Source organism: Pseudomonas sp. PS02288 (genome assembly GCF_029959715.1).
Taxonomy (GTDB): Bacteria; Pseudomonadota; Gammaproteobacteria; order Pseudomonadales; family Pseudomonadaceae; genus Pseudomonas_O; species Pseudomonas_O kuykendallii.
Genome location: NZ_JASCPA010000014.1, coordinates 1 through 55,676 on the forward strand (window position 1 = coordinate 1; position 55,676 = coordinate 55,676).

Below are 55,676 nucleotides of genomic sequence, written 5' to 3' on the forward strand. Positions count from 1 at the left end.
CGCTACGCCAACCGATACACGCAGACGGTCGTCCGCCCCGAACCCTCGGGGCGGCGGTCGGGATCGGCGTAGGTGTCCACCTCGACGAAACCGGCCTTGCGCATCATTCCCGCCGAGGCGGCGTTCTCCTCGTGGCGATCGATGTACACCGCATCGACGCCCTGGCTCTCCAGCCGGCGCAGCGCTGCGCCCAGCAACAGCGAACCCAGGCCTTTCCCCGCAAATCCCGGATGCACGGCGGCTTCGCTGATGTAGCCGTGAGGGCGGTCGCGCGACTCAGCGGGCTGGTAGCGGGCGAAGTAGCGCGAGGTCTGGAAGCTCACGAAGCCGGCCAGCTCGCCGTCGACCCACGCCATCAGCGCTTCCACCTTGCCCTCCACCAGCCCGGCGAAGTGCTCGCGCAGCGGCCGCTCGGGCAGGTAGTTCCAGGGGTTTCGCGCGTGCTCGAAGAGAAACGCCAGCAGCCGTTCCGCGTCGGCGGGTGTGGCGTTTTCGAGGCGTGGGTTCATGGTGGTCTCCTGCCGCAGGGCTCAGTCGAGGATGCCGCTCGGCGTCGGCGGCGTGTTGCGCCACTGGCTGAGGGCGACACCGGCGAACACCAACACCACCGCGACCATCTGGATCGCATTGAGCCGCTCGCCGAGCAGCAGCACGGCGAAGATCAGCGTGAACACCGGGATCAGGTTGGTGAAGCCCGACGCCTGCGCGGCCGGCAGCCGGCTGACGCCGAAATTGAACAGACCGTAGGCACCGACCGTGACGACGATTCCGAGGTAAGCCACCGCGGCCAGTCCGGTGGCGCTGAAGTGGCTTGGCCAGGGCTCGTGCCAGGCCGCCAGCGGCAGGAAGAACAGCGCGCCAATGAACGCCTGCAGCGCGGTGAGCAGGAACGGCGAGTAACGCTCGGCCAGGTGCTTGACCAGCAGCGTGTAGCCGGCGGCGCTGAGCATGGCGAGGAACTCGAAGACGTTGCCCAGCAGGGGCGCGCTGGCGTGCTCGTCGGACTCGCCGGCCAGGCTCAGCCAAACCGCGCCGAGCATGGCGACGAAGAAGCCCGCCCACATGCTGCGGCTGATCTTCTCGCGCAGGAAGAAAAACGCACCGATCGCCACCAGCAACGGCAGCAGCGCGGTGACCATCCCGGCCTGGGCCGCGCTGGTGTGCTGCAGGGCGATGGACTCGAAGATGAAGTACAGGCACGGCTCGCAGACGGCCAGGCCGAGCAGATACTTCCAGTCGCCGGTCTGGTAGCGCATCTTGCCGCGCCAGCGCCAGGCGAGCAGGAACACCAGGCTGCCGAGCGCCATGCGGCCGAAGATCACCCACAGCGGCGGCAGCTCGGCGAAGGCGATCTTCAGGCCGATGAAGGCACTGGCCCAGAGCGCGGTCGCCAGAATCAGGCAACCCACCGCCACTCCCTTTCCCTGCCCCGCCATAACCTGCTCCCGTGAAAAAAGGCCGTCAGTCTAACGGCGGCGGTTTGGCGGGCACAGGCACAGCGAGCCAGCAAAACTGTGCGCCTGTCAGTCTTCCCCGGGCTGGCCGCGGGTGCGCTCGACCAGCCTGACCTTCTGCTGCAGCGCCGCCCGCGCCAGCATGTGCGCGCTGACCGGTGCGGTGATGAACAGGAAGATCGCCAGCAACAGCTCTTGCAGGCTGAGCCGGTGCTCGCTGCCGGCGAAGAACAGCATCGAGGCGATGATCAGGCTACCCACGCCCAGCGTCGTCGCCTTGGTCGGCCCGTGCAGGCGGGTGAAGAAGTCCGGCAGCCGGTACAGGCCGATGGCGCCGATCAGGGCGAAGCTGCAGCCGAGCAGCAACAGCGCCGATACCGCGATTTCGATCCAGATGTTCATGTCGTCTCCCGCAAGGTCATAGGGACCTCGTCCGCCCCGTCAATCGATGATGTCGCCATGCAGCAGGTGCTTGCCCAGCGCCACGGTGGTGACGAAACCCATCACCGCGATGAGCAGCGCGACCTCGAAGAAGGTGCCGCTGCGCAGCCAGATGCCGAGCAGGACGATCAGCGCCAGCGCGTTGATCGACAGTGTATCCAGCGCCAGCACGCGATCCGGCATGTCCGGGCCCTCGATCAGGCGCAGCAGGTTGAGCACCACGGCGAGCGCTTGCATCGCCAGGCACAGCGGAATCACGTAGGCGAACATTCGAATATCTCCAGCAACGGGGCTTCGTAGCGGCTCTTCACCTGCGCCACCAGGTCGTCGGCATCCTCGAGATCGAGCACATGCAGCAACAGCCGGGTGTGATCGGGACTGAGGCCGGCGGACACGGTGCCCGGCGTCAGCGACAGCACGCTGGAGAGCACGGCGAGGACGAACTCGTCGCGAATCGCGATGGGCACCTCGACGAAGGCCGGGCGCAACCGCTCGCGCCGGCCGAGCACCAGCCGCGCCACATGCAGGTTGGCGATGACGATGTCGTAGAACACCAGCAGGGTGAAACCCACCAGCTTCGCCGGTTTGCGCAGGTGTGGCATCTCGAGCAGGAAAGGCCGGCAGAGCAGCGGGATGGCGACGCCAAGCAGGCCGCCCAGGAGGAGCTGGCCAAGATCCAGGCTGTTGGTCAGCAACAGCCACATGACGATCAGCAGCAGGCTCAGGCCCGGCTGCGGTAACAACCGCTTCATGCGCCACCTCCGACGATCCGCAGGTAGGGCGCCAGGTCCAGCAGCTGTTCCGCCGTCGCCTGCAAATAAGCCTGCAGCGGCCCGCCAGCCAGCACCAACAGCGGCGCGCCGAGCAGCAGCCCGCTGCTGGCGATCAGGCGCAGCGGGTCGTGCTCGACCATCGCCGACGGCTGCCCGCTTGCGCGCCAGAACAGCGTACTGCCGGCCCGGCTCAGCGCCACCAGCGCGCAGAGCCCTCCCGTCAGCAGCACCGTCCACAGCAGCAGCGCCGGGTAACCCATCGGCGCCGCGCGCAACAGCAGCAATTTGCCGATGAACCCGGAGAACGGCGGCAGCCCGGCGATGGCGATGGCGCCGACGAAGAACAACCCGCCGAGCAGCAACGGCTGCTGCAGCGCCGGCCCGGCCGTCAGCGCGCCGGCCTGCTCGCCACGCTGGCGGGCGATGAGGTCGGCGAGCAGGAACAGCCCGGCGGAAATCCAGGTGCTGTGAATCAGGTAGTACAGCAGCGCGGCGATGGACGCCGGCGAGCCCAGCGCGATGCCGGCCAGCAAGGTGCCGACCGAGAGGATCATCAGGTAACCCAGCAGCATCTGCAGCGTGCGCGCACCCAGCGCACCGAGTGCCCCACCGATCACAGTGAGCAGCGCCAGCGGCCACAACCAGTCGCGCGCCAGGTTGGCCAGTTCGCCGGCCTCGCTCCCATAAAGCAGGGTGAACACCCGCAGGATCGCGTAGAGCCCGACCTTGGTCATGATCGCGAACAGCGCCGCCACCGGCGCGGTGGCGCTGGCATAGGCACGCGGCAGCCAGAAGTACAGCGGCAGGACCGCCGCCTTCAGGGCGAACACCACCAGCAGGAGGAAGCCGGCCGCGGCCAGCAACGGGGTTTCGCTGGCACCGGCCTGGCCGATGCGCAGCGCCAGGTCGGCCATGTTCAGGGTGCCTGTGAGACCGTAGAGGGTGCCGACACCGAGCAGGAAGAACGATGAGCCGAGCAGGTTGAGCAGCACGTAATGCATGCCCGCCCGCACCCGCTGCGCGCCGCCGCCGTGCAGCAACAGGCAGTAGGAGGCGATCAGCAGGATCTCGAAGAAGACGAACAGGTTGAACAGATCGCCGGTCAGGAAGGCGCCGTTGATGCCCATCAGCTGGAACTGCAGCAGCGCGTGGAAGTCGCTGCCCCGCTCGTCGTCGCCGCGGCAGGCGTAGAGCGCGACGAAGCCGGCCAGCACCGCAGTTACCACCAGCATCAGCGCGCTCAGCCGGTCGAGCAGCAGGACGATGCCGAACGGCGGCTGCCAGCCGCCCAGCGCATACAGGCGCAGCTGGCCGTCGCTGGCCTGCGCCAGCAACAGGATGCTCAGCGGCAGCAGCAGCCAGGTGGCGCCCAGCGACACGCCGCGGCGCAGGCCCAGCGGCATCCGCGCGGCGGCCAGCAACAGCGCGCCGACGAACATGGGCAGGAGGATCGGCAGGATCAGCGCATGCTTCATTCGCGCGGCTCCTCGCCATCCACGTGATCGGACTTCACCTCGCCGAGCGCGCGCAGCGACAGCACCACGACGAAAGCGGTCATGGCGAAACCGATGACGATGGCGGTCAGCACCAGGGCCTGGGGCACCGGGTCGGCGTACTCGCCGGTCTTGCCGAGCACCGCCGGCATGCCGCTCTTCAAGCGGCCCATGCCGAACAGGAAGAGGTTCACCGCGTAGGAAATCAGGGTCAGGCCCATCACCACCGGGAATACCCGCGCGCGCAGCAACAGGTAGACGCCGCAGGCGGTGAGCACGCCAAGGGTGACGGCGAACAGGGCTTCCATCAGAGCACCTCCTGGCTGCTTTCGTCCTGGCTGACGTGGCCGATGTTGGACAGGATCAGCAGGGTGGCGCCGAGCACCGTGAGGTACACGCCGAGGTCGAAGAACAGCGCGCTGGCCAACTCCACCTCGCCGATCAACGGGATTTCGAAGTGGCCGAACGCGCTGGTGAGGAATTCGTGACCGAACGCCCAGCTGCCGACGCCGCAGAGGCCGGCGATGAGGATTCCGCTGCCGGCCAGCGCATGCAGGCTCCACGGCAGCCGCTGCTGGGTCCAGCCGACGCCGTGGGCGATGTACTGCAGGATCAGTGCGACCGCAGTGATCAGCCCGGCGATGAAACCGCCCCCCGGCTGGTTGTGGCCGCGCAGGAAGATGTACGCCGAGACCAGCAGCGCCAGCGGCAGCATCACCCGCGACAGGCTGTCGAGGATCATCGGGTGGCTGTCGGTCGACCAGCGCCGGCCGTTGCGATCGTGCAGCGGATGCGGCAGGTGCAGGCCGCGCAGCAGGCCGTAGACGCCCACCGCGGCGATCGCCAGCACGCAGATTTCGCCCATCGTGTCGAAGCCGCGGAAGTCCACCAGGATCACGTTGACCACGTTGCTGCCGCCCCCGCCGGTCAACGCGTTCTCCAGGAAGAACGAGGCGATGCCGTCGTAGGGGCGGGTCATCACCGCGAACGCCAGCAGCGCCACGAGAATGCCGCTGCCGCTGGCCAGGATCAGGTCGCGGAAGGCGCGCAGGCTGCTGGATTCGGCCGGCGTGCGATCGGGCATGAAGAACAGGGCCAGCACCAGCAGGATCAGCGTCACCAGCTCGACGCTGAGCTGGGTCAGGGCCAGGTCCGGCGCCGAGTAGCGGGCAAAGGTCAGGGTCACCAGCAGGCCGGCGACGCTGAGGATCATCAGCGCTGGCAGCCGGCGGCGATGGAAGCCGACGGTAAGCAGCCCGCTGAGCATCAGGATGCCCAGGCCGAGCACGCTGATCGGGTCCAGTGGCGACAGGCGCTCGCCGCCTTCCAGCGCATGCAGCGGCCCCAGCGCGACCGCCACGCAGAGCAACGCACTACCCAGCATCAGTGCCAGGTAGCGCTGCAGCGAGCCGTTCTCCAGCCATTCCGCGAGGCGTCGGGCCGTCCTCACACCGGCCTGTACCAGCCCCTCGAACACGGCTTTCGAATCGATCGCCGGCAGCCCGTCGTACCAGCGGTACAAGGGTCGCCGGAAGACGTAGACCGCCACTCCGCCCGCCAGCGCGACGACGCTCATCGCCAGCGGCAGGTTGAAGCCGTGCCAGATTGCCAGGCTGTACCCGGGCAGTTCGCCGCCGAGGCTGGAGGCGGCCGCCGCGGCCAGCAGGGGCGCCACGGTGTAGCCGGGCAGCATGCCCACCAGCAGGCACAGCAGCACCAGCACCTCCACCGGAATCTTCATGAAGCGCGGTGGCTCGTGCGGCGGGTAGATCGGCAGGTCGCGCGGCGCGCCGTTGAAGAACACGTCGTGGATGAAGCGCAGCGAATAGGCCACCGAGAACACCCCGGCCAGCGTCGCCGCGATGGGAATCACCCAGTTGAAACCGCCCAGCAGGTTCTGCCCGAGGGTCTGACTGAAGAACATTTCCTTGCTGAGGAAGCCGTTGAGCAGCGGCACCCCGGCCATCGCCAGGCAGGCCACCATTGCCAGCACGGCGGTGTGCGGCATGAACCTCCAGAGGCCGGCCAGGCGGCGCAGGTCGCGACTGCCGGTCTCGTGGTCGATGATTCCCGCGGCCATGAACAGCGACGCCTTGAAGGTGGCGTGGTTGATGATGTGGAAGATCGCGGCGACGTTGGACAGGTCGCTGTCGAGCCCGAACAGCAGGGTGATCAGGCCGAGGTGGCTGATCGTCGAATAGGCCAGCAGGCCCTTGAGGTCGTGCTGGAACAGCGCCATCACCGAACCGAACAACAGCGTCGCCATGCCGGTCAGGCCGACCAGGTAGAACCACCAGTCGGTCCCCGACAGCGCCGGATACAGACGCGCAAGCAGGAACACGCCGGCCTTGACCATGGTCGCCGAGTGCAGGTACGCGGAGACGGGCGTCGGCGCAGCCATCGCCTGCGGCAGCCAGAAATGGAACGGGAACTGCGCTGACTTGGTGAACGCGCCGAGCAGCACCAGGATCAACGCCACGGGATAGAGCGCGTGGGCGCGAATCCGGTCACCCGCCGCGAGCACATCGGGCAGCTCGAAGCTGCCGACGATCTGCCCGATCAGCAGAATGCCGGCGAGCAGCGCCAGGCCGCCGAAACCGGTCACCGTCAGCGCCATGCGGGCACCTTTACGCGCCTCGCCGGAGCCGCTCCAGAAGCCGATCAGAAGGAACGACGAAAGGCTGGTCAGCTCCCAGAACAGCAGCATCAGCAGGAGGTTGTCGGCCAGCACTACACCGAGCATGGCACCCATGAACAGCAACAGGAAGGCGAAGAAACGCCCCATGGGCTCGCTTCTCGCCAGGTAGTAGCGGGCGTAGAGGATCACCAGCAGGCCGATGCCGAGGATCAGCAGCGCGAAGAGAAAGCCCAGGCCGTCGAGGCGCAGGCTGAGGTCCAGGCCCAGCGCCGGCATCCATTCCAGCCGGTAGACGAGGTGCTCGCCGGCGAACACAGCAGGGTACTGCGCCAGCAGCAAGGCCAGCGCGACGAAGGGAGCGACGGCGGCGCCGAGGGCACTGACCGGTCGCCCACCGCGGCCCACGAACGCACTCAGCAGTACGCCAATGAACGGCAAGGCGATGATCAGCGCTAGCACCATGAGCGGGTCCTTTGTTCCAGTCGCGCGGGTGGCCTTCGATTATCCGTAACTATCGATCCAGCGTCATGGATATAAGTATTACTAAAACTGAACGCGCCACCGCCGGCCCCGCGAAAAGCCGATACGCGCCGAGGTTAGGCTGCATAAGCTCGATTTGATTCCGGCGAATTCGCCGAGGGAAGGGAAAGAGGAGAACGGAGCGAGGAAAACGCCGCCCGGCCGGCAGGCGAGGCCTGGGCGGGCGGCGAATGAGGAGGGAAAATCAGGGGCTGACGCGGCTGGTACCGTCCACGGTGAGGATGCGCACGCGCTGGCCAACGCGGAACACCTGGTTCGGCTCGACCTCCTGGACGTAGGCACGCATGCTGCCGTCGTCTTCACGCACGGTGATCTCGACGCCCTGGGTCTTGGTGAGTCCCTCTTCCGCCGCGGAGCCGAGCAGGCCGCCCGCCACCGCACCGATCACCGCCGCGACCAAGCTGCCGCGACCACCACCGACGCCGCTACCGGCGACACCACCGACGACCGCGCCGGCACCAGCGCCGATCGGGGTCTTGGTGCCTTCGATCTTCACCGGACGCAGGGCTTCGATGCTGCCCATGCGCACGGTCTGCACGACGCGCGCTTCGTCGCGGGAATAGGTGTCGCCAGTCAGGCTGGAAGTACAACCGCCCAGAGCCAGGCTCATGGCGGTGAACGAAGCGATCAGGGCAGGCTTGAACATGACAAATCTCCAAAAGGACATGGTCTTGTAGACCGCTCGCCGCTCCACATGTCACGGCGAGTGCCCACGATTCTACGTTTTTTCGGTTTTGCGCGACAGCGCGGGCGGTGGCCGCCGCGACACTGACGACCTTTGCCAGGTGGGCCTCATCCGCTAGTCTGGCCGGCTTTTACCCGAGACGACGTCATGGATTACTTCATCATCGCGGTGGTTACGCTGGCCGGCCTTTACTTCCACTGGTGGCTCTATGTGCGCATCCGCCGCTGGACCGATCGCGACCTGGCGCTGTCCCTCGGCGGAGACGACAAGGACAAGCGCGACTACATGCTGCAACGCCTGCAACAGGCACGCGGCGAAGGGATCAAGCGCCGCGACCTGCCGCAGTGGCTGCAGCGGGCCGCCGACGACTACCGTCGCGACTGAGCCAGTCGCCAGAGTCGGGCGACGTCCGCCGCGCGCGCGCGCAACTGCACCGCCGCCTCGGCCATAGCCTGCTCCAGCGGCATCGGCCCCGGCACCAGGCTGAACGCGGCATCGATGCCCACCTCGTAGAGTTTCTGATAGCCGTCACCGAGACTGCCGGCTATCGCCACCACCGGCACGCCCGCCGCCTTCGCGACCCTGGCCACGCCCATGGGGGTCTTGCCGTGCAGGCTCTGCGCATCCAGCCGACCCTCGCCGGTGATCACCAGATCGGCGCCCTGCATGGCCTCGGCCAGGCCGATGAGTTCGGCGACGACCTCGACCCCCGGACGAAAACGCGCCGCCAGGAACGCCCGAGCCGCGAAACCCAGGCCACCCGCCGCACCGACACCGGGAGACTCGGCGTGATCCTCGCCCAGCGCCCGCGCGGCCACCGCGCCAAAGCGCCGCAGGGCGGCGTCCAGTTCCTGGACGTGCTGCGCCGTGGCGCCCTTTTGCGGACCGAACACCGCCGAGGCGCCCCGCGGCCCGCACAGCGGGTTGTCGACGTCGGCGGCGACTTCCACCTGCACCTGCGCAAGGCGTGCGTCCAGACCGTCGAGATAAATCCGGTCGAGCCTGGCCAGGGCGGCGCCGCCCTCCTCCAGTTCGTGCCCTTCGGCATCGAGGAAACGCACACCCAGGGCGCGCAGCAAGCCGCTGCCGCCATCGTTGGTGGCGCTGCCGCCCAGGCCGAGGATGATCCGCCTGGCACCCGCGTCGAGCGCTGCGCGAATCAGTTCCCCGGTGCCGAAACTCGAGGTGATCCGCGCATCGCGTTGAGCCGGCGCCAGCAGATGCAGGCCACTGGCCGACGCCATCTCGATCACCGCGGTGTCGTCCTCGAGCCAGCCCCAGTGCGCGCTCACCGCCTCGCCGAGCGGGCCACGCACGAGCGACTCGCGGCGCTCGCCACCGGTAGCGGCCAGCAGGGCGTCCACCGTGCCCTCGCCACCGTCGGCCATCGGTTTGGTGACGATCTCGGCGTCCGCATAGACCTGCAGCCAACCTCTGGCGATGGCCGCAGCGACGGCGTCGGCGCTGAGGCTTTCCTTGAACGAATCGGGAGCGATGACGATTTTCATGGGGTACCTCGCGGCCGGGCCACCACCCGCAGGTGGCCCGGTTATTACGGTTCGAAGGAAAACGCGGGGGTCAGAGCAGGATCAGGCTGAGCAGCCAGACAGTGATGATACCGGTGACACCCTGTACCAGCGTAGCCATGGTGACGGCGCGGTAGGCGGTGCTGACTTTCATCCGGCTGAACTGGGAAACCACCCAGAAGAAGCTGTCGTTGGCGTGCGACACGGTCATCGACCCGGCGCCGATGGCCATGACGGTGAGGACGCGGCCCATTTCGCTGTCCAGGCCGAGGTTGCCGAGCAGCGGCGTCATCATCGCCGAGGTGGTGACCAGCGCCACCGTAGTGGAACCCTGCGCCGATTTCAGCGCCGCCGCGACCACGAAGGGCATGAACAGGCCGATGCCCAGGGTCGACAGAGTCTCACCCAGGTAGGTGGCCAGCGGGGTGACCTTGAGGATCGCGCCGAACGCGCCACCGGCACCGGTGATCAGCAGGATCGGCGCGGCCGAGACTATGCCCTCGGCGACGAAGTCATGGAACTGCTGGCGCTTGCCGTCGCCCTTGAGCAGGCTGCAGGCAAGTGCCAGGCCGACCAGCAGGGCGATCACCGGCAGACCGACGAAATTCAGCACGTTGTACAGCAGGCCGTCGCCGAGCGGCTTGCTGGGGAAGGCCGCGACCGAGCCCAGGCAGATCAGCGCGATCGGCACGAAGATCGGCGCGAACGCCTGCCAGGCGCTGGGCAGCGTGCCGTAGCGGGCCTTCAGCTGTTCGAAATCGACGCCGTCGTCGGGCAGTTCGCTCGGCGCTTCGTCCAGCAGTCGCTTGTCGTCGGCATGCAGATAGAGGTTGGCCCAGAGCATCCCGGCCAGCGCGGTGACCAGCGCGACCAGCAGGCCGACGCCGATCACCAGGCCCAGCGAACCTTCCAGACCGAGGTTGCCGGCGGCGGCGATCGGCCCCGGGGTCGGCGGCACGAAGGTGTGCGTCGCGTAGAGACCGGTTGCCAGCGCCACGCTCATCGACACCACCGAGACCTTCATGCGTGCGGCCAGAGCGTTCTTCAGCGAGTTGAGGATGACGTAGCCGGAGTCGCAGAACACGGGGATCGATACCAGGTATCCGATGATCGACACGGTGAGGGTAGGAAAGCGCTCGCCGAGCAGCTTGATCACCGATTCGGCCATGGTGATGGCCGCGCCGCTGCGCTCGAGGATCACGCCGATGATGGTACCCAGTACGATGACGATGCCGATGTAGCCGAGGATGCTGCCAAAACCGGTGGTTATGGTCTTGACGATGTCACCGGTGGGGAGCTGGTAGGCGAAACCGGCGATCAACGCGGCGCCGAGCAGAGCGAGAAAAGGGTGCAGCTTGAATCGGGTGGTGGCAAGCACGATGAACACGATCAGTGCCACCAGGATCAGGACGAGTCCCATGACCATTTTCCTCAGATTTTTTTGTTATGGAGTGGGGATATCCCCTGCCATGCCGTGATGCGCCGCGCTGCTGGCGGGCACCGAAGACGGCAAGCCTCCATTCTCACCGATGCGGCGCTCTGCGCGCCTTGGTCGTCCGCACAATATACCGGCTACGAACGAGCGATATGAGGGTCATCTGCACAACCAGCCAACAGGGTTAGACCAGCCCCATCCCCAGCGAGAGGTACAGGCGCTGGTCCAGTCGAAGCGGGTCCAGCCCGCTGATGGTGGCGATCCGCTCGAGCCGGTAGCGCAGGGTGTTGCGGTGGATGCCCAGGCGGTCGGCGCAGACCTGCACCTGCCCCAGGCAAGCGCACCAGGCGTCCAGGGTGGCCTGCAGCGTGCCGCTGGTGTCCTCCGCCAACAGTTTGCGCAGCGGCTCCAGCCAGCCGTCGAGTAACCAGTTGCCGCGCTGGCTGTAGAGGAACACCGGCAGGCGCAGCTGGTCGAGGTCGAGCAGGCGCTGCGCCGGATGCCGTGCCCGCGCATAGCCTTGCAGGTCGCGCAGCGCGATACCGGCTTCGCGCAAGTCGGCGAGTGTCGCCAGCGGCCCGCTGACCATCAGGCGTGCCAGCCCCCAGCCACGCGGGTCGGCGCGCCGCATCCAGGCCGCCGGCTCGCGCCCGCTGCGCCACGGCCGGCACCAGAGCAGCTCGCCAGCCGCCAGGGCGATGCAGAAGCCCTCGGCACGCTCGCCGAGATCGGCCAGCAACGCGCCTTGCCGGATCGGCAGATCGTCGCCGCCATCAAGCTCCAGCAGCCAGGCCTGCATGGGCCAGCCGAGTTGCAGGCCGAGGCGCTGCGCTTCGGATTGCAGCGTCACCAGCGGCTGCTGGCGGTCGAGCAGCAGCCGCAGCCAGTTTTCCAGGCGGTCGCTGCGCCAGTGCCGCTCAGCCTGCAACTGGCGTTGCTCGACGAGCATCTCGGCGGTCATCCGCACCAGCGCCGCGTAGGGCCGCAGCTCCTCGGGATCGCCGGTGATGCCGAGCACGCCGATCAGTTGGTCGGCGTACAGTAGCGGCAGGTTGACTCCCGGCTTGACGCCGCGCAGACAGGCCGCGGCCTGTGCGTCGATCTCCACGGTGCGTCGATTCGCCAGCACCAGTTGGGCGCCCTCGTGACGCGAATGCAGCCGCTCGCGATCGCCGCTGCCGATGATCATCCCCTGCGCGTCCATCACGTTGATGTTGTGCGGCAGGATCGCCATCGCGCGGTCGACGATGTGTTGCGCCAGGGTGGAATCGAGTTCGAGCATGAAAAAACGGCCTCTGGAAAGAGGCCGCTAGTGTAGGCGGGAAATGCGTGTCAGGGGATCAGGGCGCCAACCGCTCGCGTACCCAGGCGCCGTCCTCCAGGCGGTAGTTCAGCCGGTCATGCAGGCGGCTGGAACGGCCCTGCCAGAACTCGATACGCTCGGGCAGCAGGCGATAGCCGCCCCAGTGCTCGGGGCAACTGGGCTCCTGATCCTGGAAACGCGCTTCGGTCTTGGCCAGCAACTCGGCGAGCTGTTCGCGGTCACGGATGACCTGGCTCTGTGGCGAAGCCCAGGCTCCGAGGCGGCTGCCCAGCGGACGCACCTGGTAATAGGCATCGGATTCGGCGGGGGTGACTTTCTCGACGCGGCCCTCGATGCGCACCTGGCGTTCGAGAGAAGGCCAGAAGAAGGTCATGGCGCCGAAGGGTTGCGAGGCGAGCTGCTCGCCCTTGGCGCTGAGGTAGTTGGTGAAGAAGGTGAAGCCGCGCTCGTCGAGCCCCTTGAGCAGCAGGATCCGGCAATGCGGACGGCCCTCGGCGTCGACCGTGGCGAAGGTCATCGCGTTGGGCTCGACAGGTGCCTGCTCGGTCTTCACCGCATCGGCGAACCATTGCTGGAACAGCGACAGCGGTTCGGCCGGCGCCTGCTGCTCGCTCAGCCCGTCGCGGGTGTAGTCGCGACGCATATCGGCGAGGCTCTGGTTCATGCTGCACTCCTTACGAAAAAGAGTCCTAGCTTAGCCAGGCAAGCCTTACTTGGCTTGATCTGCGGCAACCACCTTACCCACCGCGGCGATCTTCGGACCGCTCGCCAAAGGCGCGCCCGGCGCGGCTTCGACGCCGGCTTCGGCCTTGGCCGGCTGGCTGTACTGGGCGAGCAGCGCGGTCAGGGTGTCCTGCGGCGTGAGCATGATCTCCACGCGGCGGTTCAGCGAGCGGCCCTGGGCACTGTCGTTGGCGGCGCGCGGCATGTCGGAGCCTACGCCCTGCTGCTTCAGGCGATCCTGCTTGAGGCCGCTGAGGCGGAAGATCGAAGCGAAGGCGCGGGCGCGATCCTGGCTGAGCTTGCGGTTCAGGTCGAGGGCGCCGGAGCTGTCGGCATGGCCGAGGATCAGCACGGCGGTCTTGGAATCGTCCTGCACCAGCTTGGCGACCTTGGTCACCGGGCCAAGGGTGACCGGGAGGAGCATTTCCGGGCGATCCGGGTTGAACGAAGAGTCCACCGGCGCGGTGATCACCAGCAGGTTTTCACGACGCTCGACTTCGAACTTGCTGCCCTTGAGAGTCTCACGCAGCTGCGGCTCGTAGGTGTCGAGCCAGGCCTGGGTGATCTTAGGATCAGGCATCTCGACCTTCTTCTGTTCAGCCACCGCTTCCTTCTTGCCGAACGGCCACCACGAGCTGCTCTTTTCGCCGGCGTCATCGCTTTTGAACGTGCTGCAGCCCGATACGATCATGCACAGAATCAAGGTAGTGGTCTTGAACAGCTTCATGAAATGGTTTCCGTAATCTGGAAGTTGATGGTCGGGTCGATAGGCGCAAGATAAGGAAGCGGCGCCGCGCTCTCATACTTCAAGTTAAATTCTGGACGCAACTTATTAATTCGAAAAGGCTTCCGTAGAGAAACTGACGAGCGGCTATTCCAGGCACCCCGCCGTCACACGGGCCAGGCGCTGCGCCCGCGGGTCCATCAGCACGTAGGGGCCGAGGCTGTTGCAGACGAAGGCGAAGCTCAGGTCGCGCTCCGGATCGGCGAAACCCATGCTGCCGCCCGCACCCGGATGGCCGAACGCCTTGGGACCCATACCGTAGGTGGCATTGGCCACGTCGGGCTGGTCGAGCATGCAGCCGAGGCCGAACCGGGTGGCGGTGAGCAACGTGCGATCCTCGCCGCGACGGTGCTCGCGGGTCAACTCGCCGATCAGCTCGGGCTCCAGCAAACGCCCATCCAGCAGGCCGCTGTAGAAACCCGCCAGCGAGCGCGCGTTGCCGTGGCCGTTGGCCGCCGGCTGTGCCATGCGCCGCCATTCGGGCTTGTTGGTGCTGGTCAGTACCGACGGCGGGTTGGTGAAGGCGCGCGTGCTGACGGCGTTCGGTTCGCTCATGAAGCACTTGAGCAGGCGCTGCGCGGCGGCGTCGCCCAGGTTGCCCTTGGCCCGCGACATGTGCGCGACCCGGTGGAACTCGGAGTCTGCCAGGCCGACGTGAAGATCCAGGCCGAGCGGCCTGGCCACCCGGTTGACGATGGACTCGCCGGGACCACGGCCATCGACGCGACGCAGCAATTCGCCGACCAGCCAGCCATAAGTGATCGGCGCGTAACCGTGTGCTTCGCCCGGCGTCCACCAGGGTTGCTCGGCGGCCAGGGCGTCGGTCATCGCCTTCCAGTCGTAGAGCGCCTCGCCAGGCAGCTGGGCGTGCAACGCCGGCAGGCCGGCGGCGTGGCTGAGCAGGTGGCGCAGGGTGACGTGCTGTTTGCCGGCAGCGGCGAACTCCGGCCAGTAGTACGCCACCGGCCGGTCCAGCTCGAGCTTGCCCTCGCCCACCAGTTGCAGCGCAGCGACCGCGGTAAGCGTCTTGGTGCAGGAGAACAGATTGAGGATGGTGTCGCTGTGCCAGGCTTCGGCGCCATCCTTGTCGGCGGTCCCGGCCCAGATGTCCACCAGCGTCTCGCCGCCGATCTGGATACACAGCGCGGCACCGCGCTCCTGGGGGTTGTCGAACAGTTCGGCGAAGGCGTCCTTCACCGCTTCGAACTGGAGGTCGTAGTAGCCCTGAATCTGCACGCCGGCACCTGCGGGTAACGAGTCAGCCCGCATTGTTCCAGCACCGGACGAGCTTGGGAACCGGAAGAAAGACGGGTTTCGGCCCCACATTCACGCGCAGCCACCGCGCAAGGGCGGCTGCGCGTCGCCGGTCAGGGCGTTTTCGCCTTTCCCGTGTCCGGCAGCCACTTCTCCGGGACCGCCAGGTTGGCCTTGCGCACCGCCTCCACGAAACCTTGGTAAGGCAGGTCGGTGATGCCCACCAGCCCCAGGTGGCCGTTCTCGCCATCAAGCAGGCGACCGGTCACCGGCTGGTCGAGATACTGGAACCAGTGCGCGCCGACGATCGTCGGCTCGGCAATGGCGCGCGCGATGAAGTTGGCATAGGCCGGCCCGCGCTCTTCTTCCCTGTAGACCTCGGCGACGCCACCCCAGAACGGCCCGCGGTCACGCGAACCGAAGTGGAATTCGGTGACCATCACCGGCTTATCCAGCTTGCGCAGCGCCTCGAAGTCGTAACCCTGCTGCGGCTCCCGGGTATAGAAGTTGAAACTCAGGACATCACAGTACTTGGCACAGGCGGCGACCGCCTCCGGCGTGCTGATGGCGAAGCGGCCGCCCAGCAGCAGGTGGTTCGGCGCGTGCCATTCCAGCGAGTCGGAGATCGTCTTGAAGTAGGTTTCAGCGAACACCCGCTGGAAGTACTGCAGGTCTTCCTCGACGGCCGGGTGTTCCGGGCTTGGCAGCGGCGCTTCGAAGCCGGGGTCTTCCATCAGCTCCCAGTGCTCCAGGTCGATGCCCCAGGCCTTCGACAGGCCCTGCTCGTTGCGGTACTTGTCGCGCAACTGCTTGAGGAAGGCGCGCTTGGCCGGCACGTCCGTGGTCAGGCGCAGGGTACCGTAGGCGATGGCGTAGCGATCGTGCGGCTCGCTGCCCGGCGCGGCCCAGGAAAGCTCGTTGTCGGCGAAGAAGCCGATCAGCCAGGGGTCGTCGCGGTGGCCGCGGGCGGCGATGGCGATGGCGCGCTCGGCGGCCATGGCGAAACGCGGATCGAAGGGATCAGGAATTCCGCCCCACCAGTCGTGGCCGGTGCTGATGGTGGCGTAGTCGCCGGAAATCGACAGCGGCACGGTGAACGGCATGCGCCTGGCGTCCCCCAGTTCTCCGTCGCTCCAGTTGCCGATGGTGTTGAAGCCCCAGGCCTTCAGCCGGTCGATGCTGCGCGCCGCCCAGTGCTCGACGGCGGAGGCGCGCTTGAGACGGTCGCATTCTTCCGCGGTCGGCGGTTCGGCGTCGCTTTTCGGCGCATCGCTCGGCGCGGCGGCTGCCGAGGCCGGCGCGCTCAGGTGCGTCTCGCTGCCCGGCACCACGACTTCCGGTTTCGGCGCGGGAGCGGCGGAGTTCGCAGTGAGCGCGGCGGGCGTGCAGCCCACGCACTCGCTGGAGCCGGCGCACGGCAGGTCGCCGTACTGACGCTCGAGGTTGGCGTTGTAGAAGTCGAACCAGCGTCCGCTGGCGTAGGCGCGGCCCTTGTTGGCGCCGGTGTCGCTGCGGTTGTCGCCCTTGCCATAGAACCGCCCCAGCGGGCCGTCGGCGGGCGGCAGGTCGCTGAACATGCTTTCGCGACCCTCGACGTAGGTCTGGCTCTGCTGCAGGGTCACCGCGTTGACGCCGAGGGAGAAGTACGGATGGCCGTCCGGGGTCACCAGGTACCAGCGACCGTCCTGCTCGAGCGTATTGAAGAAGCCCTTGGCCGGGAACGAAGGGCCGCGCAGCCAGCCGCCATAACGATCCTGCTGCGGCAACTGCTGCTGCCACTTCCTGACCTGTTCGGCGTCCTTCGCCGCGGCGGCGCGCAGTTGCTCGTCGCTCCTGACCTTCTCCGGCCAGTTGCCGCGCGTGTACTGGCCGAAACCATCGACGGTGCCCTTGTAGGCGTCGTGGAAGTCTTGGTCGCCACGCACGCCGAAGCGGCCGAGCAGGATGTTCTGCGCCACGTCCGGATTGCTCAGGGATACTGTCACCGAACTGACCTGGGCGGGGTTCAGCTCGCCCTCGACGGTATCCGCCAGGAGCAGCTTGCGATCGCCCCGCGCCCACGGCATCGGCAGGCCGGCGCGCATGCCCAGCGCCCGCGGGGAGGTGGCCTGCAGCGGCACCAGCAGGGTCTGCGCCGGGCCGGCCGGCAGAGCGATGCGGGTGGTCAGCGCCTTGCCGTCGGCACTCTCGATGCGCACGTCGACGGTCAGCGCCCAGTCCATCGCGCTTTGCAGGCGCAGGCTCATGGCACGCATCTGCGACCAGTCCCAGGTGCCCTGTTGCGGCGTGAGGATCAGGCTCGGCTTCGGCGCCGGGTTGAACACCAGGCGGCGGAGGATTTCCCCCTCCGGGGTGCTTTCCGCGGTCAGTTCGGGAAAGAACGCATCGTTGGTCTGCACCTTCACCACGTCGGTGGGGCGGACGAAGTTGAACAGCACCTGCGGCGCCGGCTCAGGAACCGCCGCCGGTGCGGCGGCGGGTTCGGACGCGGCGAGCGCCGGCGCGCTCAGCAACAGGGCGAACAACGTGGACAACGAGCGGTGAATCATGAGGCGGTATCTCCATTACGACCGGCAGTAGACAACGATGTCGGGAAAGAATGCCCAATCCCTGGTGCAGCGGGCGTTCGCCCTCAGGCAATTTCACGGCGGAACGGCGGCAGGGCATTGAGGATCGCCTTGCCGTAGCGCTGGGTGACCAGTCGACGGTCGAGCAAGGTGATGGTGCCGCGGTCGGCTTCGGTACGCAGCAGGCGGCCACAGGCCTGGATCAGGCGCAGCGAGGCGTCCGGCACGGCGATTTCCATGAACGGGTTGCCGCCGCGTGCCTCAATCCATTCCGACAGCGCCGCTTCCACCGGGTCGTCCGGCACGGCGAAGGGAATCTTGGCGATCACCACGTGCTCGCAGTAGGCGCCCGGCAGGTCGACGCCCTCGGCGAAGCTGGCCAGGCCGAACAGCACGCTAGCCTCGCCGTCGTCGACCCGCGCCTTGTGCTTGTTCAGGGTTTCCTGCTTGGACAGGTTGCCCTGGATGAACACACGCTTGCGCCAATCGCGCTCGAGGCCGTCGAAGACGTCCTGCATCTGTCGGCGCGAGGAGAACAGCACCAGGGTGCCGCGCGCACCTTCCACCATCCGCGGAAGCTCGCGAATGATCGCCGCGGTGTGCGCGGCAGCGTCGCGCGGGTCGGCTTTGAGGTCCGGCACCCGCAGCACACCGGCATCGGCGTGGTGGAACGGGCTCGGCACGATGGCGGTGACCGCGGCCTTGGGCAGCCCGGCACGCATGCGGAAACGGTCGAAGGTGCTCAGCGCGGTGAGCGTCGCCGAGGTCACCAGCGCACCGTAGGCGACGTTCCACAGGTTGCGCCGCAGGGTCTCGGCGGCCAGGATCGGACTGGCGTTGACCTCGATGTCGTAGAGCGCGCCGCTGTCGGCGAGGGTCAGCCAGCGCGCCATCGGCGGGCTGTTTTCCGGGTCCTCGGCGGTGAACGCGGTCCACAGCTCCCAGTTGCCCTGGGCACGCGCCAGCAGGCTGCCGAACAGCGGGTACCACTCCTCGGCCTGGTGGCTGGCGATGCCCAGGCCAGGCTCCCCGTCCATCGCCTGCTTGAGCAGTTCGGCCAGCCGGGTGAACACGTCGGTGAGCTGGGAAAAGCCCTTCTTCAGCTCGATGCCCAGTTCGCGCAGGTGCTCGGGTACCAGGCCGCCGACGAAGCGATGGCGCGGCCGCTCGCGGCCCTCCATGTCTTCGCCGGCCTTGAAATCGGCGAGCTGTTCGCAGGCGGCGAACATGAACTGCTGCTGGCTGCGCAGCTCGCGGGTCAGCTCCGGGACCTTCTCGATCAGCCGGCCGAGTTCGCCCGGCAACGGGTGCTGGGCGAGCAGCTTGGTCAGGTTCTTCTCCATCTGCGCCAGCCAGTCGGCGGTGGAACGCAGGCGGGTGAAATGCGCGAAATGGCCGATCGCCTTGTCCGGCAGGTGGTGGCCTTCGTCGAACACGTAGAGCGTGTCGCGCGGGTCGGGCAGCACCGCACCGCCGCCGAGGGCGAGGTCGGCGAGCACCATGTCGTGGTTGGTGACGATCACGTCGACCTTGGTCATGCCTTCGCGCGCCTTGTAGAAGGCGCACTGCTGGAAATTCGGGCAATGCCGGTTGGTGCACTGGCTGTGGTCGGTGGTCAGCCGCGCCCAGTGCTGGTCCTCCAGCGCTTCGGGCCAGGAGTCGCGGTCGCCGTCCCAGCGGTTGCCGGCGAGCTTCTCGATCATCTGGTTGAACAGCTTCTGGCTGTTCTCGTCGACGTCGATTTTAAAGCCGTCTTCCTCGAACAGCTGCGCGGTGGCACTTTGCGCCTGGCCTTCCTGCAGCAGCATGTCGAGCTTGGACAGGCACAGGTAGCGCCCGCGCCCCTTGGCCAGCGCGAAGCTGAAGTTCAGGCCGCTGTTGCGCATCAAGTCCGGAAGGTCCTTGTGCACGATCTGCTCCTGCAACGCGACCGTCGCCGTGGCGATCACCAGGCGCTTGCCCGCCGCCTTGGCGATGGGAATGGTCGCCAGCGCGTAGGCCACGGTCTTGCCGGTGCCGGTGCCCGCCTCGACCGCCACCACCGCCGGATCGCTGTCGCGGCGGTTCTCGTCGTCGGTGGAGATCGCGCCGAGCACCTTCGCCACCTCGGCGATCATCAGGCGCTGGCCATAGCGCGGCTTCAGCCCCTTGGCTTCGAGAAAACGGGAATAGGCGCCCTGGATCTGGGACTTGAGTTCGGTGCTGAGCATGGGCGTCGGAAAGCCGGAGGGCTGGATAAATTTTCAGTGTTTCGAGCGGGTCGCTATGATAGCGCGCGTTTCGCCAGAGGGGTGTTTACAAAAGCGGCGGGCGACGGACAGGCACGAGGAAATCCGTCGGTAACGCGATCTGTATCTGTCCCGAATGGGCGTTTCCGCCGATCCCGACGCCGTATCGCCACACCCCTGTTTCCTCCCCCAACCCTCCGGAGATAGCCCGAATGACGCTCTACGCCCTTGTTTACGCCCTTCACGTACTCGCCGCGCTGGTCTGGGTGGGCGGCATGTTCTTCGCCTGGATGGTCCTGCGGCCCGCCGCGGTCGTGGCGCTGGAGCCGCCGCAGCGGCTGCGCCTGTGGCTCGAGGTGTTCCGCCGGTTCTTCGTCTGGGTGTGGGTGGCGGTGCTGATCCTGCCGGTCAGCGGCATCGGCCTGTTGCAACTGCGCTTCACCGGCTTCGAGACCGCGCCGCGCTATGTGCACGTGATGATCGGCCTGTACCTGGCGATGCTCGCGCTGTTCCTGCGGGTGAAGCTGCTGCAGTTGCCGGCGCTGCGCCAGGCGGTGGACGCCGAGGACTGGCCGGCGGGTGGCGCGGCGCTGGGGAAGATTCGCCGCCTGGTGGGCATCAACCTGCTGCTCGGCCTGGCTCTGGTGGCGATCGTCGCCGCGCGGCCGAGCTTCTGAGGTTCACTCGGCCGATTTGGCCGGACGCAGCGCCAGCAGGTGGAACACGCCAAAAAGCATGATCTGCAGGCGATCGGACCAGGGCTTGGGACAGCCCTGCAGGCGCGCGCGAAATACCAGGATCTCGATCACGTGCGCGACCAGGAACACCACGCCGCAGAGATTCAGCAGCAGCGCGAACGGCGCGGCGAAGGGCTGCAGCAAGTTCACCAGCAGCACCAGCCAGAACACTAGCACGATGGCTTTGCCCAACAGGCTCAACAGTTTCATCCGACTTCCTTCCATGTGTTCGCGACGGCACCCGCCACGCGTGCCGGGATGCTAGCCGATGACCCCGACGAAGGCATTGCCCGATGCATAAAAAAACCCGCCGAAGCGGGTTTTTCGTGGAACGCCGGCCTTGGCCGGCGTGGCCTCGGCGCAAGATTACTTGGCTTCGGCTTCCACAGCGGCTTCAACGCGACGGTTGATGGCACGGCCGGCGTCAGTTGCGTTGTCGGCAACCGGACGCGACTCGCCGTAGCCAACGGACTCGACACGAGCGCCCGAGACACCCAGCTTGTTGACCAGAACGTCGCGAACGGCACTGGCGCGGCGCTCGGACAGTTTCTGGTTGTAGGCGTCGGTGCCGACGGAGTCGGTGTGGCCTTCGACGACGGTGGTGGTCTGCGGATACTGCTTCATGAAGTCGGCCAGGTTCTGGATGTCGCCCATGCTTTCCGATTTCACGGTGGACTTGTCGAAGTCGAATTTCACGTCGAGTTCGACGCGAACGGCTTCAGCAGCCGGTTCCGGAGCCGGAGCGGGTGCCGGAGCAGGGGTCTCTTCGACGTAGGCGACGGTTTCTTCACCCTGACCGTGGACCCAGCAATAGGCTGCAGCAGTCGCGCCGCCTACCAGCACGCCCCAACCAGCGTAAGCGCTGCTTTCGATGGCGCCCAGAGCGGCACCGGTGACGCCGCCGACAGCCGCGCACATCGGCCAGTCGGATTTCTGTACACCAGCACAACCGGTCAGAACGCCGGAAATCAGAACCAGCGGTACAGCTTTCCTTAACATGCTCATGTGAAGTCTCCTTGGAAGAATCGGATCGTATGCCGACACTTTGGATGGCAACGCTTTTATAAGTCCGCCAGGCGTGGGCGACTGGCCCTGTGCCATGAGGGTTCGAGACGTTAGTCTCTCTGCTTCACGCTGAGGTTCCCCAATGACGGAAAGCTTTTCGCAACGAACACCCCAACAAGCCCTGGCTGCATTACTGGAAAGCCAGTCCCCTGAACGCCTGCTGTTGGCTGGCGCCAGCGATCTGCCAGCGCTGCAAGCCTACCGCGATACGCACCCGAGCTGCCAGATAGATTATGTGGCCCCCGGCCCGCTGCCGGCAGCCATCGCAGCGCAGCGCTATGCATTGGCGGTGGTCGCCGATTGCCTCGAGCATCTGCCCAAGCGAAGCGGCCTGGAACTGCTTGGCGGCATCCGCAACCTGAACGCTCATCGGCTGGCCGTGCTGGTCGACCTGGCCGCCAGCGACTGGCAGGCCACCGACTTCTATTCGCTAGGGATGCAGGCCCGGGAACGTTTCCGCCGCGAGGCGCAGGTGCTTACCCTGTTCACCTATGATCTACATGATTACAAGCAGGTCCCGGACTGGCTGAACGCCCGGTTCTGGGCCAACCCGGAAAACTTCGGCAAATACTGGTGGTGAAGCCATGAGTCCCAGTTGTCCCTGCGGCAGCGGCAGCCTGCTGATCGAATGTTGCGGTCGTTACCACGGCGGAACGCCGGCGCCGAGCGCCGAGCAGCTGATGCGCAGTCGCTACAGCGCCTATGTGCTCGGGCTGATCGATTACCTCGTCGCGACCACCCTCCCCGCCCAGCAGTCGGCGTTGGACCGCGGCGCGATGGCGGCCTGGAGCGCGCAAAGCACCTGGCTGGGTCTGCAGGTGGAAAGCAGCGAGGTGCTCGGCGGCCAGCCCGAACATGCCTTCGTGACGTTCGTCGCGCGCTGGCACGACGGCCAGGGCGAGCACGCCCAGCACGAGCGCTCGGCGTTCGTGCAGAACGCCGGCCATTGGTACTTCATCGACCCGGGCGTGCCGCTGAACGCGGGACGAAACGACCCCTGCCCCTGTGCCAGCGGGCAGAAATTCAAGAAGTGCTGTGCGGGTTTCTTCTGATTACATCAGCCTGATGTGCGAGACATCCGGGGCTGGGGCGGCGGGCGCCGCCTTGGCCTGCCCCATGTCGCTGCCGACCGGTGCCAGGCTGAGCGCAGAAAGATCGACCGCCGGCGCCTCCGGTTCGGGTTTGCGGTCCTGCAGGTCCGCCCCGACGGGCGCGATGCCGAAATCCGGCGCCTCGACATCGACGAAGGCCGCCATGTACTCGTCGCGAGGTGCCACCTGCAGCCGACGCGTCGGCGCGGACTCAGCCGGCGACGCGGCGGCCGGCATCGGCGGAGGCGGCGCCATTTCGACCTCCTCCACATCCACTTCCATCGAGCTGACTTCGGCCAGCGCGCCGGCTCGCTCCAGCGCGACGCGGTACTTTTCCGCCGCCGCTTCGTCGAGGTTGTTCTTGATCACCATGCGCCGGCCGGAGAAGAGCAACGCGATGCGTTGCGCGTCGGCCTGGAACAGACGCGCCAGGTTGGCCTTGACCGCATCGGGTTGTGCGCCGGGCATCAATCGGCCGCTGAAAGCGATCTCGTAAAGCCTCATGGGTGAAACTCCTGTAAAAACCGTCTGCAGTATGGCGCAGCTTTTTTTCCCTCCACAACCGATTGCCGCCGAGCAGTTGCTTGTTACACTCAGCCGTCAATCGGAGTACCGGCATGTTTTCCCAGGTTTCCCTAGCAAGAATTCTCGGCCTTCTGGCACTGCTCGCCCTGAGCGCCAGTCAGGTGGGTTGCTCGACCTGGTTCACCAGCCACCTGGAGGACCCCGAGGTCCGTCTGGTCAAGGTCGAGGTGGTCAAGGCCCGCTTGCTGGAGCAACGCTTCACGCTGCGTTTCCGGATCGATAACCCGAACGACGTTCGCCTGTCGGTGCGCGGCCTCATCTACGACATCTACCTGAACGACATCCCGCTGGCCGAAGGCGAGTTCAACAAGCACGTCAGCGTGCCCGCGCATGGCCACCAGACCTTCGAGATCCCGGTGCGCACCAACCTCTGGCGCCACGTCAAGGGCATGGTGAAGATGCTCGAGGAACCCGAGGCGCCGATCCACTACCGCCTCAAGGGCGAGGTCAAGACCGGAATGTTCTCCCGCAACGTGCAGGTTCTGCGCATAGGCGAGATAATCCCCGGCGATTACCTACCGGAGTAGCTTTCCATGTCCCAAGAACCCCATGTCCATGGCCCCGATTGCAACCATGACCATGAGCATGAGCATCACCATCACGTGCACGGTCCCGACTGCGGCCACGCGCACCAGGAACCGCTGCGCAACCCGCTGAAGGACGTCGGTCGCAACGATCCGTGCCCGTGCGGCAGCGAGAAGAAATTCAAGAAGTGCCACGGCGCCTGACGCGTTCCCGGGCAGCCGTCGCCCCGGCTGCCCGCCTGATTCCAGCCCAACCGGACCACGCTGAATTTGCCCCGCGCGCCCCTTGCCAGCCGCCGCGTCGCTCACTACCTTAGCTCGCCTTCGCGGCGCGTTGCCGCGCCGGTAGCCAGCGCCTTTGCTAGGCTGACCGAAACCTCGCCCTTCACCTCTTCCTATCGTCTTCGCTGCAAGAGGCTTTTCGCATGCGCTTTCGCCTGTTCCGTCCGCTGACCGGTGCGTCCCTTGGCCTGGGCTTCGGCGCCCTGCTCGGCCTCGCCGGTTGCCAGTCCCTGCTCGACAGCCGCTACGCCGACAGCGTGGCGCCCGACCAGGGCGTGCTGCGCATCAAGGGTGTGGCGGAAAGCGCGGTGGTGCGGCGCAACCCGCTGGGCATGCCGCTGATCGAGAGCGGCAACTTCCACGACGCACTGTTCGCGCTGGGCTACGTGCACGCCAGCGACCGCCTCAGCCAGATGGTCGGCATGCGCCTGATGGCCGAGGGGCGGCTGTCGGAGATGGCCGGTCCCGGCGCGCTGGAGATCGACCGTTTCATGCGCGCAGTGAACCTGCGCGCCAGCGCCGAGGTGCTCTACAAGAACGCCTCGCCGCGCCTCAAGCAGTTCTTCGAGGTGTATTCGCGCGGGGTCAACGCCTACCTCTATCGCTACCGCGACAAGCTGCCGATGGACCTCGCCGAGTCCGGCTACAAACCGGCCTACTGGAAACCGGAGGATTCGGTGCTGGTGTTCTGCCTGCTGAACTTCGGCCTGGCGGTGAACCTGCAGGAAGAAATCGATTCGTTGGTGCTGGCGCAGAAGGTCGGCAGCGACAAGCTCGCCTGGCTGCTGCCGACCTACCCGGACGAAGCGCTGCCGTTCGACGAAGCGGACAAGCTCAAGGCCCTCAACCTCGGAGGTCAGATTCCCGGCCTCGCCGCCGTGGATTCCGCCGCCGCGCAGGTCGCCAGCTTGAACATGCTCGGCGTTGCCGCCTCCAACAACTGGGCGATCGCACCGTACAAGAGCCGCAGCGGCAAGAGCCTGCTGGCCAACGACACGCACCTGCCGCTGTCGATGCCGTCGCTGTGGAATTTCGTGCAGATCCGCTCACCCAAGTACAACGCCGCCGGGGTGTCCATCGCCGGCGTGCCGGCCGTGGTCGCCGGCTTCAACGGCAAGCTGGCGTGGGGCATGACCATGGTCATGGGCGACAACCAGGACCTGTTCCTAGAGAAGGTGAAGAAGGAAGGCGGCCGCCTCTACTACCAGGTCAACGGCAAATGGCAGCCGGCGCGCGAGCGCAGCGAGACCTTCTTCGTCAAAGGCCAGAAACCGCTGCGCGAGGTCATCTACGAGACGCGCAACGGTCCGCTGCTGAACAGCGTGCTGGGCGAGCGCAAGACCCCGCTGCAACCGCTGCAGCTGTCCAGCGGCTACGGGCTGGCGCTCAAGAGCATCCAGCCTGACGGTGACAAGACCCTCGATGCGTTCTTCGACCTGTCGCGCGCCAAGTCGGTGGAGCAGGCGTTCGACATCACCCGCGGCGTGCAGGCGATGGCGCTGAACATCGTCTTCGCCGACGCCGAGCACATCGGCTGGCAGGTCACCGGGCGCTACCCGAACCGCCGCCTGGGCCGCGGCCTGATGCCCTCGCCGGGCTGGGACGACCGCTACGGCTGGGACGGCTACGCCGACTCGATGCTCTTCCCCTACGACCAGGACCCGCCGCAGGGCTGGCTGGGCACCGCCAACAACCGCACCGTGCAGGGCGGCTACGGCGTGCAGCTGTCCAACTCCTGGTACTACCCGGAGCGCGCCGAGCGCATCGCCGAACTGGCCGGGCGCGGCAAGCAGGACGCGCAGAGCATGGTCGCCATGCAGTACGACCAGACCACGCCGTTCGCCGCCAAGCTCAAGGCGATGTTCGACGAGCCACTGATGGCCGGACCGCTGAAGAACGCCATCGACGCCCTGCCCGCCGACCAGCGCGGCAAGGCGCGCGAGGCGCTGGACCGCCTGCGCGTCTTCGACGGCAAGCTGGCGGCGAACTCGGCCGACGCCGCGCTGTACGAGGCCTTCCTCTACGAAAACGCGCGGCAGACCTTCCTCGACGAGCTCGGCCCGGAGACCAGCCCGGCCTGGAAAGCCCTGGTGCAGACCGCCGACACCTCCTACTCGGCGCAGGCCGACCACCTGCTCGGCCGCGTCGACAGCCCGTTCTGGGATGACGTCAACACGCCGCAGAAGGAAGACAAGCCGGCGATCCTCGCGCGCAGCCTGGCCGCCGCCGTCACCTTCACCGAAAGCAAGCTCGGCAGCGACCGCAGCGCCTGGCAGTGGGGCAAGCTGCACACCTATACCTTCGCCAGCGACGCCAGCAAGATGGCGCCGCACATGGCCGCCGGCGAGCGCGCCAAGGTCGATGCGATCAAAGGCTACCTGGACCGCGGCCCGTACATGGCCGGCGGCGACCACAGCACGCTGAACGTCTCCGCCTACCACTGGGGCGCGGATTTCGACACCTGGCTGGTGCCGGCCATGCGCATCGTCGTCGACTTCGGCCGCGACGAGCCGCTGATGGGCGTCAACAGCTCCGGGCAATCCGGCAACCCGGCCAGCAAGAACTACGCGGACGGCATCGACGCCTGGCTCAAGGCGCAGTACCAGACCTTCCCGTTCAAGGCGGAAAACCTCGACCGCGCCTACGGCAACAAACGCCTCTACCTGCTGCCGGCGAAATGATCCGCGGATAGCGGCGTGCGCACCCGTTTCGCCGGGTGCGCCTCCGGTCAAGGCGGCGAACTTCGCCGCGTCGCCGTCGCTCCAAACTGACAAGCCCGTCAGCGCAGAGCCCCATGGACCTCGTCATCGCCCGCCCCGAAGGACTCTACTGCCCGCCCGGCGACTTCTACATCGACCCCTGGCGCCCGGTCGAGCGCGCGGTGATCACCCACGCCCACGGCGACCACGCGCGCTGGGGCATGGGCCATTACCTGGCCGCGGCGGACAGCGAAGGCATACTGCGCTCGCGCATCGCCGCGGACATGCCGCTGCAGACCCTGGCCTACGGCGAGCGCCTCGAACACCACGGCGTCACCCTTAGCTTCCACCCTGCCGGCCACGTGCTCGGCTCGGCGCAGGTGCGACTGGAGTACCGCGGCGAAGTCTGGGTCGCTTCGGGTGATTACAAGGTCGAACCGGATGGCACCTGTGCGCCCTTCGAGCCGGTGCGCTGCCACACCTTCATCACCGAATCGACCTTCGGCCTGCCGATCTACCGCTGGCAACCGCAGGCGGAAATCTTCACCGAGGTCAACGACTGGTGGCGCGCCAACGCCGCCGCCGGGCGCCCGTCGGTACTGTTCTGCTATGCCTTCGGCAAGGCCCAGCGGATTCTCCACGGGCTGGACGAAAGCATCGGCCAGATCGTCGCCCACGGCTCGGTGGAACCGCTCAACCGGGTCTATCGCGAGGCCGGCATCCGCATCCCGGAAACGCTCTACGCCGGCGACCTGAAGAAAAACGACCCGCGCCTGCGCCAGGCCATCGTCCTCGCTCCGCCCTCGGCCGGCGGCAGCACCTGGATGCGCCGCTTCGGCGACTATTCCGATGCCTTCGCCAGCGGCTGGATGATGCTGCGCGGCACCCGCCGCCGGCGCGGCGTCGACCGCGGCTTCGTGCTCTCCGATCATGCCGACTGGCCCGGCCTGCTTTGGGCCATCGAGCAGACCGGCGCCGAACGGGTGATGGTCACCCACGGCTCGGTGGCGGTCCTGGTGCGCTACCTGCGCGAACACAAGGGCCTCGACGCCCAGGGCTTCGAGACCGAGTACGGCGAGGAAGACGACAGCGCGGCGGAGCCGACATGAAGGCCCGCGCCACGCCGGAATCGCGCCGATGAAAGCCTTCGCCGACCTCTACGCACGGCTCGACGCCACCACTTCGAGCAACGCCAAGCTCGCCGCCATGCAGTTCTACTTCCAGCAGGTGCCCGCCGCCGACGCCGCCTGGGCGGTGTATTTCCTATCCGGCGGGCGACCACGCCAGCTGGTGCCGAGCCGGCTGCTGCGCGAGACCGCGATGCAGGCGGCGGCGCTGCCGGAATGGTTGTTCGAGGAGAGCTACCAGGCGGTCGGCGACCTCGCCGAAACCATTTCGCTGCTGCTGCCGGAATCGCCGCACAGCTCCGACGAAGGGCTCGCTGCGTGGATGCAGGACAAGCTGCTGCCGTTGCGCGGCCTGCCGCCGGAAGCGCTGGCCGAGCGCCTGCCGCGGCTCTGGGCGCAGCTCGACCGGCGCAGCCTGATGGTCTGCATCAAGCTGATCACCGGCGCCTTCCGCGTCGGCGTCTCCAAACTGCTGGTGACCCGCGCGCTGGCCAGCGTCGGCGGCCTCGACGCCAAGCGCGTGGCGCAACGGCTGGTCGGCTACACCGATCTGTCGCACCGACCGAGCGCCGAAGGCTATCGGGCGCTGATCGCCGCCGAATCCGCCGACGAGCACGCGCAGCGCGGCGGCCAGCCGTATCCGTTCTTCCTCGCCCACCCGCTGCAACTTCCGCTGGAAGACTTCGAAGCCCAGCTCGGCGCACCGGCGGACTGGCTGGTGGAATGGAAATGGGACGGCATCCGCGCGCAACTGGTGAAGCGCGACGGCCAGCTGTGGGTCTGGTCGCGCGGCGAGGAACTGGTCACCGAGCGTTTTCCCGAACTGCAGGCGCTGGCCGCGCGCCTGCCCGACGGCTGCGTGATCGACGGCGAGATCGTAGTCTGGAAAGGCTCGCCAGACGCCCTTGCCGGGAACGCGGCGGCAACCCCGACGGCCGGCAGCGAGGCGCTGAAACGCTTCGCCGTGCAACCCTTCGCCCTGCTGCAGCAACGCATCGGACGCAAGACGCTGACCGCCAAGGTGCTGGAACAGGTGCCGGTGGCGCTGCTCGCCTACGACCTGCTGGAATGGCGCGGCGAGGACTGGCGCCAGCACCCGCAGCAGCAGCGTCGTACTCAGCTCGAAGCGCTGGTCGCCGAAAGCACCGCGGGCGACCTGCTCGACGGCCTGCCCGCCGGCCCGGAAGTGCTGATGCTCTCGCCGCGCATCGAAGCCCGCGACTGGGCCGACCTGGCGCGCCAGCGCGAAGCCTCACGCGAGCTGGGCGTCGAGGGCATGATGCTCAAGGCCCGCGACGGCCAGTACGGCGTCGGCCGGACCAAGGACGTCGGCACCTGGTGGAAGTGGAAGGTCGACCCCTATTCGGTGGACGCGGTGCTGATCTACGCCCAGCGCGGCCACGGCCGTCGCGCCAGCCTCTACACCGACTTCACTTTCGCCGTCTGGGATGGCGCGCCGGGCGATCCCGAACGCAAGCTGGTGCCCTTCGCCAAGGCCTACTCCGGCCTCACAGACGAGGAAATGCGCAAGGTCGACGCCATCGTGCGCAAGACCACCGTGGAGAAGTTCGGCCCGGTGCGCAGCGTCACCCCGAGCCTGGTCTTCGAGCTCGGCTTCGAAGGCATCGCCGCCAGCAGTCGGCACAAGAGCGGCATCGCCGTGCGTTTCCCGCGCATGCTGCGCTGGCGCCACGACAAGCCGGTGGACGAGGCCGACACCCTGGAAAGCCTGCGGGAGCTGCTCGGGTGAGGCGGCCCACTCGGTTGAATCCGCTCGCGGTGCGCAGGGCGCACCCTACGGGAGTGGAGGCTTCGCTGCGCACGAAAACCGTAGGGTGCGCCGCGCGCACCGGCAAGCCTGCGGGAGCGGCTCGGATGAGGCCGCCCGCCCGGTTGAGTCCGTCCACGGTGCGCATGGCGCACCCTACGAGAGCCGGGGCGGCGCTGCTCAGGAAAACCGTAGGGTGCGCCGCGCGCACCGACAAGCCTGCGGGAGCGCCCCGGACGAAGCGCTGTGCCCGGTCAAACTCCCCCGCGGTGCGCAGGGCGCACCCTACGGGAGCCGGGGCCGAGCTGCACACGAAAACCGTAGAGTGCGCCGCGCGCACCGGCACCGCGAAGCGTGCGGCATGAGCAGCCTCGGCGCACGCTGGTTCGCCGCTCGGGGCTGGACGCCCTTCCCCTTCCAGCAGGCCGTGTGGCGCGCGGTGAAGGAGGGCGACTCCGGCCTGCTGCACGCCACCACCGGCGCCGGCAAGACCTACGCGGTGTGGTTCGCCGCGCTGAACCGCTTCGCCAGGCCGCGCAGCGCCCCGGCGAAACGCGGCGACAAGGCAGCACCGCTGACGGTGCTCTGGATCACCCCGATGCGCGCCCTCGCCGCCGACACCGCTCGCGCCCTGCAGGCGCCGCTGGACGCGCTGGAGATCGACTGGAGCATCGGCCTGCGCACCGGCGATACCGGCAGCGCCGAGCGCGCCCGCCAGGGTCGCCGCCTGCCCAGCGCGCTGGTGACCACGCCGGAAAGCCTGACCCTGCTGCTGACCCGAGCCGACGCCCGGCAGAGCTTCGCCGGGCTGCGCATGCTGGTGGTGGACGAATGGCACGAGCTGCTCGGCAACAAGCGCGGCGTGCAGCTGCAATTGGCGCTGGCGCGGCTGCGCCTGTGGAACCCGCAGCTGATCGTCTGGGGCCTCTCCGCCACGCTGGGCAATCAGGCCCACGCGCTGGAGGTGCTGTTGGCGCCGGGCGACGGTCACCTGGTGCAGGGCGAGATGGCCAAGGAGCTGCGCGTCGATACCCTGCTGCCGCCGGCCATCGAGCGCTTTCCCTGGGCCGGGCACCTGGGCCTGCGGATGCTGCCGCAGGTGGTCGCCGAGGTCGAATCCGCCGCCACTTCGCTGGTCTTCACCAATACCCGCGCGCAGTCGGAAATCTGGTACCAGGCGCTCCTCGAAGCCCGCCCGGACTGGGCGGGCCTGATCGCCCTGCACCACGGCTCGCTGTCGCGCGAGGTGCGCGACTGGGTCGAGCTGAGCCTGAAGGACGGTTCGCTGAAGGCCGTGGTGTGCACCTCCAGCCTCGACCTCGGGGTGGATTTCCTGCCGGTGGAGCGGGTGCTGCAGATCGGTTCGCCGAAGGGCGTGGCGCGGCTGATGCAGCGCGCCGGGCGCTCCGGCCACGCCCCCGGCCGTCCGTCGCGGGTGACCCTGGTGCCGACCCATTCGCTGGAGTTGGTGGAGGCCGCCGCCGCCCACGATGCCGTCGCCGCGCGGCGCATCGAGGGTCGCGAGGCGCCGGCGAAGCCGCTCGACGTGCTGGTCCAGCACCTGGTGAGCATGGCGCTGGGCGGCGGTTTCCGTCCTGACGAACTGCTCCGCGAAGTCCGCCAGACCTGGTCCTACCGCGCCCTGAGCGACGACGAATGGGCCTGGGCGCTGGCCTTCGTCCGCCACGGCGGCCACTCACTGACGGCCTACCCCGACTACCAGCGCGTAGAGCCCGACGCAGACGGCCTCTGGCAGGTGCCCGACCGGCGTCTGGCGCTGCGCCACCGGATGAGCATCGGCACCATCGTCAGCGATGCCAGCCTGACGGTGAAATACTGGACCCGCGGTGGCGCCGGCGGCTCGCTGGGCTCGGTGGAAGAGGGTTTCATCGCCCGCCTGCGCCCCGGTGACGGCTTTCTCTTCGCCGGTCGCCTGCTGGAACTGGTGCGGGTCGAGAACATGACCGCCTACGTGCGCCGCGCCACCGGCAAGAAGGCCGCGGTGCCACGCTGGAACGGCGGGCGCATGCCCCTTTCCAGCGAGCTGGCGGACGCCGTGGTGGAAAAGCTCGGCGCGGCCTCGCGCGGCGAATACGCCAGCGCCGAGATGCGCCTGGTGCAGCCGTTGCTGCAGGTGCAGCTGGACTGGTCGGCGCTGCCCACGGAAACCAGCCTGCTCGCCGAAGTGCTGCGCTCGCGCGAAGGCTGGCACCTGTTCCTCTACCCCTTCGCCGGCCGCCACGTTCACCTCGGCCTCGCCAGCCTGCTGGCCTGGCGCCTGGCCCGGCGCACCCCGGTGACCTTCTCCATCGCGGTGAACGACTATGGCTTCGAGCTGCTCTCGGCCACCGAGGTCGACTGGACGCGCTGGCTGACGGCGGAGCTGTTCACCACCGACGATTTGCTGCACGACGTGCTCGGCAGCCTCAACGCCGGCGAGCTGGCGCGGCGGCGCTTTCGCGAGATCGCGCGGGTCGCCGGGCTGGTCTTCGCCGGGCGCCCCGGCGCGCAGAAAAGCGCGCGCCAGTTGCAGGCGTCCAGCGGGCTGTTCTTCGACGTGTTCCGCCAGTACGACCCGGACAACCTGCTGCTCGGCCAGGCCCAGGAAGAAGTGCTGCGCCAGGAGCTGGACGTGCAGCGCCTGGAACAGACCCTGCAACGCCTGCAGACCCGGCGCCTGGACATTCGCCCGGTGAAGCGGCCGACGCCGCTGGGCTTTCCGCTGTTGGTGGAACGCATGCGCGAGAGCATGAGTTCGGAAAAACTCGCCGATCGCATCCGCCGCATGGTCGAAGACCTGGAGAAGATCGCCGGCGCGGGCGGTTATCGCAGCGACAGCATCGAGGTGGAGCGCGAAACCGCACGGCCGCGACCCTCGCGTTCGCGCAAGGACGGCACACCGCGCAAGAAGCGCAAGGCCGGCGAATGAGTGGCCACACAAACGACCGACAGGCATGAACGAAAGGCTGTAACCGATGACCGACCACCTGCCGATCACCCTCGCCGGCGCCGAACTCTGGCTGCTCGGCGACAAGGCGATCCACTGGCCGGCGCAGCAGGCGCTGCTGATCGCCGATGCGCACTTCGGCAAGGCCGCCGCCTACCGCAAGCTGGGCCAACCGGTGCCGCACGGCACCACCGAAGCCAACCTCGCGCGTCTCGACGCGCTGCTGGCGCGCTATCCCAGCCGGCGAATTATCTTTCTCGGCGACTTCCTCCACGCCCCGGAATCCCATGCCCCAGCCACCCTCGCCGCGCTGGCCGATTGGCGGCAGGCGCATGCGGCGCTGCAGATGACGCTGATCCGCGGCAACCACGACCGCCGCGCCGGCGATCCGCCCGCCGAGCTGCACATCGAGGTCGCCGCCGAGCCGCTGCTGATTGGCCCCTTCGCCCTGCAGCATGAACCTTATCCTCATCCCAGCCATCACGTGCTGGCCGGCCACCTGCACCCGGTGCATCGGCTGCGCGGGCGTGGTCGGCTCAGCCTGCGGCTGCCGTGTTTCCAGATTGGTAAACGAGTGAGCGTGCTGCCGGCGTTCGGCAGTTTCACCGGCGGAATGGACGTCGCCGCCGCCCCGGGAACCAGGCTCTACCTGGCGGGCGACGGCGGCGTGTGGGCACTGCCGGGAGAGGGATCAGCGGGCGGCGATGCCGGTGATGGTGATGCCGTAGTCGTTGAGTAGACGCATCGCCGGCTCGGCGCTGCTTTCTTCGCCATCGCCGAACTCGCCACGCTCGAGGTTGCGGGACGCCCATTCGAGCACTTCGAGGACCGCCTGCTCCATGGTCGGTTTGTCGGCGGACTCGATGTCCAGGGTCGAAGTGTTGTTGTCGTTGTTATAGCTGATTGTCCATTGCGCCATGCGCTGCCCTCCTCATGAGCGAAATTCGGAACGGGGTCACCGTGATGAGTGGGTTAGACCCACCCAACGCGTACAGTTCGCCCGTTCGTGGTCGGCCCGTCTAGGCTACGGGGATCGGCGGCGGCTGGTCGGGAAGCGTCGGCTCGCCAGGTTCGCTGGGCGTCGGCGGCAGGCCGGGTTCTTCGGGGTCGCCGGGAACGCCACCGGCCAGCAGGGGCGCGGGATTCGCATGGGGATCGCGTTCGCTGTGCGGGCTATTCATGGTTTCTACCTCCAACGATGGATGGGGCACTCACTGCATGAGAGCCCGATAGCGCCTTGCGAATTCCCTCCGGGTGCCGGACGGCGCTGCTCAGCCCCAGGCCTGGTGCAGCAGCAGCGGCAGGATCTGCCCGGCCGGGCCGAGCAGGCAGACGTCCTCGCCGGACACGCCCTGGGGCTTTTGCGGGTTCATGTGAAGCAGCGTCGCGCCCTGCTGCCGGGCCACGTCCGGCAACTGGGCCGCGGGGTGCACCAGCCCCGAGGTGCCGACGCTGAGGAACAGGTCGCAGGCACCGGCGGCGGCGAAGGCGGCGTCCAGCACGTGCGGATCCAGTCCTTCGCCGAACCAGACCACGCCCGGCCGCACCGGCCCGCCACAGCGCAGGCAACGCGGCGGCGCCAGGTAGCGCCCGGCTTCCGGTTCGTCAGGCATGGCGTCCAGCGGGTGCGCCGCCGCGCAGTCGAAGCAGCGCGCCTGGTGCAGGCTGCCGTGCAGGTGCAGCACCTCGCGGCTACCGGCGCGCTCGTGCAGGTCGTCGACATTCTGCGTGATCACGCGCAATTGGGGCAGGCGCTGCGCCAGTTCGACGACCGCCCGGTGGGCATCGTTCGGGCGTGCCTGCAGCACCTGCATGCGGCGCCATTCGTACCAGCCCCAGACCCGCTCCGGGTCGCGCAAGAAGGCCTCCGGCGTGGCCAACTGTTCGGCATCGAAGCGTGACCAGAGCGCGCCGCTCTGGGCATCGCGAAAAGTGGCGATACCGCTTTCCGCGGACATACCGGCGCCGCCGAAGACCACCGCGCGCTGCGCCGATCGCACGGCCTCCAGCACGGCCCCGGGCAGCCGGTTGGCGGCGCCGGGAGTGGGGTCAAAATGCCAGGTCGAGGTCATGCTGGGCTCCGTGGTCAGGCGCAGGTTGCCGGAAGGCGCTGGGCCCCGGCGCGGGGTTCGTCGTGCAGCGGATAGCGCACGTTGAAGCCGAGCATGAACAGCGCCTGCTCGAAGTCGCCCAGGCTCGCGCGAATGCCGCGCTCGGCCAGCAACTCGCGCGCGCGCAGCAGTATCGTCGAGCTGCCGCGCACCAGCTCCGCCCAGAGCCGGTCGGGATGCCGCTCGGCGCGGCGCGACTGCTGGTAGAGCGATTGGAACGCATAGCCCGCCTGCGACGGATTGCGCGAATCGTAAGGCCTGGTCTGCGCCGCGCCCCAGCGGAACGCCAGCGACGCCGGCACACCGAGCGTACCCTGTGCCGCCAGCAGACGCCGGGCGAGCAGCCCGAGCGCGGCACCGACACGACCGTCATAGATGATCAGCGACGCCGGCGAAGCCGCCGCGTAGACCTTGGTCATCGCCGCGTTCATCAGCAGGTCGGCGCCATCGAAGCGCGCCAGCGACGCCATCGAACCCGGCTGCAGCAGGGCGACCGCGGCGAGCGTCTGACGGCACAGCGTGGCATTGGCGAACTGCCGCTCGACCCACAGCCGCGAGCCGTCGCTCGGTTTCTTCGCCACGCCGCCCCAGGTGAAGATCGCCAGGCAGAAATGCCGGGCACCCGACTCGTCGCCCTCGTCCAGCGCCGCGCGCAAACCGGCGGCCAACACCTCGAACGGCTCGCCGGACTCGCGCTGCGTCCAGGAGTAATGCCGCTGCGCCTGCTCAAGGGAGACGCACCACCAGCTCGTCGCTTCCTGGCCGGCCAGCGCGCGCCACTGCTTCCAGGCCGGATGACGACTGATCGGGAAGCCGTGCAGCCGCGGCGCCGCCTCGACGCTCGGCCAGAGGTCGGCGAGGTGGCGGGCGAAGGCTTCCTGGTGCACATCGGGCCGTTCGGGCATGGCACTTTGTTCCGTGAATGATCGGGCGGGCAGCGCCGCATCCTAGAGCAGTTCAACGGGCCGCGGCGGTGCGCGGGGGTGCTCCGCAGCGAGCTCCCCGCGCGCGGTTGGCGCGATTGGCCGCAGCCATTATCCTGCGCGTCTGCTTTACTCAAACCCGGAACCCACCATGCGTTCACGCCCCTTCCTCGCCGTGCTACTGCTTCTAGTCTGCGGCTGGAGCGCCGCCGCGATAGCCGCGCCAGCGCCCTGGTACTGGTGGCAGAGCGCCGACAGCGAGCGACGCGTCTGTGCCCAGCACAGCCCCGCGCCGAACTGGCAGCGGGTCAGTGGTCCCTTCCGCAATGCGGCCTGCAAGCCCTGAGGACCGCAACCCGCGACGAGCCCCAACGATGTCTTATCAGGTTTCTCCCATCGGCTACGTTCATTCCTGTTTCAAGGAGAAGTTCGCCATCCCGCGCCAGCCACACCTGGCCCCGGCCGCACGCGGCGTGCTGGAACTGCTGCCGCCCTTCGACAAGGCCGAGGCCCTGGACGGCCTGGAGCAGGTCAGCCACGTCTGGCTGCTGTTCCTCTTCCACCAGGCGCTCGAGGACCAGCCGCGGCTCAAGGTTCGCCCGCCGCGCCTGGGCGGAAACCGCTCGATAGGCGTGTTCGCCAGCCGTTCCACCCACCGTCCGAACGGCATCGGTCAATCGGTGGTGAAGCTGGACAAGATCGAGACCGGGCGCCTGTGGCTGTCCGGCATCGACCTGCTCGACGGCACGCCGGTGCTCGACATCAAGCCCTACGTGCCCTACGCCGACAGCGTCGCGCAGGCGCGCAACGGCATCGCACCCACGCCGCCGACCTCGATTCCGGTGCAGTGGAACGATCTGGCGCTGCAGGAAGCCCGCGAGCACGCGCAGCGCCTGGGCGAGCCGCTGGTGGAGCTGATCGAGCAGTGCCTGTCGCAAGACCCGCGCCCGGCCTATCAGCAACCCGAGCCCGAACGCCGCTACGGCGCACGGCTGTGGGACGTCGACGTGCAATGGCACTACCCGCAGGCCGGGACCATCCGCGTGCTGCAGGTCAGCTGAGTTTCCCAGCGGCGCCTCACAAGACCGCCGGGAAAAGCGCCCACAAAAAAGCCCGCCGGAAGGCGGGCTTTTTCACATCGACTCACTCACTTCTCGACGAAGGCGCGCTCGATCAGGTAGTCGCCGGGCTCGCCCATGCGCGGGGAAATCTTCAGGCCGAAGCTGTTCAGCACTTCGCTGGTCTCGTCGAGCATGCTCGGGCTGCCGCAGATCATCGCGCGGTCGTCCTGCGGGTTGATCGGCGGCAGGCCGATGTCGCTGAACAGCTTGCCGCTGCGCATCAGGTCGGTCAGGCGACCCCGGTTGCGATAGGGCTCGCGGGTGACGGTGGGGTAATAGATCAGCTTCTCGCGCACCGCGTCGCCGAAGAATTCGTTTTCCGGCAGTTCCTGGGTGATGAACTGCTCGTAAGCCACTTCGTTCACGTAGCGCACGCCGTGGATCAGGATGACCTTCTCGAAACGCTCGTAGGTCTCCGGGTCCTGGATCACGCTCATGAAGGGCGCCAGGCCCGTGCCGGTGCTGAGCAGATAGAGGTGCTTGCCGGGCAGCAGGTCGTCCAGCACCAGGGTGCCGGTGGGCTTGCGGCTGACGATCAGCTCGTCGCCTTCCTTGAGGTGCTGCAGGCGCGAGGTCAGCGGGCCGTCCTGCACCTTGATGCTGAAGAACTCGAGGTGTTCTTCGTAGTTCGGGCTGGCGATGGAGTAGGCGCGCAGCAGCGGACGACCGTCGACTTCGAGACCGATCATGACGAACTGCCCATTCTGGAAGCGCAACCCTGGATCGCGGGTCACCTTGAAGCTGAACAGGGTGTCGTTCCAGTGATGAACACTGAGAACGCGTTCGGTCGCCAACTTGCTCATTCGGGGTCTCCAGGTAGAAGCAGCCGCCCAGGCGGGCAGAGAATTGCGCGGGATTCTAATCGCGCCCACAATATCTGTTAAATGAATTATCAAGATAAGGGTTATCGGTTATATAGATATGCGTTTTACCCTCCGGCAATTGCAGATCTTCGTCGCCGTGGCCCAGCACGAAAGCGTCTCGCGCGCGGCCGAATCGCTGGCGCTTTCCCAGTCGGCGGCGAGCACCGCGCTGACCGAACTGGAGCGGCAGACCGACTGCCAGCTGTTCGACCGAGCCGGCAAGCGCGTCAGTCTGAATGCCCTCGGCCATCAGCTGTTACCCCAGGCGATGGCGCTGATCAACCAGGCCAAGGCGATCGAGAACCTTCTCGACGGTCGCAGCGGCTTCGGCTCGCTGGCGGTGGGCGCGACCCTGACCATCGGCAATTACCTGGCGACCCTGCTGATCGGCAGCTTCATGCAGCGCCATCCGGAATGCAGGGTGAAGCTGCAGGTGCAGAACACCGCCAACGTGGTGCAGCAGGTGGCGCATTACGAACTCGACCTCGGGCTGATCGAAGGCGATTGCCGGCACCCGGACATCGAGGTGCAACCCTGGGTGCAGGACGAACTGGTGGTGTTCTGCGCGCCCGGCCATCCGCTCGCCGGTCGCGGCCGGGCCAGCCTGGAGGAGCTCACCGCCGAGGCGTGGATTCTGCGCGAAAGCGGTTCGGGGACGCGGCTGACCTTCGAGCAGGCCCTGCGCACCCACCTCGCCGAACTGAACGTGCGCCTGGAGCTGGAACATACCGAAGCGATCAAGCGCGCGGTGGAGTCGGGCCTGGGCATCGGCTGCATCTCGCGCCTAGCGCTGCGCGACGCCTTCCGCCGCGGCAGTCTGGTGGCGCTGGAAACGCCCGACTTGGACCTGCGCCGGCAGTTCTATTTCATCTGGCACCGGCAGAAGTACCAGACCGCGGCGATGCGCGAGTTCCTCGAACAGTGCCGCCAACTCACCGCTGGCGTGGAGCGCAGCGACCAGGTGCAGCTGCTGCCGATCGCCTGATCAGCCCAGCAGGATCAGCGCCCAGACCACCGCGATCATCGTCAGCGCGACGAACTGGGCGGCACTGCCCATGTCCTTGGCATCCCTGGACAGCGGGTGCCGCTCCAGGGAAATCCGATCGACCACCGCCTCGATCGCCGAATTGAACAACTCGACGATCAGCGCCAGCAGGCACACGGCGATCAGCATCGCGCGTTCGCCGCGGCTGACCGAGAAGACCAAGCTGAGCGGAATCAGCGCCAGGTTGAGCAGCACCAACTGGCGGAACGCCGCCTCGCCGCGGAAGGCGGCACGCAGCCCGGCCAGGGAATACCCGGTGGCATTGAAGACGCGTTTGAATCCGACCTGTCCTTTGTACGGTGACATGCTGCGCCCCTCGCTGTTCGAGGGGACGATGCTAGGCGGCGGTCGGTCAAGAAAACGTGAAGCGAGGCGGCGATCAGTTCGCCGGGATGCTTTCCATCTGCTGCAGCAGCAGCGCGGCCTGGGTGCGGGTGCGTACGCCGAGCTTGCGGAAGATCGCGGTGACGTGGGCTTTCACGGTGGCTTCGGAGACGCTCAGCTCGTAGGCGATCTGCTTGTTCAGCAGACCCTCGCACACCATCGTCAGCACGCGGAACTGCTGCGGGGTGAGGCTGGCGAGGCCGGCGCTGGCGGCCTTGGCTTCGGCGGAGACGCTGACCGCGGTGTCCGAGAGCACCGGCCACCACTCGTCGCCATCGAGCACCGCGCGCACGGCATGCTGGATCACTTCCAGCGGGCTGGACTTGGGAATGAAGCCGCTGGCGCCGAACTCCCGCGAGCGGGCGACCACCGCGGCCTCTTCCTGGGCCGAGATCATCACCACCGGCACCTGCGGGTACTGACCGCGCAGCAGCACGAGGCCGGAGAACCCGTAGGCGCCCGGCATGTTCAGGTCGAGCAGCACCAGGTCCCAGTCGCCCTTTTCCGCCAGGCGGCTTTCCAGCTCGGCGATGCTGGCGGCTTCCACCAGCCGCACGCCGCTGCCCAGCCCCAGCGTCAGAGCCTGGTGCAACGCGCTGCGGAACAGCGGGTGATCGTCGGCGATGAGAATTTCGTGGGCGGCCATGACATATCCCTATTTCTTGTTGGGCCCGAACATTCGAGAGGGTGTTACGGACGTAACGCGCGATCCCGGGCAACGCGGATCAGCCAACGACGGCTGGGCTGGTAAGCCCGGCCATCCGGCGTGAATGAGCACCCTGGTGCCGATTTCGACGCCACACGGACCCGCATCGTTCCTAAACACCCCTCTGAGCGGCGCCAAGCATGCCGAGCGATGCCGGGGTGGTCAAGCTGCGGGCTTTGCGGCAAAGTCTGCGCCTTTTTCCGCCGAGAGTCTCCATGCGAAGCCACGCCCTGCGCGCCGACCTGCTGATGGTCCTGACCGCCCTGATCTGGGGGTTTTCCTTCGTCGCGCAACGCCTCGGCATGGACTCGGTCGGTCCCTTCCTCTATACCGGTCTGCGCTTCGCCCTCGGCAGCCTGGTGCTGTTGCCGATCGTGCTGTTCCTCGGGCGCGCCCGAAACGGCCAGCCGCGCCAGCCGCTCAGTCGGGGGCTGGTGCTGGGCGGCATCGGCATGGGCCTGGCGGTATCGCTGGGGATCAACCTGCAGCAGGTCGGCCTGCTGTTCACCAGCGTCACCAATTCCGGCTTCATCACCGGGCTCTACGTGATCATCGTGCCGCTGCTCGGACTGCTGATCGGCCAGCGCGCCGGCGCCGGCACCTGGCTGGGCGCCTCGCTGGCGGTGGTGGGGATGTTCCTGCTCAGCGTCGGCGAGGGTTTCCACGTCGCCTCGGGCGACTGGCTGCAACTGGCGGGGGCGTTCGTCTGGGGCGTGCATGTTCTGCTGGTGGGGTTCTTCGCCAGCCGCCACGATCCGCTGCGTCTGGCGCTGCTGCAGTTCGCCACCTGCGCGGTGGTCAGCCTGCTGCTGGCGGTGTGCCTGGAGGACATCCACCTCGCGGCGATTCTCGACGCCGGCCCGGCGATCCTCTACGGCGGGCTGTGCGGCGTGGCGATCGGCTACACCCTGCAGGTGGTGGCGCAGAAACACGCCATCGCCTCCCATGCGGCGATCATCCTCTCGCTGGAGGCGGTGTTCGCCGCCCTCGCCGGCGCGCTGTTCCTCGACGAGCTGCTCGCGCCGAAAGGCTACATCGGCTGCGCGCTGATGTTCGCCGGCATGCTGGTGGCGCAGCTGTGGCCGAGGAAAGCGGTTTGACCCTGGCGTTCGTGGCGCGGCTGTCGGCGCAGGCGGGATGACGCAGTGCCTGGTGGATCGGTAAAGCGCGATCCACCCTACGGCAGGAAGGCTTTCAGGCGCTGGTGCGCGTCGTCCTGCGAGTCGATCTCGTGGTGATATTTCGCGCCCAGGTAATGGGCGGTGAACACGTCGAGGTAGACGCCCAGCGCATCGGCCGCGGCGTCATCGCCGGCCAGCTCGAGGCAGAGCGCGGCGACTTCGGCGGTGCACAGGTGATCATCGCGCTTGGAGCGGCGCAGGCGGTAGCGCGAGAGCTGCTCGGGCTGCAGACTGAGCACCGGCAGGCGATCCAGGTAGGGACTCTTGCGAAACATCTTGCGCGCCTCGGTCCAGGTGGCGTCGAGCAGGACGAACAGCGGCCGCTTGCCCTCTTCCACCCGCACCTCGTCGACCACCCGTTCGGGCGCCGCGTACTCGCCGGGGAACACCAGGTACGGCTGCCACTGCGGGTCTTCCAGCAGCGCCGGTAGCGCTGGGTCGACCGCGGTGCGCAGCCAGCCGAACGCCGAGGTATCGCGTACCAGGTCGGCGATCAGCCAGCCGGTGTTGCTCGGTTTCAGCGCTTCGACGTCGTGCATCAGCAGGCACATCGCCGAACGCGTCTCCACCCGTGGCCGCCAGGCGCATACGCAGTGGCTGAACTGGATTCGGCAATCGGGACAGCGTGGCGCACGCGATCCACGGGCGACGAAGGGTTTCAGGCTGCGGGCGAGGCGTTCGGCGCGCAGGCGGGCGACGGCATGCATGATCGGCGGGGACTGGCGAAGGGCCGGCGAGTCTAACAGACCCGCCGGCACCGCCCCAGGCATCAGAAGCTGTGGTTGAGCGCCAATCCGATGAAGTGGATGCGGGTCTTGTACTCGCCGCTGTAGGTGCCACCGTTGCCGGTGCAGCGAACCCCGCTGTCCTGGTAGAGCCCGCCCGCGCCGGGCACCCAGCCGGCCGGCGAGCAACCGTCCGTGTAGTCCATCTTGCCGCTATCGAACTTGACGAAGCTGTAGGCCAGGTCCACCGAGGTCTCCGGGGTGAACTTGTAGTTGGCGCCGAACGACAGCCAGTAGCGGTCCGCGTCGGGGAAGCCGGGATGGCGCAGGTCGGTGCCGTTCACCGGCGATTTGTCGTAGGCCACCCCGGTGCGCAGCATCAGGTCCTTGGTGTACTGGTAGTTCATTCCGAGGGAGATCTTGTAGGTGTCCTTCCAGTCCTGCTTGACCGACAGATCACCCTCTTTGACGCCATTGAAGTACGGGTAGCCGGGAGTCTCGTCGATCGCCAGGCTCACGGTGTCCAGCCGCGAGTGGCCGGTGAAGGTCAGGTCGGCCATCAGCGCGATGCGCTCGTTGAGCTGATGGAAGGCGCTGAAGGACAGCGTTTCCGGCGTGTCGATGTTGCTCTTGCCCTTGGAATGCAGTGGGTGCAGGCGCGTGGCAGCGAAATCGCCCGGGTTGATCCAATTGCTCGGGTCGAGCACCGAGAGGATGTCTTCCGGCGGCGTGGAGGGGTCCGGCACCGCGCCGCTAACGCCGGCGAAGCTCCACTTGGTGTCGCCCTCTAGGGTGTGGCGGATGTGCGAGCGATAGGCGATGCCGAACCGGGTGTTCTCGGTCGGCTCCCACATGTAGCCGATGTTCCAGCCGAAGCCCCAGTCGTCGCCCTTGGCGCGGAAATAGCCGTCGCCGTTGACGTTGTCGGCGAAGTTCGAGGCCACGCAATCGACGAAGGCGTCGCGGCTCTGCAGCGGATCGCAACTGGCAATCTGCTCCGGCACCCCAAGGCCCAGCGGGTCGAGGATGGGATTCAACTGTCCCGCCGCTGCGGCGAGGAAGGTCGCCGCATAATTCTCATCGACGAACTGCCCGGCCAGTTGCCGCGACGCGCCTTTCACGTCCGCCGCGCCGCGCTGGGTGGACTTGATGTACTGCGCGGAGATGCCGAAGCCGACGCTGTGGTGCTCGTTGAAGCGGTAGGCGATGCTCGGGTTGAAGTTCACCGTGAGCAGATTCGCCGACTGGATACCGTAACGGCCGGCCCAGTCTTCCTGATAATCAAGCTTGGCGCCGTAGGGCGTGAAGATGCCCAGGCCGATGGTGACGTTGTCGTTCACCTGATGGGAGATGTACAGGTTCGGCGCGGCGGCGGAATCGGGCAGGTAGGAGCCGGCGTTGCCCTCAACCGGGTTACCGAAGACGTCCACGCTGCCGTTGTCGTGGTATTCGCCGCGGGGAATCACGATGGTGATGCCGTTGGTGACCTGATCGCCCTTGAGCCGGGTGAGGCCCGCCGGGTTGTAGAAGATGGTCGAAGGATCGGCCGCCTCGGCGCCGTTGGCGTGGGCGGTGCCCTGGGCGGAAACCGATTGCGAACCGAAGTGGTAACCCGAGGCGAGCGCCGTGGGTAGGTGGGCGGCCACCAGGCCGCCTGCAAGCATGGCCAGAGGCCAACGCTGGGGCTTTCTTGTCATTATTCTCAGCTCCTAGAGCATTCTGCTGTCAGCCTGGAGGCTCGATACAGTCAGGCCTCCTGCCTTCCCTGGGCGTGTTGTCGCAACCTGGGCGCTATTCTGACTGCGGACATCCGCGGAATTTCCCCGATCTTTGGTCGGGGAAGGCAGAAAGCCATCTTTTCGCTGTCGCGTTTGGTAACACTTAAGCGACCCTGTTCGTCAGCTCCCGCTTCGGCTCACAATCGCCTCCCTCGGAAGTCGCGGCGAACGCCCAGGCACGCGACCGGTCCAAGCCCCTGTCATTCGCTCCGGAGAACCTCATGCCGCGTTTCACTGCCCTCGTCCTCTGCGCCTTGCTGCCCGTTGCCGCGCAGGCCGCATCCCTCAAGGAAACCGAGCTTTCCGCCATGCTGCAGAAGGTCGCCAAGGAAAGCAGCGTCGGCACTCCGCGGGCGATCAACGAGGACATCCTCGACCAGGGCTACACCGCCGAGGGCAAGGAGCTGATCAACCATCTCAGCGTGCTACCGGCGCACGCCGCGAAGATGCGCGCCAACCCGGACGCGGTACGCGCCCAGCTCACCGCGAGCGTTTGCGGCAACCCCGGCTACCGCAAGCTGCTCGACCAGGGCGCCCTGCTGCGCTACGAGTTCTCCGAATACCAGACCAATAAGCCGGTCGGCACTGCGCGCTTCTCCAAGGCAGACTGCGCCCAGTGAGGGCCGTCTGCGCGGCGCGAGCCGTCCTGCCTGCTGAACCCTCTGCCCCACGCGGGTAAACTGAGGCCCATCGAAGCGCGTCAACACTCATCGTCCGAGGCGTCTTTTGCGGCGCCGCACGACGCGCGTTTCGATCTGCCCTGACGGCCTACGCCCCCCACGATGGGTGCGAGGCCGACAAAACCCGATTCGAACGCCGGCGCGATTCCGCCCCCCCGTGTGGGCCATCCGCTCAGCCCGACCGCTGTACGGGCTCGCTGGCGTCAATGCCGTTTCGCGCCCGTGGATGGCCGGACGACGAAGGAGAAGTTGCGTGACCCATCCCATCGAAGAAGCCCGCTCCCCGCTCGCCCACAGCGAGGAGGAGTTCGAGCGACGCCTCGAAGAACTGGTCGAGGCCCGCGTCCCGGAAAACAGCCGCAACCTGCCGTTGTACCGCGAGATGCTCGCCACCGTGCTGCGCATGGCCCAGGCCGACCGCAACCGCTGGGACGCAAAGATCATGCTGCAGACCCTGCGCGAGATGGAGCACGCCTTCGCCACGCTCGCGCAGTTCAAGGGCCGCCGCAAAGTCACCGTGTTCGGCTCGGCGCGCACGCCCATCGAGCATCCGCTGTACGCGCTGGCCCGCGAACTGGGCGCGACCCTGGCGCAGCGCGGGCAGATGGTCATCACCGGCGCTGGCGGCGGCATCATGGCGGCCGCCCACGAAGGCGCCGGCCTGAATCACAGCCTGGGGCTGAACATCACGCTGCCGTTCGAACAGCACGCCAACGCGACCGTCGACGGCACCGGGAACCTGCTGTCGTTCCACTTCTTCTTCGTTCGCAAACTGTTCTTCATCAAGGAGGCCGATGCCCTGGTGCTCTGCCCGGGCGGCTTCGGCACGCTGGACGAGGCGCTGGAAGTGCTGACCCTGATCCAGACCGGGAAAAGCCCGCTGGTCCCGGTGATCCTGCTGGACGAGCCCGCCGGCAGCTACTGGCGGGACGCCTTGCAGTTCATCAGCCGGCAACTGGGCGACAACCGCTACATCCTGCCGGGCGACATGAAGCTGATGCGCCTGGTGAACAACGTGGCGGACGCGGCGGACGAAATCGACCAGTTCTATCGCAACTTCCACTCCAGCCGCTGGCTGAACAACCGCTATGTCCTGCGCCTGCGCCATTCACTCAGCGAAGCCGCGCTCGACCGGCTGCGCCAGGACTTCACCGACCTGTGCCTGAGCGGCAGCTTCGAGCAACTGCCCTACGACGAGACCGAACAGGATGAACCGGAGCTCAGCCAGCTGACGTGGCTGGTCTTCGCCTTCACCGGCCGCGACCACGGCCGCCTGCGCGAGTTGCTGGACTTCGTCAATCGCCCTGAGCACTGGGCGAAGCGCTGATCGGGCCGTTCGCCCACGTCAGCCGGCGTTCCGCAAGGACGCCTGTTGGCGCTTGGCAGGCTTTCAAGGTCATGCACGCGCAGCCGCCCGAGCGACAAGCGCTCAGTCAGGCCTCGCCCATCATGCGAAGTCATTCCTTCCTGCAAGGCACTCCTGGGCGATACGGCCGGATCGTCCTTGCCGGGTGCGCGATCCTGAGGCAGATGCGACTGCGCTGACGAAACCTGACAACGAAGCTTTTTCCACCGCGCCGCCGGTACGGCCGTTGTCGGTGGCGGGGGCGAGATCGATGGGTGAGCAGGAGAAATGTCCGCCAGACCTGGCGGCAGCCAGGCAGGAACGAAGCACCTGTTGAATGCCGAGACCACCGAAGGTGGCAGCTCAATCGTCCAGGGCGCCGCGTAGCAGCCGGCCAATCATTTCCAGGGAGTAACCGCGGTAGGCGAGAAACCGCCCCTGCTGGGCGCGCTCGCGGGCATCGGTAGGAAGCTGGCCACGAAACTTGCGCTGCCAGACGTCGCGCAGGTTTTCGCTCCAGTCGATGTTCGACCGCTGCATCGCCTGTTCGATATCGTCGCGCTGCAATCCACGCTGGCCCAGTTCTTCGCGAATGCGCTGCGGCCCGTAACCGGCACGCGCGCGGCTCGAAACGTAGCTTTCCAGGTAGCGAGCGTCGCTGAGCAGGCCGTCTTCGGCCAACCGTTGCAATGCGCTGTCGATGAGTTCGGGAGGGGCGCCGCGCTTGCGCAGCTTTCGGGTCAGCTCGACGCGGCTGTGTTCACGCCGCGCGAGCAGATCCATGGCCGCCCGGCGTACCGCGACCGGTGTGTCGAGGACGACGGGCATGCCGCGACTCAGAGGTCGATGTCAGCCGTTTCGTCGGCCGCGACCGCAGAGGCCTTGCTGTCGGACGGTGCGACCAGCATTTTGTCGCGGATCGCCTTGTCGATGGCGTTGCCGATTTCCGGGTTGTCTTCCAGGAACTTGGCGGCATTGGCCTTGCCCTGGCCGATCTTGTTGCCTTGGTAGCTGTACCAGGCGCCGGACTTCTCGACGAAACCGAGTTGCACGCCGAGGTCGATGATCTCGCCGTTGCGGTAGATGCCCTTGCCGTAAAGAATCTGGAACTCGGCCTGACGGAACGGCGGTGCCACCTTGTTTTTGACGACCTTGACACGGGTCTCGCTGCCGACCACTTCCTCGCCCTCCTTCACCGCGCCGGTACGGCGGATGTCCAGGCGCACCGAGGCGTAGAACTTCAGCGCGTTACCCCCGGTGGTGGTTTCCGGGCTGCCGAACATCACACCGATCTTCATGCGGATCTGGTTGATGAAGATGACCAAGCAGTTGGCATTCTTGATGTTGCCGGTGACCTTGCGCAGGGCCTGGGACATCAGGCGAGCCTGCAGGCCGACATGGGTATCGCCCATCTCGCCTTCGATTTCGGCCTTCGGCACCAGAGCGGCCACGGAGTCGACGATGATCACGTCGACCGCGTTGGAGCGCACCAGCATGTCGGTGATTTCCAGGGCCTGTTCGCCGGTGTCCGGCTGCGAGACCAGCAGGTCATCGACGTTGACGCCGAGCTTGCCGGCGTAGTCCGGGTCGAGGGCGTGCTCGGCGTCGACGAACGCGCAGGTCGCGCCCTGCTTCTGGGCTTCGGCGATCACCGACAGGGTCAGGGTGGTCTTGCCCGAGGATTCCGGGCCGTAGATCTCGACGATCCGGCCCTTCGGCAGGCCGCCGATGCCGAGCGCGATGTCCAGGCCCAGCGAGCCGGTGGAGATGGCGGGAATGGCCTGGCGATCATGATCGCCCATGCGCATCACCGCGCCCTTGCCGAATTGTTTTTCGATCTGGCCAAGGGCCGCAGCCAGGGCGCGCTTCTTGTTCTCGTCCATTGAAGTCCTCTCGATTCAAGTGGGCCAGAGGCCACGACAACTGTATAAGTAGCCAGTATTAGAGCACAGGGTTGGCCGGTCGCCTACCCCCGCTCGGGATTTTCTCCGGCAGCTAGTCGGATAAGTCCTTCGAGGGCGGCCTGCACGGTGGCGTGGCGAACCTGGTCGCGATTTCCAGGGAATTGCCGGCGTTGCGCGAACAGCCGTTCGCCGTCCGCCCAGGCCAGCCATACGGTGCCGACCGGCTTCTCCGGGGAACCGCCGTCCGGGCCGGCGACGCCGCTCACCGCCACGCCGAAACGCGCATCGCTGCGGCTACAGGCGCCGCGCACCATCGCCTCGACGACCTCACGACTGACCGCGCCAACCCGCGCGAACAGTTCGACCGGAACCCCGAGCTGGGCGGTTTTCTGGGTATTGGAATAGGTGACGTAGCCGGCCTCGAACCAGGCGGAGCTACCGGGGATGCGGGTGATGACTTCGGCGATGCCGCCACCGGTGCAGGATTCGGCGGTGGTGACCTGGGCGGCAAGTGGTTTCAGGCACTCGCCCAGTTGCCGGGCAAGATCGGTAAGCGTTTCCATGGCGTTCTCCGCAGGGTCGGGCATGCATACCCTACCTCAGTTGCGGCGCCGATCAGATCAGGGGCATCTTCGTTGTGCGCGGGCACCAGACCCGGGCCATCCTCCGTTGCAAAGCGGTCCAGGATGAACCAGCAACAGCGCCGCGGATCAGGACAGCACCTCAATCTCCCGCACCGCGGCGGCCGTGGGCGCGCTGTACAGCGACTGATTGGCGGCAAGCGCCTTGTACTTCAGCGCCTGGGCTTCTTCATGGCTGGCGCAGACGAAGTAGAAATCGTTGAGATAGAGCCGCCAGAACGGCTGCGTGCCTTCGACTCTTTCGACCCGTACCACCATCTCCACACTCTCCGCTAGACGCCGGAATTGGCGCTCACGCAAATGACCGGAGCGGCGGCGGTGAAGTTCAGCCAGGCCTGCCAGACGGCTTGCAGCTCGTCGGAACGCCATTCAGCCTTCGAGCATTTCGCGGATCCTGCTGCCCAGCGCATCCAGCGCGAACGGCTTGGTCATCATCTCCATGCCCTCGGCGAGCAGCCCACCGCGCACCGAGGTGGACTCCGCATAGCCGGTGACGAACAGCACCTTGAGTCCTGGGCGACCTTCGCGGGCGATATCGGCGAGCTGGCGGCCGTTCATGTCGGGCAGGCCGACGTCGGTGACCAGCAGGTCGATCTGCGGCTCGCGCCCGAGCAGCGCCAGGGCGGCCTTCGCATCCGCCGCCTCGAGGTAGCGATAGCCGAGCACGTCGAGCACCTCGGTAATCAGCATGCGCACGCTGGCCTCGTCTTCCACCACCAGTACGGTTTCGCCCAGACCGTAGGGCGCGCGGGGCGATTCGACTTCCAGCGGCAGCTGCTCATCCGGCGCGCGGCGCAGGTAGAGCTTCACCGTGGTGCCGCGACCCACTTCGCTGTAGATCCTGACGTGGCCGCCCGACTGCTTGGCATAGCCGTAGATCATCGACAGCCCCAGCCCGGTGCCCTGCCCCAGCGGCTTGGTGGTGAAGAACGGGTCGAAGGCCTTGGCGAGCACTTCCGCAGACATGCCCGAGCCGGTATCGGACACCGAGATCACCACGTACTCGCCGCTGGACACCGCCTCCAGGCCCGAGGTGTAGGAGTCGTCGAGCACCGTGTTCGCCGTGTCGATGCTCAGGTGGCCGCCCGTGGGCATGGCGTCACGGGCGTTGATGGCGAGGTTTACCAGCGCGCTTTCCAACTGGTTGGCGTCGCTCAGGGCGTGCCAGAGGTTATGGTGCAGCGCGGTCTCCAGGCTGATGCGCTCGCCCAGGGTGCGCCTGAGCATGTCGTCGAGGCCCTCGATCAGCAGGTTGACGTTGCACGGCCGCGTGTCCAGCGATTGCCGGCGGGCGAAGGCCAGCAGGCGGTGGATGAGCGCCGCGGCCCGCTGTGCGGCCGAGGACGCCGCGTCCATGAAGCGCTCGATGCCGTCGCTGCGCTGGGCGTCCAGACGCCGCTTGAGCATGTCCAGCGAGCCGATGATCACGGTGAGCAGGTTGTTGAAGTCGTGCGCGATGCCGCCGGTCAACTGGCCGATCGCCTCCATCTTCTGCGACTGGCGCAGCTGTTCCTCGGCGAGATGCAGCGCCTCGGCGCGCGCCTTGTCCGCGGTGAAATCGCGCCCCACGCCGCTGATCACCCCGTCACTGAAGACCGCCCCCCAGGTGATCCAGCGGTGGCCGCCGTCCTTGTGCAGCATCTGGCTGTCGATGCCGGAAATACTCGCGCCGTCCTCGACGAGGCTCATGTCCTGCCGGGCTCGCTCCTGGTGGTCAGGATGCACGAAGTCGAGCGCGTTGCGGCCGACGGATTCCTCCATGCTCCAGCCGAGCACGCGCGTCCAGGCAGGATTCACGGCGAGCAGGGTTCCATCCTTACGGCACAGGGTCATGATGTCGCCGGACAGCTGCCAGAGGCGGTTGCGATCGGCGGTGCGCTCCGCGACCTGCTGCTCAAGCGTCTCGTTGAGCCGGGCCAGCGCCTGGGACGCGGTCTTCTGCTCTTCGATGTCGGTGTTGGTGCCGACCCAGCGGATGATCGCGCCCTGCTCGTCGCGCACCGGCAGTGCGCGGGTCAGGTGCCAGCGGTACACACCGTCGCGCCGACGCAGGCGGAATTCGGCTTCGTAGGTGTCGCCATTGAGCAGCGCCGCCTGCCAGCGCTCGGCCGTCTGCGGCATGTCCGCGGGATGCATGATGTGCCGCCAGCCGTGGCCCTCCAGGTCGCCCGGCGTGGCCCCGGTATAGTCGTAGATGCGCTCGTTGAACCAGTCGAGCAGACCGTTGGGCAGCGCCATCCACACGTGATGCGGCATTGCCTGGGCCAACGCGCGGAACTGCGCCTCGCTGGCGCGCAGCTCGGTGGCGGCACTGATCGCCCGATGCGCCGCCGAGGCGAAGCGCGACAGGCTGGTGAGCAGGCGCAAGTCCTCGGCATCGAACTGGCCGTCCGGATCGTGGCGGACTGCCCAGAGCGTGCCGATCGGCTGGTGTTGGACATGAAACGGCGTGAGCAGCAGCTCGATGACCGGTGGATCGATTAGCGCGGCGCCCGCGTAGCGCCGGCCCGGATCGCGCAGCAACAGGCTGGTGTCGCGGTCGATCACCTCGCCGCAGGGGCTGGCGAAACGCGACATCCGCCCTCCCACCCGCGGCGCCCAGCAACCGGCGACGGCGTGCCAGTGGAACCACTCCACGCCCGCAGCGTCCGTCTCGAGAATGCTGACACCAGCGGAATCCGCCTTGCAGGTCTCGACCACCAGCTCGACCAGCCTCTGCAGAACGGTTGCCGGACTTTCCGCCATGGCGTCCGCCAGTTCCGCCAGGGCACGGTTCTCACGCTCGAAGTCGGGCACACGGGAGGGGCGCGAGCCAAGAATCCGGATCGCAGAGCCATCCTCGTGTACTGATGAATCGTCCATCGCCGTTCCCCTCAATTAGCCATCCATGGGCACTCAGTACTTCTATGGGCGCTTACCGGCGCTGCGGACGACGCATGCCGACGGCCGCTGGCGTCGCCCCTGGATCACTGTATCGGGCGCCGACACAGGCTGAACACCCACCCGCGCCCCGATAATGGCGCCGTCCGACGATTGAACGATGAAACTGCCCGACGGGCGCTCACTACAGAATTTTCACTCGTTCATCATCGGCGCTTCACAGCCCCTGCGACAGGATCGCTCCCGACCCACCAGGAGCGTTCCATGAGACTCGTATCAATCCCGACCCGCCTCTTCCCGTCAGCCTGGGCGATGCTGCTCTGCGGGCTGCTGGCCTCGCTGCCTGGCTTCGCCGCCACCACGACCGGCGAAACGGGCGGCGCCCGCGCGCCAACCTGGGCGACGCCCCTGAACGGGACGTTCAACCTCTATCGGATGTCTCCCACCCTCTATCGCAGCGCGCTACCGGCGCGCGCCAACCGCCAGCAGCTGGAAAAGCTCGGGGTACGAACGGTGATCAGCTTCATCGAGGACAGCGACGCGCCCTGGCTCGGCGACTCCAGCGTACAGCGGGTGAACATTCCGCTGCACGCGGATCGCGTCGACGATGCCGACGTCATCGAGGTGTTGCGCGCCGTACAACGCGCCCAGGCGAACGGGCCGGTGCTGATCCACTGCAAGCACGGCCGCGACCGCACCGGCCTGATGGCGGCGATGTACCGCCAGGTGATCGAGGGCTGGAGCAAACAGGCGGCGCTGGATGAAATGCAGCACGGCGGCTTCGGCGACCCGCGACGCATGGAGGATGCCATCGCCTACGTGGAAAGCGCCGACGCTCCGGCGATTCGACGGGCGCTGGCCAATGGCGACTGCAGTACCTCGCCCTTTTCCACCTGCCTGGTACAGGGCTGGCTGCAGCAACGCGTCGAGGCCAGCGCGGACTGACATCGGGCGCTTTGCGCGGGCGCTGATCCGTACCGCGCGTAGCCCCCTGTACCTGCTGGCGCCAGATCGCCCGTGGTAATCTTCGCCATCGCCGCAGCCAGCCGCTGCATTGTCTTCCGGGTGATCCGGCGCCGCTCTCCGACCGCGCGCCGCCCTTCCCCAGCAACCCTTCAGAATCCCTAAGTCACTGATGGCAAAGCAAAACAAGGATCTTTCGGCACATACGCCAATGATGCAGCAGTACTGGTCGCTGAAAAACCAGCACCCCGACCAACTGATGTTCTATCGCATGGGCGACTTCTACGAGATCTTCTACGAAGACGCGAAGAAGGCCGCCAAGCTGCTCGACATCACCCTCACCGCGCGCGGCCAGTCGGCCGGCCAGGCGATACCGATGTGCGGCATCCCGCATCACTCTGCCGAAGGCTACCTGGCCAAGCTGGTCAAGCTCGGCGAGTCGGTGGTGATCTGCGAGCAGATCGGCGATCCGGCCACCAGCAAGGGCCCGGTGGAACGCCAGGTGGTGCGCATCATCACGCCGGGCACCATCAGCGATGAGGCACTGCTCGACGAGCGCCGCGACAACCTGCTGATGGCCGTGCTCGGCGACGAGCGCCTGTTCGGCCTGGCGGTGCTGGATATTTCCAGCGGTCGCTTCAGCGTTCAGGAAATCGCCGGCTGGGAGAACCTGCTGGCCGAGCTGGACCGGCTGAACCCGGCCGAGCTGCTGATTCCGGATGACTGGCCACAGGGGCTGCCGGCCGAAAAGCGCCGCGGTTCGCGCCGCCGCGCGCCCTGGGATTTCGACCGCGACTCCGCCTTCAAGAGCCTTTGCCAGCAGTTCGCCACCCAGGACTTGAAGGGCTTCGGCTGCGAAAACCTGACGCTGGCCATCGGCGCTGCCGGCTGCCTGCTCGGCTACGCCAAGGAAACCCAGCGCACCGCCTTGCCGCACCTGCGCAGCCTGCGCCACGAGCGGCTCGATGACACGGTGATCCTCGATGGCGCCAGCCGGCGCAATCTGGAGCTGGACACCAACCTCTCCGGCGGTCGCGACAACACCCTGCAATCGGTGATGGACCGCTGTCAGACCGCGATGGGCAGCCGCCTGCTGACGCGCTGGCTGAACCGCCCGCTGCGCGACCGCACGGTGCTCGAGGCGCGCCAGGATTCCATCACCTGCCTGCTGGAACGCTATCGGTTCGAGCAGTTGCAACCGCAGCTCAAGGAAATCGGCGATGTCGAACGCATCCTCGCCCGCATCGGCCTGCGCAACGCCCGCCCGCGCGACCTGGCACGCCTGCGCGACGCACTCAGCGCCCTGCCGGAACTGCAGAGCGGCATGCACGACCTGGTCGCCGACCACCTGCTGCAACTGGCACAGAGCATCCGCACCTATCCGGAACTCGCCGACCTGCTGCAACGCGCGATCATCGACAACCCGCCGGCGGTCATCCGTGACGGCGGCGTGCTGAAGACGGGCTACGACGCCGAGCTGGACGAGCTGCTGTCGCTCAGCGAGAACGCCGGACAGTTCCTCATGGACCTGGAAACCCGGGAAAAGGCGCGCACCGGTCTGCCCAACCTGAAGGTTGGCTACAACCGCGTGCACGGCTACTTCATCGAACTGCCGAGCAAGCAGGCCGAGTCGGCACCGGCCGACTACATCCGCCGTCAGACGCTCAAGGGCGCCGAGCGCTTCATCACGCCCGAGCTCAAGGCCTTCGAAGACAAGGCGCTGTCGGCCAAGAGCCGCGCGCTGGCCCGCGAGAAGCTGCTCTACGAGGAACTGCTGGAACTGCTGATCGAGCAACTCGCACCGCTGCAGGACACCGCCGCCGCGCTGGCTGAGCTGGACGTGCTGAGCAACCTCGCCGAGCGTTCGTTGAACCTCGACCTGAACCGACCGCGCTTCGTCGAGGAACCCTGCATGCGCATCGAGCAGGGCCGTCATCCAGTGGTCGAACAGGTGCTGGAAACGCCGTTCGTCGCCAACGACCTGTCGCTCGACAACGGCACCCGCATGTTGGTGATCACTGGCCCTAACATGGGCGGTAAATCGACTTACATGCGGCAAACGGCGTTGATCGTGCTATTGGCGCACATCGGCAGCTTCGTACCCGCGGCGCGCTGCGAGCTGTCGCTGGTGGACCGGATCTTCACCCGCATCGGTTCCTCCGACGACCTCGCCGGCGGCCGCTCGACCTTCATGGTCGAGATGAGCGAAACCGCCAACATCCTGCACAATGCCACCGACCGTAGCCTGGTGCTGATGGACGAAGTCGGCCGCGGCACCAGCACCTTCGACGGCCTCTCGCTGGCCTGGGCGGCGGCCGAACACCTGGCCCGGCTACGCGCCTACACGCTCTTCGCCACTCACTACTTCGAGCTGACGGTGCTGTCGGAAAGCGAACCGGTGGTCGCCAACGTCCACCTCAACGCTACCGAGCACAACGAGCGGATCGTCTTCCTCCATCACGTCCTGCCTGGCCCCGCCAGCCAGAGCTATGGCCTGGCGGTCGCGCAGCTGGCGGGCGTCCCCGGCGACGTGATCGGACGCGCCAAGGAGCATCTGGCGCGCCTTGAAGTCACCAGCCTGCCGCATGAAGCACCGCGCCAGGAGCCCGGAAAACCCCTGGCTCCAGTGCAGAACGACCTGTTCGCCAGCCTGCCGCATCCGATTCTCGATGAGTTGGCGAGGATCAATCCGGACGAGCTGACACCGCGGCATGCTATGCAGCTGTTATATGAATGGAAGCAGCGGCTCTAACAGCGACGCAAGCAAGCTGTTAGAATCCTGCGCGCTTTAGGATTGCCCGGCCCCCGCCTGAGCCGAGGTCATCACTTATCGAGCTGCAACGTCCCAGCAGAGGATCGCAGCCGTAGTCTGAGGAGAGAACCTGAATGACCTTCGTCGTCACCGACAATTGCATCAAATGCAAATACACCGACTGTGTGGAAGTCTGTCCGGTGGACTGCTTTTACGAAGGTCCGAACTTCCTGGTGATCCATCCGGACGAGTGCATCGATTGCGCCCTGTGCGAACCGGAATGCCCTGCGCAGGCGATCTTCTCCGAAGATGAAATACCGGACGGCATGCAGCAGTTCATCGAGCTGAACACCGAACTGGCGGAGATCTGGCCGAACATCACCGAGCGGAAGGAAGCGTTGCCTGACGCCGAGGAATGGGATGGTGTGAAGGACAAGCTCCAGCACCTCGAGCGCTGATCGCCCCGCCATGAAAAAGGCCCGCACATGCGGGCCTTTTTATTGGATCTGGAAAACGCACACTTTCCTGCAGGCAAAAAAAGGGGCGGGTTTGACCCCGCCCACTTTTATCCCTAGTCCCTGCATGTCCCATCATCATCCTGATGCCTCGCAATCCTGCGAGTGTCCTGGGTCGGCATCCTTACCGACCTGTGCTCTATTTCCCTGAGCACGGCGCGATCATATCCTGCTGCGAGACAACGGCAATCAGCCCAATATCCAAAATCGATTCAGAAAAAAATTCTTTCGTAAAAATAAATCCTTTATAAAACAAATAATTACCGTTTTTCTCTCAGCATATTTCCGCAAAAGGCTTATCGTTTTATCTCTTTAGACTTACATCTACGTAAGCAATTACTTACATTGACTCACAAAAAACCCGACTTAACGTCGGGTCTTTGCTACCGGATCCACGCTACTGGAACAGAGAATCGCTGGAGAGACCGTTCTTCTCCAGAATCTCCCGCAAGCGTTTCAGCGCTTCGAC

General features: G+C 66.9%; 54 protein-coding genes and 1 pseudogene (1 of these 55 running past the window's edge). 20 read left to right on the forward strand and 35 right to left on the reverse strand.

What is annotated here, in order from left to right:
• Positions 1–2: 2 nt before the first annotated feature.
• From QMX85_RS08050 to QMX85_RS08090, 9 genes are all read right to left on the reverse strand, one after another.
• Entirely contained in the window at positions 3–509 is a 507-nt protein-coding gene (locus QMX85_RS08050; RefSeq protein WP_282339668.1) for a GNAT family N-acetyltransferase, read from the reverse strand.
• Between the two features lie 21 nt (positions 510–530).
• Entirely contained in the window at positions 531–1,436 is a 906-nt protein-coding gene (locus tag QMX85_RS08055; RefSeq protein WP_282339670.1) for a DMT family transporter, read from the reverse strand.
• A gap of 87 nt (positions 1,437–1,523) precedes the next feature.
• Positions 1,524–1,856: a Na+/H+ antiporter subunit G gene (locus QMX85_RS08060; protein ID WP_282339671.1), complete on the reverse strand. Its 333-nt coding sequence runs from the start codon at positions 1,854–1,856 to the stop codon at positions 1,524–1,526.
• Positions 1,857–1,895: 39 nt separating this feature from the next.
• Positions 1,896–2,165 (reverse strand): K+/H+ antiporter subunit F, encoded by a 270-nt coding sequence (locus QMX85_RS08065; RefSeq protein WP_282339673.1) that lies wholly within the window; start codon positions 2,163–2,165, stop codon positions 1,896–1,898.
• Entirely contained in the window at positions 2,150–2,647 is a 498-nt protein-coding gene (locus tag QMX85_RS08070; protein ID WP_282339675.1) for a Na+/H+ antiporter subunit E, read from the reverse strand. Before QMX85_RS08070 ends, QMX85_RS08065 begins: the two co-directional genes overlap by 16 nt.
• On the reverse strand, positions 2,644–4,143 hold the full coding sequence (locus QMX85_RS08075; protein ID WP_282339677.1) for a monovalent cation/H+ antiporter subunit D: 1,500 nt from the start codon (positions 4,141–4,143) through the stop codon (positions 2,644–2,646). Before QMX85_RS08075 ends, QMX85_RS08070 begins: the two co-directional genes overlap by 4 nt.
• Positions 4,140–4,469 carry a Na+/H+ antiporter subunit C gene (locus tag QMX85_RS08080; RefSeq protein ID WP_282339679.1) on the reverse strand — a complete coding sequence of 110 codons (330 nt, stop codon included), beginning with the start codon at positions 4,467–4,469 and terminating at the stop codon, positions 4,140–4,142. Before QMX85_RS08080 ends, QMX85_RS08075 begins: the two co-directional genes overlap by 4 nt.
• Entirely contained in the window at positions 4,469–7,261 is a 2,793-nt protein-coding gene (locus QMX85_RS08085; protein ID WP_282339681.1) for a monovalent cation/H+ antiporter subunit A, read from the reverse strand. Before QMX85_RS08085 ends, QMX85_RS08080 begins: the two co-directional genes overlap by 1 nt.
• Before the next feature lie 262 nt (positions 7,262–7,523).
• The gene (locus QMX85_RS08090) at positions 7,524–7,985 is read right to left on the reverse strand and encodes a glycine zipper 2TM domain-containing protein (protein WP_273231877.1); all 462 of its coding nucleotides are present in this window, start codon (positions 7,983–7,985) and stop codon (positions 7,524–7,526) included.
• A 186-nt stretch (positions 7,986–8,171) separates the two neighbouring features.
• Here QMX85_RS08090 and QMX85_RS08095 point away from each other — a divergent pair, with 186 nt between their 5' ends.
• Positions 8,172–8,408, forward strand: coding sequence for a hypothetical protein (locus QMX85_RS08095; RefSeq protein WP_282339686.1), 237 nt, complete (start codon positions 8,172–8,174; stop codon positions 8,406–8,408).
• Here the strand turns inward: QMX85_RS08095 and QMX85_RS08100 are convergent.
• The 8 genes from QMX85_RS08100 to dinG all read right to left on the reverse strand — a co-directional run bounded on the left by QMX85_RS08100 (position 8,393) and on the right by dinG (position 19,847).
• Positions 8,393–9,532, reverse strand: a complete 1,140-nt coding sequence (locus QMX85_RS08100; protein ID WP_282339687.1) for a glycerate kinase — start codon at positions 9,530–9,532, stop codon at positions 8,393–8,395. The two genes, QMX85_RS08095 and QMX85_RS08100, sit on opposite strands and share 16 nt — an antisense overlap.
• Before the next feature lie 70 nt (positions 9,533–9,602).
• The gene (locus tag QMX85_RS08105; protein ID WP_282339689.1) at positions 9,603–10,970 is read right to left on the reverse strand and encodes a GntP family permease; all 1,368 of its coding nucleotides are present in this window, start codon (positions 10,968–10,970) and stop codon (positions 9,603–9,605) included.
• A gap of 199 nt (positions 10,971–11,169) precedes the next feature.
• Positions 11,170–12,267: a sugar diacid recognition domain-containing protein gene (locus tag QMX85_RS08110; protein ID WP_282339691.1), complete on the reverse strand. Its 1,098-nt coding sequence runs from the start codon at positions 12,265–12,267 to the stop codon at positions 11,170–11,172.
• Positions 12,268–12,325: 58 nt separating this feature from the next.
• Positions 12,326–12,973 (reverse strand): pyridoxamine 5'-phosphate oxidase, encoded by a 648-nt coding sequence (pdxH, locus tag QMX85_RS08115; RefSeq protein ID WP_282339693.1) that lies wholly within the window; start codon positions 12,971–12,973, stop codon positions 12,326–12,328.
• Between the two features lie 45 nt (positions 12,974–13,018).
• Entirely contained in the window at positions 13,019–13,759 is a 741-nt protein-coding gene (locus QMX85_RS08120; protein WP_273231864.1) for an OmpA family protein, read from the reverse strand.
• Positions 13,760–13,903: 144 nt separating this feature from the next.
• Entirely contained in the window at positions 13,904–15,052 is a 1,149-nt protein-coding gene (locus tag QMX85_RS08125) for a serine hydrolase domain-containing protein (RefSeq protein ID WP_282339696.1), read from the reverse strand.
• Between the two features lie 131 nt (positions 15,053–15,183).
• Positions 15,184–17,619, reverse strand: a complete 2,436-nt coding sequence (locus tag QMX85_RS08130; protein WP_282339698.1) for a beta-agarase — start codon at positions 17,617–17,619, stop codon at positions 15,184–15,186.
• A gap of 83 nt (positions 17,620–17,702) precedes the next feature.
• Complete coding sequence (dinG, locus tag QMX85_RS08135; RefSeq protein ID WP_282339700.1) at positions 17,703–19,847, reverse strand: ATP-dependent DNA helicase DinG; 2,145 nt, start codon at positions 19,845–19,847, stop codon at positions 17,703–17,705.
• A gap of 230 nt (positions 19,848–20,077) precedes the next feature.
• Between dinG and QMX85_RS08140 the strand changes: the two genes are divergently transcribed.
• On the forward strand, positions 20,078–20,542 hold the full coding sequence (locus tag QMX85_RS08140) for a CopD family protein (RefSeq protein ID WP_282339702.1): 465 nt from the start codon (positions 20,078–20,080) through the stop codon (positions 20,540–20,542).
• A gap of 3 nt (positions 20,543–20,545) precedes the next feature.
• Here the strand turns inward: QMX85_RS08140 and QMX85_RS08145 are convergent, their stop codons facing one another.
• On the reverse strand, positions 20,546–20,812 hold the full coding sequence (locus QMX85_RS08145; RefSeq protein ID WP_282339704.1) for a DUF1145 domain-containing protein: 267 nt from the start codon (positions 20,810–20,812) through the stop codon (positions 20,546–20,548).
• 156 nt (positions 20,813–20,968) lie between these two features.
• Positions 20,969–21,331 (reverse strand): annotated as a pseudogene (locus QMX85_RS08150) (OmpA family protein); the annotation flags it as partial.
• A gap of 418 nt (positions 21,332–21,749) precedes the next feature.
• Between QMX85_RS08150 and QMX85_RS08155 the strand changes: the two are divergent.
• Together QMX85_RS08155 and QMX85_RS08160 are read left to right on the forward strand one after the other, a co-directional pair.
• Positions 21,750–22,247 (forward strand): DUF6231 family protein, encoded by a 498-nt coding sequence (locus tag QMX85_RS08155; protein ID WP_282339705.1) that lies wholly within the window; start codon positions 21,750–21,752, stop codon positions 22,245–22,247.
• Positions 22,248–22,251: 4 nt separating this feature from the next.
• Positions 22,252–22,719, forward strand: a complete 468-nt coding sequence (locus QMX85_RS08160; RefSeq protein WP_282339706.1) for a YchJ family protein — start codon at positions 22,252–22,254, stop codon at positions 22,717–22,719.
• Here the strand turns inward: QMX85_RS08160 and QMX85_RS08165 are convergent, their stop codons facing one another.
• A complete protein-coding gene (locus QMX85_RS08165) occupies positions 22,720–23,262 on the reverse strand; it encodes a hypothetical protein (protein WP_282339707.1) in 543 nt (180 codons plus the stop codon).
• A gap of 113 nt (positions 23,263–23,375) precedes the next feature.
• Between QMX85_RS08165 and QMX85_RS08170 the strand changes: the two genes are divergently transcribed.
• The 7 genes from QMX85_RS08170 (at position 23,376) to pdeM (ending at position 33,429) form a co-directional block, all read left to right on the forward strand.
• Positions 23,376–23,870, forward strand: coding sequence for an LEA type 2 family protein (locus tag QMX85_RS08170; protein ID WP_282339709.1), 495 nt, complete (start codon positions 23,376–23,378; stop codon positions 23,868–23,870).
• A 6-nt stretch (positions 23,871–23,876) separates the two neighbouring features.
• Positions 23,877–24,071, forward strand: coding sequence for an SEC-C metal-binding domain-containing protein (locus QMX85_RS08175; protein WP_282339711.1), 195 nt, complete (start codon positions 23,877–23,879; stop codon positions 24,069–24,071).
• 221 nt (positions 24,072–24,292) lie between these two features.
• A complete protein-coding gene (locus QMX85_RS08180) occupies positions 24,293–26,830 on the forward strand; it encodes a penicillin acylase family protein (protein WP_282339713.1) in 2,538 nt (845 codons plus the stop codon).
• Between the two features lie 113 nt (positions 26,831–26,943).
• The gene (locus tag QMX85_RS08185) at positions 26,944–27,957 is read left to right on the forward strand and encodes a ligase-associated DNA damage response exonuclease (protein ID WP_282339715.1); all 1,014 of its coding nucleotides are present in this window, start codon (positions 26,944–26,946) and stop codon (positions 27,955–27,957) included.
• A 28-nt stretch (positions 27,958–27,985) separates the two neighbouring features.
• Positions 27,986–29,725: an ATP-dependent DNA ligase gene (locus QMX85_RS08190; protein WP_282339717.1), complete on the forward strand. Its 1,740-nt coding sequence runs from the start codon at positions 27,986–27,988 to the stop codon at positions 29,723–29,725.
• A 379-nt stretch (positions 29,726–30,104) separates the two neighbouring features.
• Positions 30,105–32,672, forward strand: coding sequence for a ligase-associated DNA damage response DEXH box helicase (locus QMX85_RS08195; protein ID WP_282339719.1), 2,568 nt, complete (start codon positions 30,105–30,107; stop codon positions 32,670–32,672).
• Between the two features lie 46 nt (positions 32,673–32,718).
• Positions 32,719–33,429: a ligase-associated DNA damage response endonuclease PdeM gene (gene pdeM / locus QMX85_RS08200; RefSeq protein ID WP_282339721.1), complete on the forward strand. Its 711-nt coding sequence runs from the start codon at positions 32,719–32,721 to the stop codon at positions 33,427–33,429.
• Here pdeM and QMX85_RS08205 read toward each other — a convergent pair.
• From QMX85_RS08205 to QMX85_RS08220, 4 genes are all read right to left on the reverse strand, one after another.
• Positions 33,382–33,609 carry a hypothetical protein gene (locus QMX85_RS08205; protein ID WP_273231828.1) on the reverse strand — a complete coding sequence of 76 codons (228 nt, stop codon included), beginning with the start codon at positions 33,607–33,609 and terminating at the stop codon, positions 33,382–33,384. The two genes, pdeM and QMX85_RS08205, sit on opposite strands and share 48 nt — an antisense overlap.
• 100 nt (positions 33,610–33,709) lie before the next feature.
• A complete protein-coding gene (locus QMX85_RS08210; RefSeq protein WP_282339726.1) occupies positions 33,710–33,871 on the reverse strand; it encodes a hypothetical protein in 162 nt (53 codons plus the stop codon).
• Positions 33,872–33,961: 90 nt separating this feature from the next.
• On the reverse strand, positions 33,962–34,762 hold the full coding sequence (locus QMX85_RS08215) for an NAD-dependent deacylase (RefSeq protein ID WP_282339728.1): 801 nt from the start codon (positions 34,760–34,762) through the stop codon (positions 33,962–33,964).
• Between the two features lie 14 nt (positions 34,763–34,776).
• Entirely contained in the window at positions 34,777–35,706 is a 930-nt protein-coding gene (locus tag QMX85_RS08220) for a hypothetical protein (RefSeq protein ID WP_282339730.1), read from the reverse strand.
• Positions 35,707–35,875: 169 nt separating this feature from the next.
• Here QMX85_RS08220 and QMX85_RS08225 point away from each other — a divergent pair, with 169 nt between their 5' ends.
• Both QMX85_RS08225 and tsaA read left to right on the forward strand, forming a co-directional pair.
• On the forward strand, positions 35,876–36,070 hold the full coding sequence (locus tag QMX85_RS08225; RefSeq protein ID WP_282339731.1) for a hypothetical protein: 195 nt from the start codon (positions 35,876–35,878) through the stop codon (positions 36,068–36,070).
• Positions 36,071–36,098: 28 nt separating this feature from the next.
• Positions 36,099–36,785: a tRNA (N6-threonylcarbamoyladenosine(37)-N6)-methyltransferase TrmO gene (gene tsaA, locus QMX85_RS08230; RefSeq protein WP_282339733.1), complete on the forward strand. Its 687-nt coding sequence runs from the start codon at positions 36,099–36,101 to the stop codon at positions 36,783–36,785.
• 86 nt (positions 36,786–36,871) lie between these two features.
• Here the strand turns inward: tsaA and fpr are convergent, their stop codons facing one another.
• Positions 36,872–37,648 (reverse strand): ferredoxin-NADP reductase, encoded by a 777-nt coding sequence (gene fpr / locus QMX85_RS08235; protein ID WP_282339735.1) that lies wholly within the window; start codon positions 37,646–37,648, stop codon positions 36,872–36,874.
• 118 nt (positions 37,649–37,766) lie between these two features.
• Here fpr and QMX85_RS08240 point away from each other — a divergent pair, with 118 nt between their 5' ends.
• A complete protein-coding gene (locus QMX85_RS08240; protein WP_282339737.1) occupies positions 37,767–38,693 on the forward strand; it encodes a LysR family transcriptional regulator in 927 nt (308 codons plus the stop codon).
• Here QMX85_RS08240 and QMX85_RS08245 read toward each other — a convergent pair whose 3' ends face one another.
• Entirely contained in the window at positions 38,694–39,059 is a 366-nt protein-coding gene (locus QMX85_RS08245) for a diacylglycerol kinase (RefSeq protein WP_282339739.1), read from the reverse strand.
• A gap of 73 nt (positions 39,060–39,132) precedes the next feature.
• On the reverse strand, positions 39,133–39,783 hold the full coding sequence (erdR, locus tag QMX85_RS08250; protein WP_090226733.1) for a response regulator transcription factor ErdR: 651 nt from the start codon (positions 39,781–39,783) through the stop codon (positions 39,133–39,135).
• Between the two features lie 275 nt (positions 39,784–40,058).
• Here erdR and QMX85_RS08255 point away from each other — a divergent pair, with 275 nt between their 5' ends.
• On the forward strand, positions 40,059–40,943 hold the full coding sequence (locus QMX85_RS08255) for a DMT family transporter (RefSeq protein WP_282339744.1): 885 nt from the start codon (positions 40,059–40,061) through the stop codon (positions 40,941–40,943).
• 77 nt (positions 40,944–41,020) lie between these two features.
• Here QMX85_RS08255 and QMX85_RS08260 read toward each other — a convergent pair whose 3' ends face one another.
• A complete protein-coding gene (locus QMX85_RS08260) occupies positions 41,021–41,734 on the reverse strand; it encodes a tRNA-uridine aminocarboxypropyltransferase (protein ID WP_282339803.1) in 714 nt (237 codons plus the stop codon).
• 59 nt (positions 41,735–41,793) lie between these two features.
• Positions 41,794–43,446 (reverse strand): OmpP1/FadL family transporter, encoded by a 1,653-nt coding sequence (locus QMX85_RS08265; protein ID WP_282339746.1) that lies wholly within the window; start codon positions 43,444–43,446, stop codon positions 41,794–41,796.
• A gap of 302 nt (positions 43,447–43,748) precedes the next feature.
• On the opposite strand from QMX85_RS08265, the gene QMX85_RS08270 reads away from it, so the two are divergent.
• Both QMX85_RS08270 and QMX85_RS08275 read left to right on the forward strand, forming a co-directional pair.
• On the forward strand, positions 43,749–44,147 hold the full coding sequence (locus QMX85_RS08270) for a quorum-sensing-regulated virulence factor family protein (RefSeq protein WP_090226723.1): 399 nt from the start codon (positions 43,749–43,751) through the stop codon (positions 44,145–44,147).
• A gap of 325 nt (positions 44,148–44,472) precedes the next feature.
• On the forward strand, positions 44,473–45,534 hold the full coding sequence (locus QMX85_RS08275) for a TIGR00730 family Rossman fold protein (protein WP_282339804.1): 1,062 nt from the start codon (positions 44,473–44,475) through the stop codon (positions 45,532–45,534).
• A 381-nt stretch (positions 45,535–45,915) separates the two neighbouring features.
• On the opposite strand, the gene recX is transcribed toward QMX85_RS08275, so the two are convergent.
• The 5 genes from recX to QMX85_RS08300 all read right to left on the reverse strand — a co-directional run bounded on the left by recX (position 45,916) and on the right by QMX85_RS08300 (position 50,959).
• Positions 45,916–46,380, reverse strand: coding sequence for a recombination regulator RecX (gene recX, locus QMX85_RS08280; protein ID WP_282339749.1), 465 nt, complete (start codon positions 46,378–46,380; stop codon positions 45,916–45,918).
• 8 nt (positions 46,381–46,388) lie between these two features.
• A complete protein-coding gene (gene recA / locus QMX85_RS08285) occupies positions 46,389–47,435 on the reverse strand; it encodes a recombinase RecA (RefSeq protein WP_090226715.1) in 1,047 nt (348 codons plus the stop codon).
• An 83-nt stretch (positions 47,436–47,518) separates the two neighbouring features.
• Positions 47,519–48,019, reverse strand: coding sequence for a CinA family protein (locus tag QMX85_RS08290; RefSeq protein ID WP_282339806.1), 501 nt, complete (start codon positions 48,017–48,019; stop codon positions 47,519–47,521).
• Between the two features lie 147 nt (positions 48,020–48,166).
• Positions 48,167–48,355, reverse strand: coding sequence for a hypothetical protein (locus QMX85_RS08295; protein WP_282339754.1), 189 nt, complete (start codon positions 48,353–48,355; stop codon positions 48,167–48,169).
• A gap of 111 nt (positions 48,356–48,466) precedes the next feature.
• Positions 48,467–50,959 carry a PAS domain-containing protein gene (locus QMX85_RS08300; protein ID WP_282339756.1) on the reverse strand — a complete coding sequence of 831 codons (2,493 nt, stop codon included), beginning with the start codon at positions 50,957–50,959 and terminating at the stop codon, positions 48,467–48,469.
• 282 nt (positions 50,960–51,241) lie between these two features.
• Between QMX85_RS08300 and QMX85_RS08305 the strand changes: the two genes are divergently transcribed.
• The 3 genes from QMX85_RS08305 to fdxA all read left to right on the forward strand — a co-directional run bounded on the left by QMX85_RS08305 (position 51,242) and on the right by fdxA (position 55,150).
• Positions 51,242–51,922, forward strand: coding sequence for a dual specificity protein phosphatase family protein (locus QMX85_RS08305; RefSeq protein ID WP_282339758.1), 681 nt, complete (start codon positions 51,242–51,244; stop codon positions 51,920–51,922).
• Positions 51,923–52,112: 190 nt separating this feature from the next.
• On the forward strand, positions 52,113–54,692 hold the full coding sequence (gene mutS / locus QMX85_RS08310; protein WP_282339760.1) for a DNA mismatch repair protein MutS: 2,580 nt from the start codon (positions 52,113–52,115) through the stop codon (positions 54,690–54,692).
• A gap of 134 nt (positions 54,693–54,826) precedes the next feature.
• Positions 54,827–55,150: a ferredoxin FdxA gene (fdxA, locus tag QMX85_RS08315; RefSeq protein ID WP_090226703.1), complete on the forward strand. Its 324-nt coding sequence runs from the start codon at positions 54,827–54,829 to the stop codon at positions 55,148–55,150.
• Between the two features lie 454 nt (positions 55,151–55,604).
• Here fdxA and rpoS read toward each other — a convergent pair whose 3' ends face one another.
• On the reverse strand, positions 55,605–55,676 hold the 3' portion of the coding sequence (rpoS, locus tag QMX85_RS08320) for an RNA polymerase sigma factor RpoS (RefSeq protein ID WP_282339763.1). Its footprint extends 921 nt past the window's final position; 72 of the gene's 993 nt are visible here — the last part of the coding sequence; its start codon lies beyond the right edge, outside the window; its stop codon occupies positions 55,605–55,607.

Excerpts from the sequence above, each read along its gene's own strand:
- QMX85_RS08180 (WP_282339713.1), top strand. The coding sequence starts at position 24,293 with ATGCGCTTTCGCCTGTTCCGTCCGCTGACCGGTGCGTCCCTTGGCCTG.
- QMX85_RS08295 (WP_282339754.1), bottom strand. The coding sequence starts at position 48,355 with ATGGTGGTACGGGTCGAAAGAGTCGAAGGCACGCAGCCGTTCTGGCGG.
- QMX85_RS08190 (WP_282339717.1), top strand. The coding sequence starts at position 27,986 with ATGAAAGCCTTCGCCGACCTCTACGCACGGCTCGACGCCACCACTTCG.
- QMX85_RS08075 (WP_282339677.1), bottom strand. The coding sequence starts at position 4,143 with ATGAAGCATGCGCTGATCCTGCCGATCCTCCTGCCCATGTTCGTCGGC.
- QMX85_RS08100 (WP_282339687.1), bottom strand. The coding sequence starts at position 9,532 with ATGAAAATCGTCATCGCTCCCGATTCGTTCAAGGAAAGCCTCAGCGCC.
- QMX85_RS08105 (WP_282339689.1), bottom strand. The coding sequence starts at position 10,970 with ATGGGACTCGTCCTGATCCTGGTGGCACTGATCGTGTTCATCGTGCTT.
- QMX85_RS08065 (WP_282339673.1), bottom strand. The coding sequence starts at position 2,165 with ATGTTCGCCTACGTGATTCCGCTGTGCCTGGCGATGCAAGCGCTCGCC.
- QMX85_RS08175 (WP_282339711.1), top strand. The coding sequence starts at position 23,877 with ATGTCCCAAGAACCCCATGTCCATGGCCCCGATTGCAACCATGACCAT.
- QMX85_RS08095 (WP_282339686.1), top strand. The coding sequence starts at position 8,172 with ATGGATTACTTCATCATCGCGGTGGTTACGCTGGCCGGCCTTTACTTC.
- mutS (WP_282339760.1), top strand. The coding sequence starts at position 52,113 with ATGGCAAAGCAAAACAAGGATCTTTCGGCACATACGCCAATGATGCAG.
- QMX85_RS08305 (WP_282339758.1), top strand. The coding sequence starts at position 51,242 with ATGAGACTCGTATCAATCCCGACCCGCCTCTTCCCGTCAGCCTGGGCG.
- fdxA (WP_090226703.1), top strand. The coding sequence starts at position 54,827 with ATGACCTTCGTCGTCACCGACAATTGCATCAAATGCAAATACACCGAC.
- QMX85_RS08070 (WP_282339675.1), bottom strand. The coding sequence starts at position 2,647 with ATGAAGCGGTTGTTACCGCAGCCGGGCCTGAGCCTGCTGCTGATCGTC.
- recX (WP_282339749.1), bottom strand. The coding sequence starts at position 46,380 with ATGCCCGTCGTCCTCGACACACCGGTCGCGGTACGCCGGGCGGCCATG.
- pdeM (WP_282339721.1), top strand. The coding sequence starts at position 32,719 with ATGACCGACCACCTGCCGATCACCCTCGCCGGCGCCGAACTCTGGCTG.
- QMX85_RS08110 (WP_282339691.1), bottom strand. The coding sequence starts at position 12,267 with ATGCTCGAACTCGATTCCACCCTGGCGCAACACATCGTCGACCGCGCG.
- QMX85_RS08185 (WP_282339715.1), top strand. The coding sequence starts at position 26,944 with ATGGACCTCGTCATCGCCCGCCCCGAAGGACTCTACTGCCCGCCCGGC.
- QMX85_RS08215 (WP_282339728.1), bottom strand. The coding sequence starts at position 34,762 with ATGACCTCGACCTGGCATTTTGACCCCACTCCCGGCGCCGCCAACCGG.
- QMX85_RS08240 (WP_282339737.1), top strand. The coding sequence starts at position 37,767 with ATGCGTTTTACCCTCCGGCAATTGCAGATCTTCGTCGCCGTGGCCCAG.
- QMX85_RS08160 (WP_282339706.1), top strand. The coding sequence starts at position 22,252 with ATGAGTCCCAGTTGTCCCTGCGGCAGCGGCAGCCTGCTGATCGAATGT.
- QMX85_RS08245 (WP_282339739.1), bottom strand. The coding sequence starts at position 39,059 with ATGTCACCGTACAAAGGACAGGTCGGATTCAAACGCGTCTTCAATGCC.
- recA (WP_090226715.1), bottom strand. The coding sequence starts at position 47,435 with ATGGACGAGAACAAGAAGCGCGCCCTGGCTGCGGCCCTTGGCCAGATC.
- QMX85_RS08090 (WP_273231877.1), bottom strand. The coding sequence starts at position 7,985 with ATGTTCAAGCCTGCCCTGATCGCTTCGTTCACCGCCATGAGCCTGGCT.
- QMX85_RS08265 (WP_282339746.1), bottom strand. The coding sequence starts at position 43,446 with ATGACAAGAAAGCCCCAGCGTTGGCCTCTGGCCATGCTTGCAGGCGGC.
- QMX85_RS08085 (WP_282339681.1), bottom strand. The coding sequence starts at position 7,261 with ATGGTGCTAGCGCTGATCATCGCCTTGCCGTTCATTGGCGTACTGCTG.
- QMX85_RS08270 (WP_090226723.1), top strand. The coding sequence starts at position 43,749 with ATGCCGCGTTTCACTGCCCTCGTCCTCTGCGCCTTGCTGCCCGTTGCC.
- QMX85_RS08145 (WP_282339704.1), bottom strand. The coding sequence starts at position 20,812 with ATGAAACTGTTGAGCCTGTTGGGCAAAGCCATCGTGCTAGTGTTCTGG.
- QMX85_RS08170 (WP_282339709.1), top strand. The coding sequence starts at position 23,376 with ATGTTTTCCCAGGTTTCCCTAGCAAGAATTCTCGGCCTTCTGGCACTG.
- QMX85_RS08130 (WP_282339698.1), bottom strand. The coding sequence starts at position 17,619 with ATGATTCACCGCTCGTTGTCCACGTTGTTCGCCCTGTTGCTGAGCGCG.
- QMX85_RS08300 (WP_282339756.1), bottom strand. The coding sequence starts at position 50,959 with ATGGACGATTCATCAGTACACGAGGATGGCTCTGCGATCCGGATTCTT.
- QMX85_RS08205 (WP_273231828.1), bottom strand. The coding sequence starts at position 33,609 with ATGGCGCAATGGACAATCAGCTATAACAACGACAACAACACTTCGACC.
- QMX85_RS08225 (WP_282339731.1), top strand. The coding sequence starts at position 35,876 with ATGCGTTCACGCCCCTTCCTCGCCGTGCTACTGCTTCTAGTCTGCGGC.
- QMX85_RS08055 (WP_282339670.1), bottom strand. The coding sequence starts at position 1,436 with ATGGCGGGGCAGGGAAAGGGAGTGGCGGTGGGTTGCCTGATTCTGGCG.
- QMX85_RS08220 (WP_282339730.1), bottom strand. The coding sequence starts at position 35,706 with ATGCCCGAACGGCCCGATGTGCACCAGGAAGCCTTCGCCCGCCACCTC.
- QMX85_RS08050 (WP_282339668.1), bottom strand. The coding sequence starts at position 509 with ATGAACCCACGCCTCGAAAACGCCACACCCGCCGACGCGGAACGGCTG.
- QMX85_RS08140 (WP_282339702.1), top strand. The coding sequence starts at position 20,078 with ATGACGCTCTACGCCCTTGTTTACGCCCTTCACGTACTCGCCGCGCTG.
- QMX85_RS08255 (WP_282339744.1), top strand. The coding sequence starts at position 40,059 with ATGCGAAGCCACGCCCTGCGCGCCGACCTGCTGATGGTCCTGACCGCC.
- pdxH (WP_282339693.1), bottom strand. The coding sequence starts at position 12,973 with ATGAACCAGAGCCTCGCCGATATGCGTCGCGACTACACCCGCGACGGG.
- QMX85_RS08060 (WP_282339671.1), bottom strand. The coding sequence starts at position 1,856 with ATGAACATCTGGATCGAAATCGCGGTATCGGCGCTGTTGCTGCTCGGC.
- QMX85_RS08210 (WP_282339726.1), bottom strand. The coding sequence starts at position 33,871 with ATGAATAGCCCGCACAGCGAACGCGATCCCCATGCGAATCCCGCGCCC.
- QMX85_RS08120 (WP_273231864.1), bottom strand. The coding sequence starts at position 13,759 with ATGAAGCTGTTCAAGACCACTACCTTGATTCTGTGCATGATCGTATCG.
- QMX85_RS08290 (WP_282339806.1), bottom strand. The coding sequence starts at position 48,019 with ATGGAAACGCTTACCGATCTTGCCCGGCAACTGGGCGAGTGCCTGAAA.
- erdR (WP_090226733.1), bottom strand. The coding sequence starts at position 39,783 with ATGGCCGCCCACGAAATTCTCATCGCCGACGATCACCCGCTGTTCCGC.
- dinG (WP_282339700.1), bottom strand. The coding sequence starts at position 19,847 with ATGCTCAGCACCGAACTCAAGTCCCAGATCCAGGGCGCCTATTCCCGT.
- fpr (WP_282339735.1), bottom strand. The coding sequence starts at position 37,648 with ATGAGCAAGTTGGCGACCGAACGCGTTCTCAGTGTTCATCACTGGAAC.
- tsaA (WP_282339733.1), top strand. The coding sequence starts at position 36,099 with ATGTCTTATCAGGTTTCTCCCATCGGCTACGTTCATTCCTGTTTCAAG.
- QMX85_RS08195 (WP_282339719.1), top strand. The coding sequence starts at position 30,105 with ATGAGCAGCCTCGGCGCACGCTGGTTCGCCGCTCGGGGCTGGACGCCC.
- QMX85_RS08165 (WP_282339707.1), bottom strand. The coding sequence starts at position 23,262 with ATGAGGCTTTACGAGATCGCTTTCAGCGGCCGATTGATGCCCGGCGCA.
- QMX85_RS08155 (WP_282339705.1), top strand. The coding sequence starts at position 21,750 with ATGACGGAAAGCTTTTCGCAACGAACACCCCAACAAGCCCTGGCTGCA.
- QMX85_RS08080 (WP_282339679.1), bottom strand. The coding sequence starts at position 4,469 with ATGGAAGCCCTGTTCGCCGTCACCCTTGGCGTGCTCACCGCCTGCGGC.